Origin of the sequence: Streptomyces apricus (assembly GCF_008369065.1) — a bacterium.
Classification (GTDB): domain Bacteria; phylum Actinomycetota; class Actinomycetes; order Streptomycetales; family Streptomycetaceae; genus Streptomyces; species Streptomyces apricus.
This window is the reverse complement of record NZ_VDFC01000034.1, coordinates 11,090-68,501: the sequence shown is the minus strand read 5'-3', so window position 1 is coordinate 68,501 and position 57,412 is coordinate 11,090. Positions and strand designations below refer to the sequence as shown.

Annotated in this window: 50 protein-coding genes and 1 pseudogene (1 of these 51 only partly in view); 28 read left to right on the top strand and 23 right to left on the bottom strand. The window is 71.0% G+C overall.

What is annotated here, in order from left to right; all coding sequences use genetic code 11:
- The 5 genes from FGF04_RS11995 to FGF04_RS11965 all read right to left on the bottom strand — a co-directional run.
- On the bottom strand, positions 1-151 hold the beginning of the coding sequence (locus FGF04_RS11995; RefSeq protein ID WP_268893769.1) for a DJ-1/PfpI family protein. Its footprint begins 536 nt before the window's first position; only the first 151 of its 687 coding nucleotides appear in the window; its start codon is at positions 149-151; the stop codon falls past the left edge of the window.
- Positions 152-583: 432 nt separating this feature from the next.
- Entirely contained in the window at positions 584-1,753 is a 1,170-nt protein-coding gene (locus tag FGF04_RS11985; RefSeq protein WP_149511282.1) for an acyl-CoA dehydrogenase family protein, read from the bottom strand.
- Positions 1,754-2,211: 458 nt separating this feature from the next.
- Positions 2,212-2,994: an SDR family NAD(P)-dependent oxidoreductase gene (locus tag FGF04_RS11980; protein WP_188114054.1), complete on the bottom strand. Its 783-nt coding sequence runs from the start codon at positions 2,992-2,994 to the stop codon at positions 2,212-2,214.
- A gap of 488 nt (positions 2,995-3,482) precedes the next feature.
- Positions 3,483-4,355, bottom strand: coding sequence for an alpha/beta hydrolase family esterase (locus FGF04_RS11970; protein WP_149511280.1), 873 nt, complete (start codon positions 4,353-4,355; stop codon positions 3,483-3,485).
- A gap of 14 nt (positions 4,356-4,369) precedes the next feature.
- On the bottom strand, positions 4,370-5,263 hold the full coding sequence (locus tag FGF04_RS11965; protein ID WP_149511279.1) for an alpha/beta fold hydrolase: 894 nt from the start codon (positions 5,261-5,263) through the stop codon (positions 4,370-4,372).
- A gap of 93 nt (positions 5,264-5,356) precedes the next feature.
- On the opposite strand from FGF04_RS11965, the gene FGF04_RS11960 reads away from it, so the two are divergent.
- From FGF04_RS11960 to FGF04_RS11945, 3 genes are all read left to right on the top strand, one after another.
- Positions 5,357-5,929: a TetR/AcrR family transcriptional regulator gene (locus FGF04_RS11960; RefSeq protein ID WP_149511278.1), complete on the top strand. Its 573-nt coding sequence runs from the start codon at positions 5,357-5,359 to the stop codon at positions 5,927-5,929.
- Positions 5,930-6,524: 595 nt separating this feature from the next.
- Complete coding sequence (locus tag FGF04_RS11950) at positions 6,525-7,373, top strand: oxidoreductase (RefSeq protein ID WP_149511277.1); 849 nt, start codon at positions 6,525-6,527, stop codon at positions 7,371-7,373.
- Complete coding sequence (locus FGF04_RS11945) at positions 7,373-7,987, top strand: TetR/AcrR family transcriptional regulator (RefSeq protein WP_149511276.1); 615 nt, start codon at positions 7,373-7,375, stop codon at positions 7,985-7,987. Before FGF04_RS11950 ends, FGF04_RS11945 begins: the two co-directional genes overlap by 1 nt.
- Positions 7,988-8,072: 85 nt before the next feature.
- Here FGF04_RS11945 and FGF04_RS11940 read toward each other — a convergent pair whose 3' ends face one another.
- The gene (locus FGF04_RS11940) at positions 8,073-9,308 is read right to left on the bottom strand and encodes an MFS transporter (protein ID WP_235882292.1); all 1,236 of its coding nucleotides are present in this window, start codon (positions 9,306-9,308) and stop codon (positions 8,073-8,075) included.
- A gap of 245 nt (positions 9,309-9,553) precedes the next feature.
- On the opposite strand from FGF04_RS11940, the gene FGF04_RS11935 reads away from it, so the two are divergent.
- From FGF04_RS11935 to chvE, 3 genes are all read left to right on the top strand, one after another.
- Positions 9,554-10,888 (top strand): DUF1996 domain-containing protein, encoded by a 1,335-nt coding sequence (locus tag FGF04_RS11935; RefSeq protein ID WP_235882291.1) that lies wholly within the window; start codon positions 9,554-9,556, stop codon positions 10,886-10,888.
- Complete coding sequence (locus tag FGF04_RS11930; RefSeq protein ID WP_188114053.1) at positions 10,864-11,529, top strand: DUF305 domain-containing protein; 666 nt, start codon at positions 10,864-10,866, stop codon at positions 11,527-11,529. Before FGF04_RS11935 ends, FGF04_RS11930 begins: the two co-directional genes overlap by 25 nt.
- Positions 11,530-11,777: 248 nt before the next feature.
- Positions 11,778-12,863 (top strand): multiple monosaccharide ABC transporter substrate-binding protein, encoded by a 1,086-nt coding sequence (chvE, locus tag FGF04_RS11925; protein ID WP_149511272.1) that lies wholly within the window; start codon positions 11,778-11,780, stop codon positions 12,861-12,863.
- 55 nt (positions 12,864-12,918) lie between these two features.
- Here the strand turns inward: chvE and FGF04_RS11920 are convergent, their stop codons facing one another.
- Complete coding sequence (locus FGF04_RS11920) at positions 12,919-13,941, bottom strand: LacI family DNA-binding transcriptional regulator (RefSeq protein ID WP_149511271.1); 1,023 nt, start codon at positions 13,939-13,941, stop codon at positions 12,919-12,921.
- 360 nt (positions 13,942-14,301) lie between these two features.
- On the opposite strand from FGF04_RS11920, the gene FGF04_RS11915 reads away from it, so the two are divergent.
- The 4 genes from FGF04_RS11915 to FGF04_RS11900 all read left to right on the top strand — a co-directional run bounded on the left by FGF04_RS11915 (position 14,302) and on the right by FGF04_RS11900 (position 19,870).
- Positions 14,302-15,609 carry an extracellular solute-binding protein gene (locus FGF04_RS11915; protein ID WP_149511270.1) on the top strand — a complete coding sequence of 436 codons (1,308 nt, stop codon included), beginning with the start codon at positions 14,302-14,304 and terminating at the stop codon, positions 15,607-15,609.
- Positions 15,606-16,508: a carbohydrate ABC transporter permease gene (locus FGF04_RS11910; RefSeq protein ID WP_149511269.1), complete on the top strand. Its 903-nt coding sequence runs from the start codon at positions 15,606-15,608 to the stop codon at positions 16,506-16,508. Before FGF04_RS11915 ends, FGF04_RS11910 begins: the two co-directional genes overlap by 4 nt.
- Position 16,509: 1 nt before the next feature.
- On the top strand, positions 16,510-17,406 hold the full coding sequence (locus FGF04_RS11905) for a carbohydrate ABC transporter permease (RefSeq protein ID WP_149511268.1): 897 nt from the start codon (positions 16,510-16,512) through the stop codon (positions 17,404-17,406).
- 82 nt (positions 17,407-17,488) lie between these two features.
- Positions 17,489-19,870 (top strand): beta-xylosidase/alpha-l-arabinosidase, encoded by a 2,382-nt coding sequence (locus tag FGF04_RS11900; protein ID WP_149511267.1) that lies wholly within the window; start codon positions 17,489-17,491, stop codon positions 19,868-19,870.
- A gap of 27 nt (positions 19,871-19,897) precedes the next feature.
- On the opposite strand, the gene FGF04_RS11895 is transcribed toward FGF04_RS11900, so the two are convergent.
- On the bottom strand, positions 19,898-21,085 hold the full coding sequence (locus tag FGF04_RS11895) for a fumarylacetoacetate hydrolase family protein (protein WP_149511266.1): 1,188 nt from the start codon (positions 21,083-21,085) through the stop codon (positions 19,898-19,900).
- Between the two features lie 89 nt (positions 21,086-21,174).
- Positions 21,175-22,911 (bottom strand): IlvD/Edd family dehydratase, encoded by a 1,737-nt coding sequence (locus FGF04_RS11890; protein WP_149511265.1) that lies wholly within the window; start codon positions 22,909-22,911, stop codon positions 21,175-21,177.
- Positions 22,912-23,024: 113 nt separating this feature from the next.
- On the opposite strand from FGF04_RS11890, the gene FGF04_RS11885 reads away from it, so the two are divergent.
- Entirely contained in the window at positions 23,025-23,768 is a 744-nt protein-coding gene (locus FGF04_RS11885) for a FadR/GntR family transcriptional regulator (RefSeq protein WP_149511264.1), read from the top strand.
- A 216-nt stretch (positions 23,769-23,984) separates the two neighbouring features.
- Here FGF04_RS11885 and FGF04_RS11880 read toward each other — a convergent pair whose 3' ends face one another.
- On the bottom strand, positions 23,985-25,481 hold the full coding sequence (locus tag FGF04_RS11880; RefSeq protein ID WP_149511335.1) for an FG-GAP and VCBS repeat-containing protein: 1,497 nt from the start codon (positions 25,479-25,481) through the stop codon (positions 23,985-23,987).
- A gap of 404 nt (positions 25,482-25,885) precedes the next feature.
- Between FGF04_RS11880 and FGF04_RS11875 the strand changes: the two genes are divergently transcribed.
- The 3 genes and pseudogenes from FGF04_RS11875 to FGF04_RS40010 all read left to right on the top strand — a co-directional run bounded on the left by FGF04_RS11875 (position 25,886) and on the right by FGF04_RS40010 (position 28,818).
- The gene (locus tag FGF04_RS11875) at positions 25,886-27,082 is read left to right on the top strand and encodes a serine hydrolase domain-containing protein (protein ID WP_149511263.1); all 1,197 of its coding nucleotides are present in this window, start codon (positions 25,886-25,888) and stop codon (positions 27,080-27,082) included.
- A 77-nt stretch (positions 27,083-27,159) separates the two neighbouring features.
- A pseudogene (locus FGF04_RS11870) lies at positions 27,160-28,134 on the top strand (lanthionine synthetase LanC family protein); the annotation flags it as partial.
- A 294-nt stretch (positions 28,135-28,428) separates the two neighbouring features.
- The gene (locus FGF04_RS40010; RefSeq protein WP_188114058.1) at positions 28,429-28,818 is read left to right on the top strand and encodes a hypothetical protein; all 390 of its coding nucleotides are present in this window, start codon (positions 28,429-28,431) and stop codon (positions 28,816-28,818) included.
- A gap of 101 nt (positions 28,819-28,919) precedes the next feature.
- Here the strand turns inward: FGF04_RS40010 and FGF04_RS11865 are convergent, their stop codons facing one another.
- The gene (locus FGF04_RS11865; RefSeq protein ID WP_149511262.1) at positions 28,920-30,509 is read right to left on the bottom strand and encodes an ABC transporter permease; all 1,590 of its coding nucleotides are present in this window, start codon (positions 30,507-30,509) and stop codon (positions 28,920-28,922) included.
- A gap of 114 nt (positions 30,510-30,623) precedes the next feature.
- On the opposite strand from FGF04_RS11865, the gene FGF04_RS11860 reads away from it, so the two are divergent.
- The 3 genes from FGF04_RS11860 (at position 30,624) to FGF04_RS11850 (ending at position 32,701) form a co-directional block, all read left to right on the top strand.
- Positions 30,624-30,836: an MbtH family protein gene (locus FGF04_RS11860; RefSeq protein WP_149511261.1), complete on the top strand. Its 213-nt coding sequence runs from the start codon at positions 30,624-30,626 to the stop codon at positions 30,834-30,836.
- A 92-nt stretch (positions 30,837-30,928) separates the two neighbouring features.
- Positions 30,929-31,441: a GNAT family N-acetyltransferase gene (locus FGF04_RS11855; protein ID WP_149511260.1), complete on the top strand. Its 513-nt coding sequence runs from the start codon at positions 30,929-30,931 to the stop codon at positions 31,439-31,441.
- A gap of 189 nt (positions 31,442-31,630) precedes the next feature.
- Positions 31,631-32,701, top strand: a complete 1,071-nt coding sequence (locus FGF04_RS11850; RefSeq protein WP_149511259.1) for an aldo/keto reductase — start codon at positions 31,631-31,633, stop codon at positions 32,699-32,701.
- 81 nt (positions 32,702-32,782) lie between these two features.
- Here the strand turns inward: FGF04_RS11850 and FGF04_RS11845 are convergent, their stop codons facing one another.
- From FGF04_RS11845 to FGF04_RS11835, 3 genes are all read right to left on the bottom strand, one after another.
- A complete protein-coding gene (locus FGF04_RS11845; protein WP_149511258.1) occupies positions 32,783-33,253 on the bottom strand; it encodes a hypothetical protein in 471 nt (156 codons plus the stop codon).
- A 268-nt stretch (positions 33,254-33,521) separates the two neighbouring features.
- Positions 33,522-34,754 (bottom strand): tryptophanase, encoded by a 1,233-nt coding sequence (locus tag FGF04_RS11840; RefSeq protein WP_235882289.1) that lies wholly within the window; start codon positions 34,752-34,754, stop codon positions 33,522-33,524.
- 69 nt (positions 34,755-34,823) lie between these two features.
- Positions 34,824-36,161, bottom strand: a complete 1,338-nt coding sequence (locus FGF04_RS11835; RefSeq protein ID WP_149511257.1) for a tryptophan dimethylallyltransferase family protein — start codon at positions 36,159-36,161, stop codon at positions 34,824-34,826.
- A gap of 204 nt (positions 36,162-36,365) precedes the next feature.
- On the opposite strand from FGF04_RS11835, the gene FGF04_RS11830 reads away from it, so the two are divergent.
- Positions 36,366-39,332: a BTAD domain-containing putative transcriptional regulator gene (locus FGF04_RS11830; protein ID WP_149511256.1), complete on the top strand. Its 2,967-nt coding sequence runs from the start codon at positions 36,366-36,368 to the stop codon at positions 39,330-39,332.
- Positions 39,333-39,426: 94 nt separating this feature from the next.
- Here FGF04_RS11830 and FGF04_RS11825 read toward each other — a convergent pair whose 3' ends face one another.
- Entirely contained in the window at positions 39,427-40,620 is a 1,194-nt protein-coding gene (locus FGF04_RS11825; protein WP_235882288.1) for a serine hydrolase domain-containing protein, read from the bottom strand.
- 85 nt (positions 40,621-40,705) lie between these two features.
- Here FGF04_RS11825 and FGF04_RS11820 point away from each other — a divergent pair, with 85 nt between their 5' ends.
- Positions 40,706-41,257: a hypothetical protein gene (locus FGF04_RS11820; protein ID WP_235882287.1), complete on the top strand. Its 552-nt coding sequence runs from the start codon at positions 40,706-40,708 to the stop codon at positions 41,255-41,257.
- Between the two features lie 15 nt (positions 41,258-41,272).
- Here FGF04_RS11820 and FGF04_RS11815 read toward each other — a convergent pair whose 3' ends face one another.
- On the bottom strand, positions 41,273-42,691 hold the full coding sequence (locus FGF04_RS11815) for an RICIN domain-containing protein (RefSeq protein ID WP_149511254.1): 1,419 nt from the start codon (positions 42,689-42,691) through the stop codon (positions 41,273-41,275).
- A gap of 197 nt (positions 42,692-42,888) precedes the next feature.
- On the opposite strand from FGF04_RS11815, the gene FGF04_RS11810 reads away from it, so the two are divergent.
- Positions 42,889-43,677, top strand: coding sequence for an alpha/beta fold hydrolase (locus FGF04_RS11810; RefSeq protein WP_235882286.1), 789 nt, complete (start codon positions 42,889-42,891; stop codon positions 43,675-43,677).
- Positions 43,678-43,702: 25 nt separating this feature from the next.
- Here the strand turns inward: FGF04_RS11810 and FGF04_RS11805 are convergent, their stop codons facing one another.
- Positions 43,703-44,083 carry a winged helix-turn-helix transcriptional regulator gene (locus tag FGF04_RS11805; RefSeq protein WP_149511253.1) on the bottom strand — a complete coding sequence of 127 codons (381 nt, stop codon included), beginning with the start codon at positions 44,081-44,083 and terminating at the stop codon, positions 43,703-43,705.
- Between the two features lie 91 nt (positions 44,084-44,174).
- Here FGF04_RS11805 and FGF04_RS11800 point away from each other — a divergent pair, with 91 nt between their 5' ends.
- Positions 44,175-45,104: an NADP-dependent oxidoreductase gene (locus tag FGF04_RS11800; RefSeq protein WP_149511252.1), complete on the top strand. Its 930-nt coding sequence runs from the start codon at positions 44,175-44,177 to the stop codon at positions 45,102-45,104.
- A 93-nt stretch (positions 45,105-45,197) separates the two neighbouring features.
- On the opposite strand, the gene FGF04_RS11795 is transcribed toward FGF04_RS11800, so the two are convergent.
- Positions 45,198-46,463 carry a cation:proton antiporter gene (locus tag FGF04_RS11795; RefSeq protein ID WP_408055608.1) on the bottom strand — a complete coding sequence of 422 codons (1,266 nt, stop codon included), beginning with the start codon at positions 46,461-46,463 and terminating at the stop codon, positions 45,198-45,200.
- Positions 46,464-46,666: 203 nt separating this feature from the next.
- Complete coding sequence (locus tag FGF04_RS11790; RefSeq protein ID WP_149511250.1) at positions 46,667-47,344, bottom strand: class I SAM-dependent methyltransferase; 678 nt, start codon at positions 47,342-47,344, stop codon at positions 46,667-46,669.
- 301 nt (positions 47,345-47,645) lie between these two features.
- Between FGF04_RS11790 and FGF04_RS11785 the strand changes: the two genes are divergently transcribed.
- Positions 47,646-48,293 carry a DUF6461 domain-containing protein gene (locus FGF04_RS11785; protein ID WP_149511249.1) on the top strand — a complete coding sequence of 216 codons (648 nt, stop codon included), beginning with the start codon at positions 47,646-47,648 and terminating at the stop codon, positions 48,291-48,293.
- 77 nt (positions 48,294-48,370) lie between these two features.
- Here the strand turns inward: FGF04_RS11785 and FGF04_RS11780 are convergent, their stop codons facing one another.
- The 4 genes from FGF04_RS11780 to FGF04_RS11765 all read right to left on the bottom strand — a co-directional run bounded on the left by FGF04_RS11780 (position 48,371) and on the right by FGF04_RS11765 (position 51,769).
- Positions 48,371-49,507, bottom strand: a complete 1,137-nt coding sequence (locus FGF04_RS11780) for a PQQ-dependent sugar dehydrogenase (protein WP_149511248.1) — start codon at positions 49,505-49,507, stop codon at positions 48,371-48,373.
- Between the two features lie 233 nt (positions 49,508-49,740).
- Complete coding sequence (locus FGF04_RS11775) at positions 49,741-50,289, bottom strand: phosphatase PAP2 family protein (protein ID WP_149511247.1); 549 nt, start codon at positions 50,287-50,289, stop codon at positions 49,741-49,743.
- Positions 50,290-50,491: 202 nt separating this feature from the next.
- Entirely contained in the window at positions 50,492-50,761 is a 270-nt protein-coding gene (locus FGF04_RS11770) for a GlsB/YeaQ/YmgE family stress response membrane protein (protein ID WP_149511246.1), read from the bottom strand.
- Between the two features lie 315 nt (positions 50,762-51,076).
- The gene (locus FGF04_RS11765; RefSeq protein ID WP_149511245.1) at positions 51,077-51,769 is read right to left on the bottom strand and encodes a TetR/AcrR family transcriptional regulator; all 693 of its coding nucleotides are present in this window, start codon (positions 51,767-51,769) and stop codon (positions 51,077-51,079) included.
- A gap of 187 nt (positions 51,770-51,956) precedes the next feature.
- Between FGF04_RS11765 and FGF04_RS11760 the strand changes: the two genes are divergently transcribed.
- The 6 genes from FGF04_RS11760 (at position 51,957) to FGF04_RS11735 (ending at position 57,311) form a co-directional block, all read left to right on the top strand.
- Positions 51,957-52,742 (top strand): alpha/beta fold hydrolase, encoded by a 786-nt coding sequence (locus FGF04_RS11760; protein ID WP_328596288.1) that lies wholly within the window; start codon positions 51,957-51,959, stop codon positions 52,740-52,742.
- Between the two features lie 196 nt (positions 52,743-52,938).
- Positions 52,939-53,421 (top strand): gamma subclass chorismate mutase AroQ, encoded by a 483-nt coding sequence (aroQ, locus tag FGF04_RS11755; RefSeq protein WP_235882285.1) that lies wholly within the window; start codon positions 52,939-52,941, stop codon positions 53,419-53,421.
- Positions 53,422-53,646: 225 nt separating this feature from the next.
- A complete protein-coding gene (locus tag FGF04_RS11750; protein WP_149511243.1) occupies positions 53,647-54,402 on the top strand; it encodes a molybdopterin-dependent oxidoreductase in 756 nt (251 codons plus the stop codon).
- The gene (locus FGF04_RS11745; RefSeq protein WP_149511242.1) at positions 54,386-55,030 is read left to right on the top strand and encodes a cytochrome b/b6 domain-containing protein; all 645 of its coding nucleotides are present in this window, start codon (positions 54,386-54,388) and stop codon (positions 55,028-55,030) included. The genes FGF04_RS11750 and FGF04_RS11745 overlap by 17 nt, the downstream gene beginning before the upstream one ends.
- Before the next feature lie 216 nt (positions 55,031-55,246).
- Positions 55,247-55,810 carry a hypothetical protein gene (locus tag FGF04_RS11740; protein ID WP_149511241.1) on the top strand — a complete coding sequence of 188 codons (564 nt, stop codon included), beginning with the start codon at positions 55,247-55,249 and terminating at the stop codon, positions 55,808-55,810.
- Between the two features lie 43 nt (positions 55,811-55,853).
- On the top strand, positions 55,854-57,311 hold the full coding sequence (locus FGF04_RS11735; protein ID WP_408055611.1) for a dihydrolipoyl dehydrogenase family protein: 1,458 nt from the start codon (positions 55,854-55,856) through the stop codon (positions 57,309-57,311).
- Positions 57,312-57,412: the final 101 nt, after the last annotated feature.

The following is a 57,412-nucleotide window of genomic DNA, read 5'->3' as shown; positions in this document are numbered from 1 at the left end:
ACACGTCACGCGGACCGATGAAGTCCTGCTCTTCGGCACCGTCGTACACGAGGATGTGAACTTGTGTCGGTCGATGCTCGGCCGAGGCGCCGGGGGCTGCGGCTGCGGCTGCGGCTGAAGAGCTTGAAGCCCCTACCGCCGTCGTTGCCACTCCGGCTGCTGCTGCTTGTAGTAGATGCCTTCTCCGCACTTGTCCGTCTCCTGGGTCAGTTGGTGGCCTTTTCGCGGCATGGTCCTCACCATCCCCAGAAGTTGTCGTGCGGAGCCGTGGGAAAGTTCCCGGTCCTGGCCGCCCGGGATCTGGGTCTGTCCTGGCCGACCGTGATGGATGCCTTCCGCGCCGTCGGTGGCACACAGGGTTCGTCGACGCGCTCGGCGCCGGCGGCCTGCTCGGTCAGGTCGAGGGCCGCACCGTCGCCGATGTGCTCGCCGCCGGGCCCGGCACGCAGACAGCGCCTTCCGATCCGGACCGGCAGGACCTCTGGACAAGGTTCATCGTCCGATCCGGAAGACGCTTTCCTGCGCCGTCCAGCCTCACCCCTGCCGAAAGAGCGAGGTCGGACAGCTGCGCGCCGTCGTACGCTCAGCCCACCTGCACCGGTTTGCCCGCCCCGGTCACCAACAGGCCGTAGTTCTCGGTGGTGAGGTAGGTCGACAACTGGGCATGGCGGGCGCCGACGTTGAGGTCCCGCCAGAAGCGCTGCAGCGGGTTGTCGAGGACGAACGCGCTGGAGCCGTGCAGGTCCAGCAGCAGGTCTGCGGCGCGCAGGAACTGCTGCAGGATGGACACCACCTCCATCCGTAGGCTCGATCGCTGCACGGCGGTGGCGTCGTTGCCGGGCAGCTGCTCGGTGATACGGGCCGCCAGGCTGATCAGCCGGTCGTAGCCACTGGTCACCATGTGTTCGGCCTCGGCGAACACATGTCGGGCCGACGCTGATTCGGCGAGACTGTTGTACTGCGTCATGGGCGGCTTGCGCGTGTGGATCGCGGCCTTCACCACGTCCAGCGCACCGAGCGCCGCTCCGGCCAGAGCCGCTGTGACCGAGACCGTCTGGGAGACGATCTCCAGTGGCCTGCCCTGGGTGAAATCGGGCCCGCCATCGGGGCCGAGGGGGAACTCGAAGAGGCGCTCCCCAGGAACGAAGACGCCGTCGGCGACAACGGTGTGACTGCCCGTGCCCTGCAACCCGGCCACGCGCCAGGTCCGGTCAATGGTCAGCTCGGACATCGGCACGAGCGCACCTCCTACATGAGGCACACCGTCGTCTCCCACGGACACCACCGACAGGAATGCCCAGTGGGCATCCTCGGCTCCGGAAGCGTAGGCCCATCGCCCGGTGACCTCGACTCCTCCGGGAACCGCGACGGCCTGGCCGGGTGTCGAGCCGCCACACCACCGCACATCGGGATGGGGGTAGACCTCGGCGAGGACCTTCTCGGGGAATCCGCCGGAGAAGTGGGCCTTCGTTCCCGTCGAGATCGACACCAGCCATGCCGAGGACGGACACGCACGACCCAGTTCGGACAGCACCCGCACCAGGGTGACCAGGTCCACGTCCGTCCCGCCGAACTCGACCGGAGTGCCCAGCGCGAACAGACCCGCCTCACGCAACGCCTCAAGACTCTCCGGCGCAACGCGCCCCTGCTCCTCGGTGACGTCCGCGTTCGCGGCCAGCACCGGTGCGGCCGCACGTGCCTTCGCGACCAACTGTTCAGTCGTCCCCTGGGTGCTTCCAGCCGTCTGTGTCATGTGATGCCCTTGGCTTAGAGAAGTTTCGCTCCGCCGAGCAGCATCTTCATGCCGTTGAGCGGTGCCTTGTGCCGACCCGAGGATGACGTCGCATCTACGAGATAGAACGGTCGGTCTTGATGTAAGTTACTGCCACTCTGAAGTAGCGGTCAAGGTCGGGATCGGGGCGCTCACCTGGCCCGGTTGTGTCCACGCGGGCTTGGATCCGCTACGCGTGATGTCCCGCCACGGCGCGGCCGGACACCTGCACCGAGACAAGGCTGACGATCTCCACTGCATCTCCGGCTTCTACGACACCGTCTGGTGCGCAGCGTGTGCGGATACCGGAGCCCGATCGGCTACGTACGAGACCATCAAGCCGACTTCACCACGGAGTTGACCGCTTGGAAGATTGCTGCAGCACAAGGGGGCTGACAGCTCGGCTTGAGCGGCCTGGCTACTGCGTTCGAAATGCCGACTCAGACGCTCACGGTCGGGGGAAGATGCATGACGCGGTTGAGTCCGCCGTCGACCGTGATGGCTGCACCGTTGACGTAACTGGCTTCAGAGCTGGCCAGAAAGGCTACGACGGCGGCGATTTCCTCGGGTGTCCCCATGCGGCGCATGGGAATGTGCGCCGAATACGCTTCGACGGTGCCCGGGATGTCGCCCATGAACCCGGTCATTCCGGTCGGGTAGATCACGCCTGGGTGCACCGTGTTCGAGCGAATGCCCTTCGCGCCGTATTCGATCGCGATGCTGGCGCTGAGACTTTCCGCGGCACTCTTGGCGGCACCATAGGCCGGCTGGCCGTAGTTGCTGTGCAGGGCGTTGGACGAGCCGACATTCACGATGTTGCCACGAGTCCGCTCCAGATGCGGGATCGCAGCCTTGGCTGTGTAAAGGACCGCGCCCGCGTTGACGGCGATGATGTCCTGCCAGGTCTGCTTGTCCAGCCCGGCGAGCAAACCGATGTCGCTCGCACCCGCGCAGTTCACGAGGACGTCCAGACGGCCGAACGCTTCAGCCGTTCCGTCGACCAACTCGACCACGGCGGCCTCGTTTCGGACGTCGACCACTCGCTGGACGATCGTGCTGCCCTCAGGGGCTTGGTCGACGGTTCGGCTCAACTTCTCCGTGTCGCGGCCGGAGACGACTACCGTCGCACCTTCTTCGGCGAGCCGTAGAGCGATCGCGGCCCCCATGCCAGACCCGCCTCCAGTCACCAGTGCGACGCGGTCGGAAAACCGATTGGATTTCACGTTTCGTTCCTTCGATCTCTGCAGTCCTGGGAATTTCGGCATGATCAGCCGCCCAGTTCGCCGCCCGGAGGTGGGCAGAACGTTCGTTCTTGTATGGAAGCATGCACGAGCAGCGTCACTCGCGTCAACACCGAACGTTCTGTCGCAATGCCTGCTGCGGCAGTCTCATGGCGTAGGCAGTCGACTATGAGGCCGGCGCTGGCCCGGCAGGTGTCGAGCAGCCGGTCGCAGCGATGGGGCCGGCGCATGAGGTGTTTCCGGCGTTTGTGGTCGGCCAAGGCGTGCTCGACGGTGATCCGGTCCGAGGAATGCTCGTGCCGGTCGTGTTCCCACTGCTCGGCTCTGTCGGACAGCACTCCGGGCCGTGGCTTTCTGGGCGGGGTGGGTGCCTGGCCGAACTCACGCCATGAACACCGGAGAACGTACCGGCTTCCCCTGTGAGCCGCCGGTCGGCCGAACGCGGCCGCGTGCTTGCGCCCGCAGACGTGTCAGAGGTGGAAGAACTCGGTGATGATGTCTGCTGTGTCGAGCTGGTGGCTGGTCCTGCCGATGAGTGCCGGGGCGGAGGAAGGACCGGGAACGGTGTGTCCGCCGCGGTGGATGGTGTAGAGGACCACCGGGGGGACACCTTTTGCCTCATAGGTTGTGCGTTCGACCTCGGTGGGGTCGGCTGTGATCCTCTTCGGCAGGCGTGTGGTCGTGGGTTCGGTGGTGATGCCGTTGCGCTCGGCGAAGTAGCGAGCCGTGCGGGTGGCTGACCAGCTGCGACCGCCTGTTCTGAAGAGGGTGCGCAGGGCCCAGTTCATGGTGCCGCCCTGGTAGGACACGATGGGGTCCTTCGTGCCGTGGATCAACAAGACCGGTACGGACGTCCAGGGTGCCTGACCGGCGAGGAAGTTCTCCGGCGCGGGCATGGTTGCGGCGATCACTGTGGCACCCGCCAGCAGGCCGGGCGTCTCATGGGCGAGACGGATGACCATCTGGCCGCCGTTGGAGTAACCGACCGCATGGACCCGGCCGGGGTCGATGCGCCGGTCCGAGGCGTACGTGGCGATGACCGCGCGGGCGAAGCCGACGTCGTCGATGTCGGCTCGGCGGGCCGGGAAGCGGCTTTCGCGGCGGGCGTCGTTCCAGTTGCCGCGATAGCCGTCGAGGTAGGCGACCAGGGCACCGCGGGCTGCGAGCGCGTCGAAGACGCCGCCGGTGAAGGCGCGATGCTTGTCGCCGGTCTGACGGGAACCGTGGAACACAAGAATCAGCGGCTTGGCCTCGCCCGGCGCTGCGGTGCCGACAAGAGTGAAGGTGCGGGTGGCCTCGCCGACAGTGACACTGCCGCGGGTGGCTGTGAGGGTGCTGGACATAGTGTTTCCCCGGTTCAGGCGAAGAAGTCGATCAAGGTGTGGGCCATCCAGTCGGGCGCTTCCTCCGGCACGAAATGCGCCGCACCCGGTGCGACGGCACCTGTGGTGTTCGGGGCGACCTGCCGCACCGCTTGCTCGACGCCGTCACGCATGCCGTGTTCGCCCCCGATGGCCAGAACCGGAACATGCAGCGGCCCCTCGGCGGCCAGCGCAACCACCTGGTCCCCGGACTCTCCCGCGCGGTAGAACTCGAAGCTCGCGTGCAACGCGGCGGGGTCACGCAGGGCATCGACGTAGACGTCGACCGCAGTCTGGGGAATGGCCCCGGGGCTGGCGGCTTTGGTGGCGAACTGGTGACCGAAGTAGATCTCCTCGCGGCCGGACACCATGCGTTCGTTGATCTCGGCCAGACGATTGAAGACGAAGTGCCAGGCCTGCTCGTTGACCTCGGGAGGCATCAGCAGTGGGGGCATCGGAGTGAAGCCGGGGAGGACGGCCTCGGCCAGGACGAGCTTGCTCACCCGGTCGCGATGGCGAGCAGCGAGCACGTAGCCGACCATCATCCCCATGTCGTAGCCCGCGACCTGGAAACTGTCGTGGCCCAAGGCGGTCATCAGGCCGGCCATGTCATCGGCCAGCGTGACCGCGTCGTACCCGCCGGTGGGCTTGCCGCTGGCACCCATGCCGCGCATGTCGGCGGCCACGACCGTGAAGTGCTCCGCGAGAGCAGGCATCACCAGCCGCCAGCAGTACCAGAACTGCGGCCACCCCGGCAACAACAGCAGCGCCGGGCCGGACCCGCCGACCACGGCATGCAGTTCGACGCCGTTCACCTCCACGGTGCGGCTGCTGAAGGTGTCGCCGAATCCGGCGGGAAGGTGCGGGACGGCGTCCACGGTGAAGGGCATCGGTGTCTCCTCGTGCCGGACCCAACCACAAACGGATGAGTCATCCGTTTCAAGGTAGCACAACCGGATACACCATCTGGTTATGGTGGGGGTATGAGCACTCCGCCGCTGCGCAAGGACGCCGCCCAGAACAGGCACCGCATCATCGAGACCGCCCGGCGGTATGTCGATGACGGCAAGTCCCTGCAGCTCAACGATGTGGCGCGGACCGCATCCATCGGCGTGGCCACTGTCTACCGGCACTTTCCGACGCCGGAAGCGCTGCTGGAGACGGTCGCGCTGCCCACCATCGAGAAGCTGCTGCGGCGAGCCGAGCACTCATTAGCCGAGGACGACCCGTGGACGGCGTTGCGAGAGTTCCTCGCCGCGGCGATCGAAACCATGCTGACCGACCCGGCGGTCCCTCCGGTCTTCGCCGCAGCCACTGACGCCTTGGAGGTCACCGGCGACTGCAAACGAAGGCTCGCCACTGCCTTTGCCGAGCTGCTGGCGCGCGCGCACGCGGCCGGAGTCATCGATCCCGGCATCACCGAGTCGGACATGATCCCTCTGATGTGCGGCGTCGCCTACGCAGCGAACATCCAGAGCACCCTCGACCCGACCGAACGAGCCACGCTCGGTCTGCGCTACCTCGACCTGCTCCTCACCGGCCTGCACCGCCCCTGATCAGGACAGCCGTCCGGGGCCGCGGCCACTCATCCGGGCCCGTCCGCCATCGTGGAGACGGGCACCACCCGCTGCGAGATGCGGGAGATCGTCAACGCGCTGCTCCATCAGGGCTGCACCGGCTGCCAGTGGGACCTGCTCCAAAAAGTACCGGGCCGCAAGCACGGCCTGGTAGTTGACATCCTGGGCTTGGTGATCGCGGTGATACTGCGCCGGCTGACCGGGGCCACGCGACCTGCCTGCTCACCCGCAACGAAGCGGCATCAGGCATCAGGCATCAGGCATCAACCCTCATCCCGCCTTCTCGGGACATGGCTGACTGAGGAGCGCGACGCCAGAGCGTGCCGGGGCCAGGATCCGTCGGATGCGGATGGTGCCGGCCGGAGAGGCATCGCAGGACAGTGCCTGCAGCTCACCAACCAGTGCGTACAGCGGCGTGCGTCGGTGGGTCGGTGAGGGACCGGACTGACGTCGGCTGAGCATGATGCCGCCGGGGATGACAGAATCAACGTCTCGTTGATGAAAATCGACGTTGTGTAGACTTTTTGAGTGAGGGGCAGTCCACTGCTCCTCACGAGACCTTTCTGGAGGAGCAGTGCAGCAGCAGAAGTGGCTCATCACCGGCGTCAGCACGGGCCTGGGGCGTGCCTTCGCCCAAGCCGCCCTGGCCGCCGGGCACACCGTCGTCGGCACGGTCCGTTCCGAAGAGGACCGGCGGGCCTTCCAAGAGCTCAAACCGGGGTACGCCCACGGCCGCATCCTGGATGTGACCGACGACGACGCCGTCTCGAGTGTGATCACGGAGGTGGAGCAGAGCGTCGGCCCCCTGGATGTCGTCGTCGCCAACGCGGGCTACGGCCTGGAGGGCACCTTCGAGGAGACGCCGCTGGCCGACGTGCGGCGGCAGTTCGAGGTCAACGTATTCGGGGCGGTGGCCACGCTGCGGGCGGCCCTGCCCCACATGCGCCGGCGCCGCCGCGGACACCTGATGGCCGTCACCTCCATGGGCGGGCTGATGGCCGTGCCCGGCATGTCCGCCTACTGCGGCAGCAAGTTCGCCCTGGAAGGCATCCTTGAGGCGCTGGGCAAGGAGGTCGCGCAGTTCGGGATCCACGTGACGGCGATCGAGCCCGGGTCCTTCCGCACCGACTGGGCCGGGCGGTCCATGACGCGCACCGCGCGGTCCGTCGACGACTACGACGAGCTGTTCACCCCCATCCGTGAAGCGCGGCAGAAGGCCAGCGGGAATCAGCTTGGTGATCCGGCCAAGGCCGGGGACGCCGTCGTGCACATCGCGTCGGTCGACCGGCCGCCGTCCCACCTCGTCCTGGGCTCGGACGCGCTGCGACTGGTCGCCGCCGCGCGCACGGCCGTGGACGAGGACATCCGCACGTGGGAGGCGCTCTCCCGCACCACCGACTTCGCCGAGGGTGCTCAGCTCTGATGCCCGACCACCACCCCGCGCGGAGCCGACGCACCACCGAACGCAAGGGTGATGTCCGGGAGCGGGCCATCCTCGACACCTGCGAAGCCCTGCTGGCGCAGCAGGGCTATGACGCCATGACCGTCGGCGACATCGCGCAGGGCGCCGGCATCACACGGGGCGCCCTGTACTTCTACTTCGGCTCCAAGCAAGAAGTGGTCACGGCGCTCGTGGCCCGGACCGTCGAACACCTGTGGGAGCGGTCCCGGGCCACCGCGCAGACCGACGACCCACGCCAGGCCATCGCAGCAGCCATGCGGCGCACGGTCGAGCTGTGGAACGAGCACGGTCTGGTCATGCGCACAGCGATTGACCTGTCGTTGACCGTGCCGGAGATCGGTGAACTCTGGAGCCACACGGCTGACTTGTTCATCACGGCCATCGCCGCCGTACTGGAACGAGCAGGCGTTGAGGCCGGCACCGAACCGGAGCAGGCGTCGGCGATGGCACGCGCCCTGTGCTGGATGATCGAGCGGACGTTCTACCACGCCTCGCAGAAGTCCCGGGAGGAGTTGCAGAAGGCCTCTTCGACCTGCGAACACATCTGGCTGATCAGTGCCGGCCTCGTCGCCTGATGCATCCGGCGCGGACGGTGAGGCGCGAAGCGGGGGCTTCGTACTCCCGTGTGGAGGCAGTGGCGCTCTCTTGTCGACCCGGAGGTCAGCGCACCTTTCGTACGCGTGTGACGCTGAAAGCGCCCAGGAGTCCGAACAGTGCTCCGCCCAGGAACAGGCCCGGGTAGCCGAAGGCGCCGATGATGCCAGGAGCCGCGACGGGGATGATCGACTGGGGCAGCGACTGGGCGAGGTTGGCCACGCCGAGGTCCTTGCCGGCGGTCTCCTCGTTCGGCAGCACGTCGGTGAGGAGGGCGAGTTCGACGGCGAAGAAGGCTCCCGTTCCCGCGCCCAGGATGAGTTGCCCGAGCAGCAGCATGGGTATCGACGTGGACAAGGCGATGAGGACGAGGCCGGCGGTCGCTATCAGCGACGAGGCGATGACGAACGGCTTGCGACGGCCGACCTTGTCGGAGAGCCAGCCGAGCACCGGGGTGACGAGGAGCAGGCCGACCGCGTTGGCGAGCACTGCTTGGAAGACCATGGTCGGCGCTTCGGCGTCGCTCACGTCGAGGTTCTCGATGAGGAAGTACGTGAGATAGCTGGTGGCGGTGAACTGCGTCGTATTGAGGAAGAAGCGCGTCAGCCAGGCCCATCCCAGGTCGGGGTACCGGCGCGGATTGAACACGAAGGAGCCGAACAGGGCCTTCGGGTCGAGTCGTTCGGTCGGGCGCTTGGTCCGGACGCGGTCCTTGACCGGGGCGACCGCACCGAGCATGAGGACGACGCCGAAGAGGCTCGGGACGAGGACCTGCAAGGTTCCGATCGGGAAGAGCTGCACCAGGAACGTCGCACCGACGCCCCCGACGTTCTGAGCGAGGCTGATGAAGGACGCGACGCGTCCGCGACGGCGGGGTTCGACCTGGTCGGGCAGCATCGCTACAAGGGCGGCGAGGGCGAAATTGAGCCCGACCTGTGCGACGCTCCAACCGGCCAGGACGAACAGCACGTCCGGTGCGTAGGCGATGATCGCGATGCCCGTGTAACCGATCACGGCCCCGGCGAGGATCCAGGGCTTCCGCATGCCGTGGCGGCTCATGGTCCGGTCGGACAGGCGCCCGGCCAGCGGGTTGGTGACGAAGGAGAAGAAGGCGCCCACGCCCAGGACGAGCCCGAGGTTTCCCGCCGAGCCGTCGAGATCGAGTTCGCGCAGTCGAAGGGCGATGGTGACCGCCAGGGGCGGCACGAGGGCGATCGACCAGCCGAGAAGCGCGAGCGGTATCGCGACGGCGGCGTACCGGGACGGCCGGCCCCCGGATCCGGGGGCGGGAGTGTCCGTCACCGGCGGTCTCGTGCCGGTCCCGACAGTGACAGGTGTGCCGAATGATTCGTCCACAGCAATGTCCTCTGAGCTGAGGTAGACGCGGAAGGCGCGTCAACGTGGGCGAACCGTAACACCGAAATGTTCCGCATGGAACTTTTTCTTTACGTGCGCATGCGAAGGACCCTTGGGGCGGGGCCCCCCTCCCCCCATCTCCGTGAGGAAGTGAGATGCGCAGACATCCCGTCCCTCTGTACACACTGCTGGTGAACGCTCTGGTGGTCGTGCTGGCCGCCGCCCTGAGCCTGACCGTCTCCACCCAGCGGGCGCAGGCCGCGTCGGTCACCGTCCGGGCCGAGTCCTACGCGGCGCAGTCGGGCGTCGCGCTGGAGGCGACCGCGGACGCCGGGGGCGGGCAGAACGCCGCGTTCCTCGCCGACGGCGACTGGATGCGCTTCGACGGCGTCGACCTCGGTACGGCCGGCCGGCTGACGGTGTCGGCCCGGATCGCCTCCGCGGTCGGTTCGGGCACGGTGGAGCTGCGCACCGGCGGCGTCACCGGACCCCTGCTCGCGGTCGTCCAGGTCTCCCCGACCGGCGGCTGGCAGACCTGGGCGACGCGGACCACCGAGGTCTCCAGCCACCCCACCGGTCCGCAGACGGTGTTCGCCGTGCTGCGCGGGCCGGCGCCCGGTGACTTCGTCAACATCAACTGGTTCTCCTTCGTGGGCGAAGGGGACGGCGCGGCGCCCGGCTGGGTGCCCGTCGACCAGGCCAAGTGGGACGCCCAGCTCGCCCAGTTCCGCGCGATGAGGCCGGCCGCGGTGCCGGGCGGCGTGGTCCGGGTCCCGGAGTTCAACGCCACCTGCACCTACAGCCACTCCAAGCCGGACGACCCGATCGTCCTGCCGGGCCTTCCCGGTGCGTCCCACATGCACAGCTTCTTCGGCAACCGGAGCACCGACGCGTTCTCCACGGCCCAGTCGCTGCTGGCGAACAGGCCGACCAGCTGCACCCCGGCCGAGGACCTCTCGGCGTACTGGATCCCCACCCTCTACGAAGGCGACCGGGCCGTCGAGGCCGAGGGGATGATCGTCTACTACGGCTCCCGGATCGACGACCCCTCGGTGACCGTGCCCTTCCCGGAGGGGTTCCGCATGATCGCGGGGAACGCCAAGACGCAGACGCCCACTCCGGCGGGGTCGCCCGGCCAGTACTGGTGCTCCGGTGAGGGCGGTGAGATCGGCCGCAGCGCCGACGGCAACTGGCCGGTGTGCGCGCCGAAGGCCCACCTCACCCACCAACTCGTCTTCCCCGACTGCTGGGACGGCAAGAACCTCGACAGTCCCGACCACAAGTCGCACGTGGCGTTCACCTACGAGGGCAGGTGCAGCGGCGCCTATCCCGTCGCGATCCCCAACCTCTCCTTCGTCGTCAGCTATCCGACCAGCGGCAGCAGTGCGGGCTTCCGGCTGGCCTCGGGCATGGCGTCGTCCATCCACGGCGACTTCTTCAACGCCTGGGACAACGCCGCTCTCGGGCACCGCGTGAAGGACTGCATCACCCAGAAGGCCAAGTGCAACTCCGCCGGCACGTTCTGACCCCGTGGTCGGTGTGCGCCGTGGTCGTGGCGCTGTCGGCTGTCGGCTGCACCGCGCAGCCGACAGCCGGCACGTCCACGGCAGCCGCCACACCGCCGTCGGTCGCCACGTCTCCGGCAGCCGGCGCGTCGTCGACAACCGGCGCGTCGTCGGCTTCGGCCTTCAACGCCACCGACACCGCCTGGATCCTGCTGATGATCCCCATGACCGAGCGTGCGCGGCGCCTGACCGACCTGGCGCCCTCCCGCACGGCGGACCCGGCCCTGGCGGCGCTGGCGGCAAAGATCGGAGCGGCGCTGCGTGGTGATCTGCGACGGCTGCGCACCGTGCTGCGGAGCTCGGGCGTCCCCGACACGCACCCTCACGAGGGGCACGACATGCCGGGCATGGTCGGCCTCGGCACCCTCGACGAGGCGGCCGCCGCGACCGGTCCGGCGTTCGACCGGCTCCTCGGCGAAGCGCTGCGCGCCCACTTCACGCAGTCCCGGACACTGTGCGCGGGTGAGCGGGCCCAGGGCCGAGCCGGCCAGGCGAAGGACCTGGCCGCGGCAATCGCCAGGAGGACAACCCAACAGCTCGCCTTGCTCGACGAGTTGCGCCCGATCCGGTCCGCGACGCCGGGCGGCGGGACGGCGCCGTGAGCGTCTTCCCGCCGCGTGCGGTACCGCTTCGAGGATCCTGATCGGCGATCGGCGTCCAACTCATTGACACTTCAATCTCCCCCTCCTAGAGTCCGCCACAGATTTCGAACGCCTGTCGATATTTCGAACAGAGGGGGAGGAAATCACACCCCCTGGCTCGATCCGATTCGCCAGATTCGCCCGATCATCGCTGCGAGACGTCGCGCGCACCTCGACTGACGACCGACGACAAAAGGATCTTTCCCAGCATGAGGGTTTCCCCGATCGTCCCTGTTGCCCTTTTGGCCCTGACCCTGTCCGCCTGCGGGCAGAGCGGCAACGACGACAGCGAAGAAACGAAGGGCGCCACCATCGGCGTCGCGATGCCGACGAAATCCTCGGAACGCTGGATCGCCGACGGCACGAACGTGAAGAAGGAGCTGGAGGCGAAGGGCTACAAGGTCAAGCTGGTCTTCGGTGAGGACGATCCGGACCAGCAGGTGTCACAGATCGAGAACCTGATCACCCAGGGCGCCAAGGCGCTGGTCATCGCGGCGATCGACAACAAGTCGCTGAACAACGTCATCCAGCAGGCCGCCGATGCGGACGTGCCGGTCATCGCCTACGACCGTCTCATCCTGGGGACGAAGAACGTCGACTACTACGCCTCGTTCGACAACGAGAAGGTCGGCGAGATGCAGGGGAAGTACATCGCGGAGAAACTCGGCCTGGCCGACGGCTCCGAGAAGGGGCCGTTCAACATCGAGCTGTTCGCGGGCTCCAACGACGACAACAACACGCGCTACTTCTTCAAGGGCGCGATGAAGGTGCTGCAGCCCTATCTCGACAGCAAGAAGCTGGTCGTGCGGTCCGGGCAGACCGAGCTGAACCGGATAACCACCCTCCGGTGGGACGGCGGAACCGCGCAGAAGCGCATGGAGGACATCCTCACCTCGTCGTACAAGAGCGAGAAGGTGGACGCCGTCCTGTCTCCGTACGACGGGATCTCCATCGGCATCATCTCCGCGCTGAAGTCCGACAACTACGGCACCACAGCCAAGCCGTGGCCGGTCATCACCGGTCAGGACGCCGAGCTGGCCTCGGTCAAGTCCATCATCGCGGGCGAGCAGAAGCAGACCGTGTACAAGGACCTCAGGAAGCTGGCCCGGGTGTCCGCGGAGATGGTCGACGCCACCCTGAAGGGGAAGAAACCGCCGATCAACGACACGAAGAGCTACAACAACCGCGTGAAGACGGTTCCCGCGTACTTGCTGCAGCCGGTGAGCGTCGACAAGTCCAACTACGAGTCGGTACTGGTCAAGGGCGGGTGGTACACCCAGGACGAGCTGAAATAAGAGCGTCCACCCCGTGTCTGCGGCGCCGCGCCCTCACGTCACGACGACCCGTCCCTCACGCCCGGGACCCCTCGCGGGGCGGCGCCGTCGAGGCGCGCACCACGAGTTCGGTGGCGAGTTCGATGTGGTGGGACTCGACCTTCTCGCCGTTGGCCAGCCGCAGGGCGGTGCGCAGCGCCGCACCGCCCATCTCCCGCAGCGGCTGGCGCACGGTGGTCAGCGGGGGCGAGGCCATCTGGGCGAGGCTCGTGTCGTCGAAGCCGACCACGCTCAGGTTCTCGGGGACGCGCAGGCCCCGGGTGCGGGCGGTCTCGACGACTCCGACGGCGATCTCGTCGTTGCCCGCGAAGACCGCCGTCGGCGGTTCGTGCAGGTCCAGCAGCGCCGTGGCGCCGGCCAGCCCGGTCTCGTACGTGAACTCCCCGGGCCGCACGTAGCCGTCGGGCACCGGTGCCCCTTCGGCCTCCATGGCGGCGCGGTATCCGTGCATGCGGGCCTGGTTGCACACCGCCATGGTCGGTCCGCCGATGTACGCGATGCGGCGGTGCCCCAGGGAGAGCAGGTGCCGGGTCGCGGCCAGGCCGCCGGTGAAGTTGGTCGCCCCGACGCTGTTGACCCGGCTGTCCGGCAGGTGCAGCGGGTCCAGCACGACCAACGGCAGCCCGGAGCGGGCGAGTTCGTTCAGGTGCGCCGCGGTGTAGACGCTGGTGATCGCGATGACGGCACGGCGCCCCGCCGAGACCAGGTTCCGGGCCCAGTGCGGGGCATGGGAGGCCTTGCTGATCACCACCGAGGCACCCGACTCGGCGGCGGAGTCGATGATGCCTTCCAGGGTCTCGGCCACGTACGACTTGAGGCCGCCCTGGAACTGCACCTCGATGGTCGGGCTCTCGACGGCCTCGGTGTGGCGGAACACGGGCGCGAGGTAGTGGTGCTGATGCAGCAGTTCCTGCACCCGGGTGCGGGTGTGCGGCGCCACGTCACCACGGCCGTTGACCACTTTGGACACGGTCGCGACGGAGACCCCGGCCGCCTGGGCGATGTCCGCCAAAGTGGTGCGCCTGACGTTCGGTCGCATCGGTTCCTCTCAGCTGTACGTCCGCCGGTGCGGTGAGCCGCCGGCCGGGCCGGCAGCCCGGGTGCAACCGGTCAACTGTACGGCACCCCGTCGGGGCCACCGGAGCCCTGTCGATGGTCTCATCACCCTTCGCCCTCAAGCCACATATTTCGAAACTGTTTCGGCGACTGTCGGGAGTTCCCGCTGGTCACTCGCGCCTGCTCCCACCCGGTTGATCGCACCAGGACAAGGCCTCTGCACACGTCTTGACACGGCATCAGCCCGAAACCTAATTTGCACGGACAGAGCTCGGAGAAGGACATTTCGAAAACCTTTCACCATGACTCACGAGAAGCCGACGGCTCTCGAAACGGAGAAAACATGGCGCTCTCCCGACGTACCCTCCTCGGCGTGGCCGCCGGCGTGCCGGTCTCCGCGGCACTGGCGGCCTGCGGCTCCTCCGGCCCCGGCAGCGGGGGTGCGACCACCTACTGGTACCTGAACGGCCAGCCTCAGGAAGGCGTCAGAGCCGGTGCGGTGAAGGCGTTCAACAAGGCCCACCCCGATGACCGGATCAAGGACACCACCTTCCAGAACGACGCGTACAAGACGAAGATCAAGACCGCCATCGGTGCCGGGCGGGCGCCCACGATCATCTGGGGCTGGGGCGGCGGGACGCTGCGCACCTACGCGAAGGCGGGCCAGGTCGAGGACCTCACCCCGTGGTTCGAGGAGCACCCCGAGGTCAAGAAGCGGCTGCTCCCGTCCTCGTTCGCCGCGGCGACCGTCGACGGCAAGATCTACGCACTGCCGGGCGAGACCGTGCAGCCGATCATCCTCTACTACAACAGGAAGGTCTTCGACCAGGTCGGTGTGAAACCACCGGAGTCCTGGGACGACATCATGGCGCTGGTGCCCAGGTTCAACGCCAAGGGCATCGCACCCTTCTCCCTCGGCGGCCAGTCCCGGTGGACGAACATGATGTGGCTGGAGTTCCTGTTCGACCGCATCGGCGGCCCGGAGCTCTTCCAGGCCATCATCGACGGCGAGAAGAACGCCTGGTCCGACCCGCGCGCCATCGACGCACTGACCAAGGTGCAGGAACTGGTCAAGGCCGACGGATTCATCAAGGGCTTCTCCTCGATCACCGCGGACTCCAACGCCGACCAGGCGCTGCTGTACACCGGCAGGGCCGCGATGATGCTGCACGGCGCCTGGTCGTACGGCATCCAGCAGGCCCGGGGCGGGAACTTCGTCTCCAGCGGCGGACTGGGCTACATGAACTTCCCGCCCGTCGAGGGCGGCAAGGGCGATCCGGGCAACACCGTCGGCAACCCCGCCCAGTACCTCTCCCTCTCCTCGAAGGCCAGCGCGGACCAGAAGAAGACCGCCAAGGAGTTCTTCGCCAAGGGCGTCCTGCAGGACGCCGAGGTGAAGAGCTGGATCGACAACGGGTCGGTCCCGATCCGGCTGGGCACCGAGAAGCTGCTGGCCGCCGCCAAGAACGCCGACTTCCTGGAGTTCACCTACGACGTCGCCACCAAGGCCAAGACGTTCGGCCAGTCCTGGGACCAGGCGCTCAGCCCGACGGCCGCCGAGACCCTGCTGGACAACATCGTCAAACTGTTCCAGCGGTCCATCTCACCCAAGCAGTTCGCCGCCAACCTCAACGCGGTCACCAGCGCATGAGCTCACTCGCCGGCCATCAGCCGCGTCGCGGACCACGCAGCATCCTGCCGTGGCTGGCGGTGCCGGCCCTGGTGCTCTTCACCGGATTCGCCGTGATCCCGCTCGTCGGTGTCTTCGCGCTGAGCTTCACCACCTGGGACGGGATCGGCGCCATCCACGTCTCCGGGCTGACCAGTTGGCGCAAGGTGCTCACCGACCCCGGACTGCCGCACGCCCTCGGGGTGACGTTCCTGGTGATGGCCGTCTCCTGGGCCGTCCAGACACCGCTGAGCATCCTGCTCGGCACGTTCATGGCCGGTCGCCAGCGCTACCGGGCCGTGCTGGGCGTGGTGTACTTCGTCCCGCTGATGCTCAGCTCCGCGGCGATCGCGCTCGCGTACAAGGCGCTGCTGGACCCCAACTTCGGACTCGGCGCCGGACTGAAGATCAAGACCCTCAGCCAGGACTGGCTGGGACGTCCCGGACTCGCCTTCGCGGTCGTCGTCTTCGTCGTCTCCTGGCAGTTCATCCCGTTCCACTCCCTGATCTACCAGGGCGGTGTCCAGCAGATCCCCAAGTCCCTCTACGAAGCAGCGCAGTTGGACGGAGCCGGACGGATCAGGCAGTTCTTCGGCATCACGCTGCCCCAGCTGAAGTACACCATCATCACCTCGTCCACGCTGATGGTGGTCGGCTCGCTCACCTTCTTCGACCTCATCTTCATCCTGACCGAGGGCGGTCCCGGCGACGCCACCCGGGTCCTCGCCCTGGACATGTACAAGCGGGGGTTCCAGGCCAGCCTGATGGGACCGGCCAGCGTCATCGCCGTCATCCTCGTCCTGGTGGGCCTGGCCCTCGCCCTGCTGCTGCGCCGCCTCGGGGGCCGGGACGCCGGCGCGAGCCAACTCGAAGGGGTCTGACGTGACCGACACGCTGACCGAACCGCGACGACGGCAGCGGACCGGCCACCAGGAGCGGCCGCACCACTCCCGCCGGAGGGCCGGCCGGCGCAACTGGGCCGGCGGCCTGGCCGGATGGCTCTGGCTGGCCGTCGTCGTCATCCCCCTGTACTGGACCCTCATCACCAGCTTCAAGGCCCAGAACCGCTACTACGCGAGCAACCCGCTGGTGCCCACGGGCGACCCGACCCTGGACAACTACCGGCTGGTCATCGAGTCCGACTTCCTGCGCTACTTCGTGAACAGCGTCGTGGTCACCGCCGGTGCGGTGGTACCGGCGGTGCTGGTCTCCTTCATGGCCGCGTACGCGATCGTCCGCGGCCGGCGCATGCGCGTCCTGCGCGCGATGAACGGCCTGTTCCTCATGGGCCTGGCCATCCCCCTGCAGGCGACGGTGATCCCCGTCTACCTCATCATCATCAAACTGCAGCTGTACGACACCCTGCCGGCGCTGATCCTCCCGTCGATCGCCTTCGCCATCCCGCTATCCGTACTGGTGCTCTCCAACTTCATCCGCGACGTGCCCAAGGAACTGTTCGACTCGATGCGGGTCGACGGCGCCACCGAATGGACGACGCTGTGGCGGCTGGCGGCACCGCTCACCCGGCCGGCCATCCTCACCGTGACCATCTTCAACGCACTGACCATCTGGAACGGGTTCCTGCTGCCGCTCATCCTCACGCAGAGCCCCGACCGCCGGACCCTGCCGCTCGCCCTGTGGACCTTCCAGGGCCAGTACGGGATCAACGTCCCCGCCGTCGTCGCCGCCGTCGTCCTGACCACCCTGCCCGTCCTGGTGCTCTACGCGTTCGGCCGCCGCCAGCTGCTGAGCGGCCTGACCGCCGGATTCAGCCGTTGACCTCCGCCCCGCCCCGAGTCCCGCTCGTCCACATGTCCGCCCGCCGCGCCCCGGTCGGGGGCCCGGCGGACGTAGGAGGAAAGTGAACGCCGACGTGGCTGTAGAGAACACTCCCGGAACCTTCCTCTGGAACGACCCCGGCGTCCCCGTCACCAAACGGGTCGACGCCCTGATCGGCGCGATGACCCTTCAGGAGAAGACCGCCCAGCTGTACGGGGTGTGGGTGGGCGCCTCCGACCAGGGCGGTGAAGTCGCCCCCCACCAGCACGACATGGAGGAGATCGTCGATCTCGACGCGCTCCTGCCCACCGGACTGGGCCAGCTCACCCGGCCTTTCGGCACGGTCCCGGTCGACCCCGCCCTGGGCGCGCTCTCCCTGGCCCGCACCCAGACCCGCATCGCCGCCACCAACCGCTTCGGCATCCCCGCTCTCGCCCACGACGAGTGCCTGGCCGGCTTCGCCGCCTGGGGCGCCACGGCCTACCCCGTCCCGCTCTCCTGGGGCGCCACCTTCGACCCGGACGTGGTGCGGCGCATGGCCGCCGCCATCGGCCGCGACATGCGGGCCGTCGGCGTCCACCAGGGACTCGCGCCCGTCCTGGACGTGGTGCGCGACGCCCGCTGGGGCCGGGTGGAGGAGACCATCGGCGAGGACCCCTACCTCGTCGGCACCATCGGGACGGCCTACGTACAGGGTCTGGAGTCCGCCGGGATCGTCGCCACCCTCAAGCACTTCGCCGGCTACTCGGCCTCCCGCGCCGGCCGCAACCTCGCCCCCTCCTCCGTGGGCCCGCGCGAACGCGCCGACGTCCTGCTGCCCCCCTTCGAGATGGCGATCCGCGAAGGCGGCGCCCGGTCGGTGATGAACGCCTACACCGACACCGACGGCATACCCTCCGCGGCCGACGAGGACCTGCTCACCGGGCTGCTGCGCGACACCTGGGGCTTCGACGGCACCGTCGTCGCCGACTACTTCGCCGTCGCCTTCCTCAAGACCCTGCACGGCGTCGCCGCCGACTGGGCCGGCGCCGCCGGCACGGCCCTGCACGCGGGCATCGACGTCGAACTGCCCAACGTCAAGACCTACGGCACGCCCCTGACCGAGGCCGTCGCCGACGGACGCGTACCGGAAGCACTCGTGGACCGTGCCCTGCGCCGGATCCTCACCCAGAAGGTGCTGCTCGGCCTGCTCGACCCGGACTGGAACCCCCTGCCGGCCGCACTCCACGGAGCGGACCCGGACGCCCCGGCCGCCCTGCGCGGCCGGATCGACCTCGACGGCCCCGAGAACCGCGCACTGGCCCGTACGATCGCCGAGGAAGCGGTCGTCCTGCTCAGCAACGACGGCACCCTGCCCCTCGCACGCCCGCGCCGCATCGCCCTGCTCGGCCCCAACGCCGACGAACCCGTCGCCGTACTGGGCTGCTACTCCTTCCCCCAGCACATCGGCGTCCGCCACCCCGGAACCCCCCACGGCATCGAACTGCCCACCCTGCGCGACGCCCTCGCCGCCGAGTTCCCCGACGCCGAGATCACCGTCGCCCGCGGCACCGGAGTCGACGACGGGGACCTCTCCGGCATCCACGAGGCCGCCCGGGTGGCCCGCGAGGCGGACATCGCCCTGGTGGCGCTCGGCGACCGCGCCGGACTCTTCGGACGGGGCACCAGCGGCGAAGGGTGCGACGTCGGGACACTGGCGCTGCCCGGCGCGCAGCAGCACCTGCTCGACACCCTGATCGACCTGGAGACACCCCTGATCACCGTGCTGCTCGCGGGACGGCCCTACGCCCTCGGCCGCGCCGTGCGGGAGTCCGCCGCGATCGTGCAGTCCTTCTTCCCCGGCGAGGAGGGCACCCACGCCATCGCCGGGGTGCTCAGCGGCCGCACCAACCCCTCCGGACGCCTGCCCGTCAGCGTGCCGAGCGGGCCCGGCTCCCAGCCGTCCACCTACCTCGGGGCGCGGCTCGCCCACGCCAGCGACGTGTCCAGCATCGACCCGACCCCCGCCTTCGCCTTCGGGCACGGCCTGTCCTACACGCGCTTCGACTGGACGGACCTGAGCGTGGACGCCCACGAGGCCCCGACGGACGGCGAGTTCACCCTCTCCTTCAGCGTCCGCAACACGGGCGGACGCTCCGGGACCGAGGTCGTCCAGGTCTACCTGCACGACCCGGTCGCCTCCGTCGTCCAGCCGGTGCAGCGCCTCATCGGCTACGCCCGGGTCGAACTGGCCCCGGACGAAGCGCGGCGCCTGCGCGTCACCGTCCCGGCCGACCTCGCCTCCTTCACCGGACGCGACGGCCGGCGCGTCGTCGAACCGGGCGCCCTGGAGGTGCGACTGGCCGCCTCCAGCACGGATCCACGCCTGACCGCCAGGGTCACACTGACCGGAACCGCACGCCACGTGGACCACACGCGGCGCCTGCACGCCACGGTCGGACAGGAGCCGGTCACCCCGGCATGAGACGGCCGGGAACGGGACACGGCCGTCTCACAGCACGCCGCGCCGGGCGAGGTTGCGCATCAGCGCCCCTACGCCGAACGTCCACGGCGCGGCCTGCTCGCTGGAGACGACGGTGTTGACCAGGGCGCCGAGCCGCGGACTGGAGATCCGCACGATGTCCCCGTACTCATGGGTGAAGCCCCCGCCGGGCGCCTGCCGGTCCTCGGTGGGGGCGAACAGCGTTCCCGTGAACAGCACGAAACCGTCCGGATATTGATGGTGCGCGCCGTGCGTGGCCGCCACCAGGTCCAGCACGTCGCGGCTGATCTCCCGCATGGAACTGCTGCCGTGCAGCACGTAACCGTCCGTGCCGTCGATCCGCAGATCGAGGTCGAGCCCGCGTACCGCGTCCAGACCGAAGTCCTCGTCCAGCAGACGCACGAACGGGCCGATCGCGCACGAGGCGTTGTTGTCCTTGGCGTGCGACAGCAGCAGGGCGCTGCGCCCCTCGATGTCGCGGAGATTGACGTCGTTGCCGAGCGTCGCGCCGCGCACCCGGCCGCGCGAGTCCACGACGAGGACCGCCTCGGGCTCGGGGTTGTTCCACACCGAGGCGCCGAGCACCCCGATGTCGGCGCCGGTACCCACCGCGGACAGCACCGGGGCCTTGGTGAACACCTCCGGGTCCGGGCCGATCCCGACCTCCAGGTACTGCGACCACAGTCCTTCCGCGACGAGCAGTTCCTTGGCCCGGGCCGCTTCCGGCGATCCCGGGCGGACACCGTCGAGCGTGCCGCCCACCACCCGCCCCACCCGCGCCCGCACCGAGGCGGCCTGCTCCGGATCGCCGCCCGTGCGCTCCTCGATGACGCGCTCCAGCAGACTGCGGGCGAAGGTGACACCCGCGGCCTTGATCACCTGGAGGTCGACGGGGGCGAGCAGATGCGCGACGTCAGAGCGGTCGGCCGGCGCCGCGAGCAGTTCCTCCAGGCGCCAGGTGTGCCCGCCGCCGGCCTCGCGGACGACCTTGACCGCGTCGTCGCGTTCCATGAGGTCCGAGACGGTGGGGACGACGGCCGTCAGGTCCACGACCTGCTCGCCGCGGACCGCGGCCACGCACGGCCCGCCCGCTTCCGGGCTGTGGACGCGCGCGACCAGGGCGGCCCGGTCGGCGTCCTGCGGCAGGACGGAACCGGCGGTGAGGATCGGACGAGGACGCGCTGCTGCCGGTTCCACGGTCGATGGTCTCCTGGGGATGGCTGGAGGTGGGGGTGCGGTCACCCTTGACCGCGGGTCACGGACGCACTGCGCGCTCACGGACGGACTCAGTGGGAGTCGCGGGGCACCTCGTGTCCGCGGCTCCCCCGCAGGAACCCGAAGTCGGCTCCCCGGTCGGCCTGTTCCACGTTCTGGGTGTAGAGCCAGGTGTAACCGCTGGTGTACTGCTCGGCAGGGGGCCTCCACGCCTCCCGGCGCCGCGTGAGCTCGGCGTCGTCCACGTCCAGGCGCAGGGTGCGGTTCGGGACGTCGAGGACGACGGTGTCCCCGTCCCGCACCAGGGCGAGGGGCCCGCCGACGGCGGCCTCCGGTGCCACGTGCAGGACCACCGTCCCGTACCCGGTCCCGCTCATCCGGCCGTCGCAGATGCGCACCATGTCCTTGACGCCGGCCTTCAGCAGCTTGGTGGGCAGCGGGACGTTGGAGACCTCGGGCATGCCGGGATAGCCCTTGGGACCCGCGTTGCGGATGACGACGACGGTGTTCTCGTCGACGTCGAGGTCGGGGTCGTCGGCCACCTCGTGGTACGCCTCGGGCGAGTCGAAGACCCGCGCGGGACCGCGGTGGGTGAGCAGGTGCGGCGACGCGGCGGACTGCTTGATCACGGCGCCGTCGGGGCACAGGTTGCCGCGCAGGACGGCGATGCCGGTCCCGGCCGGCTGGAAGGGGGCGTCGAGACCGGTGACGACGTCGGAGCCGATGCGCTCGGCCTTCTCGGTGTCCTCCGCGAGGGTGCGTCCGGTGACCGTGATCTGCCCTCCGTGCAGCAGGCCGCCGCCGAGCAGCTCGGCCATGACCGCGGGCAGGCCGCCCGCGTAGCAGAAGTCCTCCATCAGGTACTTGCCGCTGGGCATCAGGTTGACCAGCGTCGGCACCGCGCGCACCAGGTCGTCGAAGTCCCGCAGGTCCAGCTCGACGCCGACGCGTCCGGCGAGGGCGGTGAGGTGGATGACCGCGTTCGTCGAGCCGCCGATGGCCGCGTTGACCCGCACGGCGTTCTCGAACGCCTCCCGGGTCAGGATCCGCGAGGGACGCAGCTCCTCCTCCACCATCCCCACGATGCGCCGCCCCGCCGCCTGCGCGGTCTCCATCCGCCGGGCGTCGACCGCGGGCCAGGCCGCCGAGCCCGGCAGCTGCATGCCGAGCGCCTCGGCCATGCAGGCCATCGTCGAGGCGGTCCCCATCGTCATGCAGTGCCCCTCGGAACGGGCCATGCAGCCCTCCGCGAAGAAGCACTCCTCCTCGGTCATCCGGCCGGTCTTCAGGTCCTCCTCGAACTTCCACACATGGGTGCCGGAACCCACGTCCTGGCCCCGGTACTTGCCGTTGAGCATCGGCCCGCCGGTCACCATGACGGCGGGCAGGTCGACACTGGCGGCGCCCATGAGCATGGCGGGGGTCGTCTTGTCGCAGCCGGACAGCAGCACGACACCGTCGAGCGGATTGGCCCGGATCAGCTCCTCGACCTCCATGGCCATGAGGTTGCGGTACAGCATGGCGGTGGGACGCATCAGGGTCTCGCCGGTGGCCATGGKGGGGAACTGCAGCGGCAGGCCGCCCGCCTGCCACACACCGCGCTTGACGGCCTCCGCCACGCGCGTCAGATGGGCGTTGCACGGGGCCAGTTCGGAGGCGCTGGTCGCGATGCCGATGACGGGACGCCCGTCGAACACCTCGTGCCCGAGACCCTGGTTGCGCATCCAGGAGCGGTACACCATCCCGCTGCGGCCCTGCGCGCCGAACCACGCCTGGCTGCGGCGACTCGTCCTGCGACCGTCGGTCATGCGATCACTCCCGTGGCTCCGGCGTCGTCCGCTCCGCGAGGGGCGCTTCCAGGCGCGGACCAGCGGCCCGCCACGGCCCGCCCCTGTGACACAATCATTAAATGATTCGATGAATGGCGTCCAGGGGGCGAACGGAGATCGTGGAGCACTTCCCGACCGCGCACCAGCGCGTGGTGGACGAGCTGGGGCGGCGCATCGTGGGCGGCGCGTGGGCACCGGGGGACGCGCTGCCGGTCGAGGACGCGCTCGCCGCCGGCATCGGCGTCAGCCGGGGACTGCTGCGGGAAGCGGTCAAGGCACTGGTGGCCAAGGGGATGCTGCACGTGCGCCCGCGCACCGGCACGCGCGTACTGCCCCCGGAGCACTGGAACCACCTCGACCGTGACGTACTGCGCTGGAAACAGGCCGGGGACGCCGCGGCCCTGCTGCGCGACACGGGCGAACTGCGCCGGATCGTCGAGCCCGAGGCGGCCCGGCTCGCCGCCGAGCGGGCCGGCCCCGACGACGTCCAGGCCCTGTACGCCTCCCTGGCGGCCATGGAGGCAGCGGCGGCGAACCCCGACCGCAGCGGCTACGTGGAAGCCGACATCGCCTTCCACCGCGCCCTGCTCGACGCCAGCGGCAACCGCCTCCTCGGCTCGCTGGGCCGCGCCGTCGACATCGCGCTGGAGCACAGCTTCGTCGTCAGCACCCGGACGCCCGGCGCGGTGGAGGCCTCGCTGCCGGGTCACCGCGCCGTCGTGCAGGCCGTCGAGTCCGGCGATCCCGCGGCCGCGGCGGCAGCCGTACTGGCCATCATCGAAGCCGCCGAACGGGAGATCGCCCAGTCCCCCGGCCCGCCGGGCGACGCCGGATGACCTGACACCGGCGCCCCCGGGGCCTTCCGGGTCCTCCTAAGCCCTCCCCTGCAACTGCTGTTGTGTCTGGAAGGGTTGCGAAATGATCAACCCGAAGGGCCTGTTATTACGTTCCGGGCTCCGTCCTCGTCCTCGTGGCTGGTCCTCGTGGCTGGTCCTCGCGGCTGGTCCTCGCGGCTCGTTGGTGCGGCCGAACGGTCGGCGCCGGTTCGCGCCTCAGCGCAGGTTCGCGCCGAAGTGTGCGTCCGTGCCGGGTGCTCCGAGGTCGTCGGCGCCGAACGCGACGGACGACGTGGCGGTAGGGCCGTCCGTCGTGCCGCGCAGCACCCAGACCGCGCCGTTCTCGCCGTTCTCGGCCGTGGAGCCGGCGGCGAGGTCGAGGTGCCCGTCCCCGTCGACGTCGAGCAGCGCGCTGCTCACTCCGAACGCGTCGCCGTTCTCGGCGACTCCCGGCACTCCGGCGGTGTTCTGGTGGAAGGTGCGCGTACCCGCACCGGTGACGCCGGAGGCGCTCCCGGGGACCAGGGCGATCGAACCGGCATCGGTCAGGCCGCTGAAGTCCTCCCCCGGGATGCCGAGCGCGATGTCCGCGAAACCGTCGCCCGTGACGTCCCCGACCGACACCGTCGTGCCGAGGCCGTCGCCCTCCTCCTCGACGCCGGGGAAGCCAGGAAGGTCCTGGTCGAAGGACTGCACGTCGTTCTCGGACAGACCGGAAGCCGAGCCGAAGGCGATCCGGACCTTGGTGTTCCAGCCGTCGCCGCCGGTCACCACGTCGTCGTAGCCGTCGTTGTCGACGTCGCCGACGGCGGTGCCCGTACCGCTGTCCGTCTGGTCACTGGGCACCCAGCCACGGGTGAAGCCCGTGCTCCCTCCGCCGAGCAGGAGACGGTTGCCCCAGACGCCGTCGCCCGAGTACGCCAACTGGACGATGTCGTCCCTGCCGTCGCCGTTGACGTCGCCGACCCGGCCGCTGACGACAGGGCCGGTGATCGAGGACGGGCCGTTCTCGCAGCCGCCGCCGGTGGCGCAGGACGCGTCGTCCTCGCTGTAGCCCCACCACAAGGACTTGTCCAGGACGGGCAGGGTGGCTGTAGGCGTACCCGCGCGCGAGACCGGTCCCTTCCACACCGCGGCGGGTGCGCCCGAGGGGTCGTCGCCGCTGACGGACTGCGCGGAGAACAGGGCGAGGTCCGTCCTGCCGTCGCCGTCGAAGTCACCCGCCTGCGGAGAGGCCCCGTAACCGGCCAGGGCGGTGCCGCCGGTGAGTCCGGAGGCCGAGCCCCACAGGATGACCGAGCCGGCCTTGCCGCCGGAGATCACCAGGTCGCTGAAGCCGTCGCCGTCGAGGTCGCCCTTGCTGACGCCGGTCCCGAAGCGCTCGTTGGCGACGGCGGAGCCGGGGACGCCGCTGGTGGAACGGCTGATGAGCTTCTTGTTGGCAGGAGAGACCCCGGTGGCGGAGCCGTACGTGACGGCGACGTAACCCGCCTTCGTCTGGCCGGAGATGGTGGCATTCGGGGCGGACACGACCAGGTCGGCGTACCCGTCGCCGTTGAAGTCGTCCTGCGCGTCCGCGGAGCCGGCGGTGACAGGGGCGGCCTGGGCCGGGGCCCCGGTCAGGGCCATGGCACCTAATCCGCCGGCGAGCAGCACCGCGGCAGCCAGGGGCGCGGTGAGTACCGTACGGGTCCGACGATGTGCTCGGGACATGGAGGAGCCTTTCGAGTCGGTCAACTGAACGCGCAGGGCGTCGCGTTCAGCCGGTTCGACTCCGTCCGGGTGCCTCTGGTTGTACGCCTCGCTGTGTCGGACCGCCTGCCAGGCCGGTGAATCGCAGGACGCGCTCATCCTCATGTCGCGACGCCACGGCGTCACGGCGTCACGGCGGAGCGTCCGGGGCAGGGGGATGTCCCCAGCTCGGGGTAGGGGGTGGCCCCCGGCGCCATGCTGGGGGCAGCGGGTCGCGGTGCCTGGGGGCAGCCGGCTGGGCCAGGTGCCGCCGCGCTGATGGGATGGTCGTCGGCCGGCGGCTTCAGGAGGGGCGCGCGTCGGCCTTGGCCCGTGCCAGGTGTCCCCTCACGGCGTGAACGATCCGTACGGGAACGGGGATTCACATGCACAGGTTGTCCGGACGCCGCCCACTCCGGGGGTTCCTGACCGGTCTGGGCCTGGCCGCCCTCTTCGTCGCGTCGGCCGGTCCGACGGCGGTGGCGGGGCCGATGGTGGTGGCCGATCCGACGGCGGTGGCTGGGCCGCGGCAGGAGACCGGTCCGCTGCAACAGCGCACCGAGGCGATTCTCGACACCGGGGTCGTCGGGGTCTCCGCCGAGGTCACGGCACCGCGATGGCGTGCCCGGGCGCGAGCGGGCACGGCCGAGATCGGCACCGGGCGGCCGGTGCCGTCCGAGGGCCGGTTCCGTACCGGCAGTGTGACCAAGACGTTCACCGCCACGGTCGTGCTGCAACTCGTCGGCGAGGGACGGATGTCGCTGGAGGACACCGTCGAACGGTGGCTGCCGGGCCTGGTCCGGGGCGACGGCGTGGACGGAAGGCGGATCACGGTGCGGCAGCTGCTGCAGCACACCAGTGGCATCCCGGACGTCCCGAGGCCGGCCGCCCTGCGCAGCGCGGCCGGTTACCGGGCCGAGCGCTTCCGTACGTACACACCCGTGGAGCTGGTGCGGGCGGCGCTGCGGCAGCCGGGCTCGCGGGATGCCGCCGGGGACCACGCCTGGTCGTACTCCAACACGAACTACGTGCTCGCCGCGATGATCGTCCACGCGGTCACCGGCCGAAGCTGGGGGCAGGAGGTGGACGACCGCATCATCCGCCCGCTGCGGCTGCGGGGCACGAGCGTCCCCGGCACCCTTCCCTTCGTCCGGGGCCCGCACGCCCACGGCTACGCCGGGTTCGGTACCACCACCGCCACCGACGTCACGGTGCTCGATCCCAGCATGGCCGTCGGCTCGGGCTCGATCATCAGCACCAACCGTGATCTGGGCCGGTTCTACGCCGCACTGCTCGGCGGACGGCTGCTGGCCGCCGAGCAGCTCACCGAGATGCGGGCCACCGTGCCCGCGCCCGGGATAGGCGGGTCCTACGGTCTGGGACTGGGCGAGCTCCCCCTGACGTCCTGCGGGGGCAGTTACTTCGGTCATGTGGGTGAGCTGCTCGGCTATCACGCCTGGGTCGGGGTCACCCGGGACGGCTCGCGTACCGCCGCCGTGTACGTCACGGGCGACGGCGGTGCGGCCACGCAGCAGCGCATGATCGACCTGGTGGAACGGCACCTGTGCGGTGCCGACTCCTGAACGGTCGCCCGCAGGGGGCCGGGTCGTGGGACGGCTCGGCTCTGTGAGGCGGCTCGGCTCTGTGGGACGCTGGGCCGATGATCGCTGGTGTGCCGGACGACGCGGAGTCGCTTGCCGTCGGGGCCCTCGGGTGGCTGATGCGGGCCGCACGGGACACCGGCGACGGTGTGGGCTGGCCGGACACCCCCGCTGACCGGCAGGTCAAGCCACGCCTGTACGACGGAAGTTCGGGCGTGCTGCCGACGCTCCTCGACGCATGGCGGTACTTCGACGACGACCGTTACGCAGACATGGCTCTGCGCGGTGCCCGCAGCGTCGCCGGCGCGGTCGGGGACTGGGAGGACAGCGGCCTCTACAGCGGAGTGGCCGGCATGGCCGTCGCCCTGCGGGGCGTGCACCGCGTGCTCGGTGACGCCGCGTCGGGGGCGGCCGCCGACCGCGCTCTGGACGTCCTGCGGTCCCGCTACGACGGCTCGGGGTGGAACGACTGGTTCGAGCTGGTCGTCGGCAATGCCGGCATAGCGCTCGCCGCGCTGGAGTGCGGCGATCCCGACCTCGCCCTGCTGGCCGTCGAACACTACGCGCGCACCGCCGAGCCCACCCCGGCCGGCGTGCAGTGGCAGGTCCAGACGGGCAGGGTCCACCGCATGCTCCACCTGTCGCACGGCACGCTCGGCATCGTCTACGCGCTTGCCGCCGTCGGCCGGGCCACGGACCGCCCCGACCTCGTCGACCTGGCACTGGCCGGTACCGCCGATGTCGTCTCCCGCAACGAGGCGGGCCCGGACGGCTTCCTCGTCCCGTACTCCGATCCGCAGCAGCGGCACGAGCGGATCGAACGCCACAACTACGGCTGGTGCCACGGCCCGGCCGGCGACGCCCAGGCGTTCCGCCTGCTGGCGCAGGTCCTGCCCGACGATCCCACCTGGCCCGCCCTCGCCGACCGCTGCTGGCGCACCGTCGTCGACTCCGGCCTCCCCCGGCGGATCCGCCCCGGCTTCTGGGACAACAACGGCCGCTGCTGCGGCACCGCCGGCGTCCTGGCCCTCGCCTGCGACCGCCAGGTCGAACGCGGCGACGGCCGTGACTTCGCCGACCTGCTGGTCGCCGACCTCGCGGCCCGGGCGACGGCCGACGCCGAGGGCGTGCGCTGGTCCAACGTCGAACACCGTGACACCCCCAGCGACCTCGCCCCCGCCACCGGCTGGGCCATGGGCAACGCGGGCATCATCCGCGAACTCCTGCGCCAGGCCCGCATCACCACGAACCGCGACCCGCGCTACGCCGTCCCCTTTCCGGACCATCCGCCCACAGTGCCGTTCGGACCACACCACGAGGAAGAACCCGTGTCATACCCGCGACCCCTCACTCCCGAGGAGAAGCTCGCCGACGCGAAGAAATGGCTGGACCTCCCGCGTATCGTCGTGATCTGCGGCTCCACCCGTTTCATGACCGAGATGGCCGAGGCCGATCTGCGGGAGACCGAAGCCGGACGGATCGTCGTCAAGCCGGGGTGCGACATGAAGTCGCCGCACGAACTCTGGTCCGATCCGGTCAAGGCCGAGGCGCTGAAGGTCCGACTCGACGACCTGCACCGGGCGAAGATCCGGCTCGCGGACGAGGTGCTGGTGGTGGGCGACTACATCGGAGACAGCACCCGAGCCGAAATCGCCTACGCGCGGTCGCTGGACAAGCCCGTACGGTTCACGCACCCGGAAGTCGACCCCGGCACCTGACCGCCCGCTCCCGTACCTTCCGCAGGCACCCGGCGGCCAGGAGGGTCCGCGGACGGGTGGGTTCGCGGCCAGTTGGGTCCGCGGCCGGGGGCGGCGGGGCGTCAGCCGGTCGTGAGGTCCCGGTGTCTGAGTGCTGCCAGGCCGGCCGTGGTCAGGGTTGCCGCGGTCGCCGTGAGGACCAGAACCGGTGTCCATGTCATCGTGCCGCCCGGCAGTCTGGGCAGGTGGCCGAAGGGCGAGAGTTCCAGCACCGCCTGCGGGAGGTTCAGGGCCGGGCCGATCCAGCCGAGGAGCAGCGCGGCGCCGGCGAGCGCCCAAGCCGCCGGGGCCGCCTGCGCGGAGACTCCGTAGAGCAGGAGGGCCAGGGCGCCGACGGTCCAGATCGCGGGGAGCTGGACGAGGCAGGCGCCGAGGATCGGGCCCGGGGAGTGGCCGTATCCGACTGTCAGGCCGAGGCCCCCGAGGAGCATGATCAGGACGGCGCCGCCGAAGGCGATCAGCAGATGGCCGCCGGCCCAGCGCAGCCGTCCCACCGCACCCGCGAGGACCGGTTCCGCCCGCTGGGAGGTCTCCTCGGAGTGCAGGCGCAGCACGCACTGCACGACGTACAGCGCGGCGACCATGCCGAGCATGCCGGCCATCGTGGCGAGGAACGCGTCGGTGATGCCGGACTGGCCTCCCATGCGCTCGATGATCTCCCGGGTGCGTTCGTTGTCCCCGACGAGGTCCGTCGCTCCCTTCGTCACCCCGCCGAAGGCGGCCCCGGCGGCGAGGAAGGCGAGGCTCCAGCCGAGCAGGCTGCCGCGCTGCAGCCGCCAGGCGAGCGCGCCCGCCGTGCCGAGCCGTCCGGCGGCGGATCCGGGCCGGGTCGGCAGGAGGCCCATCCCGATGTCGCGGCGTCCGGCCAGCGCGTAGGCGGCGCCGCCCTGGAGGACGAGAGCCGCGGCGAACAGCGCCAGGACCCACCAGCGTTCGCCCGCGAAGGCCCGCAGGTTCTCCAGCCAGCCGACGGGCGACAGCCACGTCAGTACGGACGAGCCGTCGCTCACCGAGGAGTCGCCGGCGGCCCGCAGCACGAACGCCGCGCCCAGCAGGCCTCCCGTCAGACCTCTCGCGAGCCGTGCGCTCTGCGTGAGCTGGGCGACGGCCGCCGCCGTCGTCGCGAAGACCATGCCGACCCCGGCCGTGCCGAGGCCCAGCGCCAGGGCCCCCGAACCGCCCTGCCCGGCAAGGCCCACCGTGACGAGCAGCGCGAGGGCCGCGTTCGCGACGAGAGCGGCGAGCAGTGCCGCGGTCAGCGGGGCCCGGCGGCCCACCGTGCCCGCCGAGAGCATCTCCTGCCGGCCGCTCTCCTCCTCGTCCCGGGTGTGCCGTACGACGACGACCAGGCTCATCACCGCGGCGAACACCCCGGCGTACGCGCCGATGCGCCAGGCCACCAGAGCGCCGAGCGAATCGCCGGACAGCGGCCCGTACATGGCGCGCAGGGAACTGTTGGTCAGCATCTGGCGGGCCACGTCGGCGCGTTCGGCGGGCGTGGAGTACACGCTCTCCAGCGCGCCCGGCATGGAGACCACCATCAGGGCGATGATCCCGACCCAGAGGGGGATCACCACCCGGTCACGGCGCAGTGCGAGCCTCAGCAGAGTCCAGGTTCCGGCCAGTTGACGCGATCCTCCGACCTGCGCCACGGGCGGCCGGGCGGCCGGAGTTGYGAGGACGGCGGGAGTGGAGGGGGTGGTGGGAGTAGAGCCCCGACCCCGACCCCGACCCGCGAGACCCTACCCACGACAGGAGAGAACGGCATGGACGAGAACACCCGCTACCAGGTGCTGCGCAACGACGAGGACCAGTACTCCCTCTGGCCGGTCGACATCGAGGTCCCGGCGGGCTGGCAGCCCGTGGGCAAGGAGGGCACCGAGGACGAGTGCTCCGCCTACGTCGACGAGGTGTGGACCGACATGCGTCCGCGCAGCCTGCGCGAGCGGATGGCGGAGAGGGAGAACGCGGAGTCCTGACAGCCCGCCGCGGCCGTGCCCCGGGAGGACGCCGACCCGCCTCTCCTCCCGGGGGCGGGTCGCGTCCCCCGTCCCACCTCAGGAGTTCACCGATGACACCCGTTCTGAGAACCGAACGGCTGGAGTTCAGGCCCTACCGCCCGGAGGACGAGGACCACTTCGTCGCCCTGCTGCGCAACGAGGAGGTGTGCCACTGGATGGGCCAGGACATGGTGCCCGAGGCCGACCTGCGCGCGGTGTTCCGGGCCATCCTCACCGACGTCTACCCGACACGGCGTTTCGACGTGTGGGGGGTGTGGTGGCAGGAGACGTACATCGGCCACGCGGAGGTGAAGGAGACCGGCAACGTCGACGGCCACGAGCTCATCGTCGCCCTCGCCCCCGCCTACTGGGGGCAGGGCCTGGGCACCGAGGTCGTCCACGGCCTGCTCCGCCACGCCGCCGACGACCTCGGCCTGAAGGAGGCCTACGGCATGGTGGGCGCCGGGAACACGGCGAGTCTGGCCCTGTGCCGGCGGCTGGGCTTCCGGCCGGTGAGGGACGTGGTCGGCGAGGACGGCACGGTGACCCGGATGGTCGTCATCTCCACCACCGAAGCGACCTGACGACGTCGGCGTCACGCTCCCAGGACGCACCGCTTCCAGGACGCACCGCACCCAGGGAGCGCCGCACCCTGGAGGAGCGCGGCCTGGCTGCCGCGGTCGGGGTGCACCACGTTGGTGCGTGCGGGACGGGGCAGCCGTCCCGCACGCACGGACGTGCGTCCTCCCGATCTGAGGAATCCAGGAATCCCTATGCGCTACACCCTTCTGGGCCGCTCCGGCATCCGCGTCTCCGAATTCGCACTCGGCACCATGACCTTCGGGGAGGAGTGGGGCTGGGGAGCCGACCCGCGCACCAGCGCGCGGCTGCTGGACGTCTACGCGGACGCGGGCGGGAACTTCGTCGACACGGCGAACGTCTACACGGGTGGGTCCTCCGAGTCGATCGTCGGCCGCGCGCTGCAGGGCCGGCGCGACCGGTTCGTACTGAGCACCAAGTACACCGGCCAGACCGCCCCCGACGACCTGAACACGGCGGGCAACCACCGCAAGAACCTGGTCACCTCCCTGGAGGCGAGCCTGCGCCGTCTGGACACCGACTACATCGACGTGCTCTGGGTGCACGCGCGCGACACCCTCACGCCGCTGCCCGAGGTGATGCGCGCGCTGGACGACCAGGTCCGGGCCGGCAAGGTCCTGCACGTCGGCGTCTCGGACTGGTCGGCCTGGGAGATCGCCGAGGCGAACACCCTGGCCGAGCTGCGGGGCTGGTCCCCGTTCGTGGGCGTGCAGTTGCGCTACAACCTGCTGGCCCGTTCGGTCGAGTCCGAGCTGATGCCGATGGCCCAGGCGCACGACCTGGCCGTCGTGGCCTGGGGCCCCCTGGCCGAGGGCCGCCTGACCGGCAAGTACCTCGACGGCTCCGAAGGCCGTCTCACCCGCGGGGGCTGGGACTTCAGCGGGGAACGCGGCGACCACGTCGTGCGCGAGGTCGTCGCCGTCGCCGAGGCCGGCGGCTGGACCCCGGCGCAGGTCGCGTTCGCGTGGCTCCGCTCGCGGTCCGGCACCGTCATCCCGCTGCTCGGGGCGACCAGCGAGCAGCAGCTGACGGCCAACCTCGGCGCCGCCGACGTCACCCTCGACGCCGACGCGCTGCGGCGTCTCGACGACGCCGGCGCACCGGACCTGGCCTTCCCACACGACGTGATGGCGGGGGAGGACATGATCGACCTCGTCTACGGGGACAAGTGGCGCCAGGTCGTCGACCACCGCCGCGCCTCGCGCCGCCCCGTCAACGACAACGAACGGCTCATGTCCGAATGAGACTGATCGGCCGACGAGTTGAGGTCCGGGGCGGCAGGGACACCCGGTACACCGTGACCGCCAAAAGGGTTCTCCGGCCGGTCAGGGCGTGGCGGACAGCAGGTCGGCGGTGACGTCCTCGACGACCTCGGTCAGCTCGTCCTGGGGCAGGTTCCCGCAGATCGTGGAACCCTCGGTGAAGTCGATGCCACCGCCCGTGCTGCGGAGTTCGTCCTCGATCCAGGCCCGGCACTCCGGGGTGACGCCTGTCGTGGTGGTGGCCTCGGGCAGGGAACCGTCGAGGGCGTCACCGACCTGCTCGGCCATGAGCTCACCCGTGTAGCGCCGGAGCGTCCCGGCGTCGACGCCCTCGCACGGGGAGGGGCGCGTGGTGGGGGCGGCCGACGCACCGGCTGCGATGGCGTCACGGAGCTGCTCGCGCATCGCGGCCTTGCAGGCGGCGGGGTCGGTATCGGTATCGGTATCGGTATCGGCCTCATGCGCTCCGCCACAGGCGGTGAGGCCGGCGCCGAGCACGAGGAGGGCGGCGCAGGCGACTGTACGGATCTTCATGGTTCCCCCGGGACGACGCGTACGGAGAGGGCATCATCCGCCGCCCGAAGCCACCGCCGGAGCTCTGTGATCAGGTTGTGACAGCCCACGCCTCCCCCGGAAGCCGGCGGACGGCGTCCCTCCCCCTGGCGTCAGCCGTGAGGGACGGGCTCCAGCTTGCAGCGGAAGTGGCGCAGGAGTGCGGGTTGTTCGATGAGCCGGTAGCCCGGAATGCGCTCCTTGGCCTTCACGACGGCCGCCAGGGTCTCGCCGACGTGGTTCAGATGGCTCAGGCCGTAGGTCCGGCGGGGGGGGCCAGCCGCACCAGTTCGTAGGGCGCCGCGGTGACGGGCTCGCCGTTCCCGTCCTCCTCGCCGAGGTAGAGCGATCCGAGTTCCACGGAACGGATGCCGCCTTCGAGGTAGAGCTGGCAGGCCAGTGCGTGGCCGGGGAAGCGGTGGGCGGCGATGTGCGGCAGCAGGCGTCCGGCGTTGAGGTAGAGGGCGTGCAGACCGGGCGGCTCGACGATGTCGGCCCCGGCGTCGCGGACCAGCCCCGCGAGATGGCGGGCCGCCTCGGCGCGTGAGCGCAGATAGCGCGGATCGGTGACCTCGACGAGTCCCTGCGCGACCATGTCCAGGTCCCGTCCGGCCAAGCCGCCGTACGTGGGGAAGCCCTCCGTGGCGATGAGCAGCAGCTCGCACCGCTCGGCCAGCGCCCGGTCGCGCAGTCCGAGGAAACCGCCGATGTGGGCGATGCCGTCCTTCTTCGCGCTCATCAGGCAGCCGTCGGCCAGCCGGAACGCCCGCTCGGCGACCTGCCGCGGACTCATGCCGCGGTACGCCGCCTCGTGCTGGGTGACGAGCCAGGCGTTCTCCGCGAAGCGGGCCGCGTCGAGGAACAGCGGAACCCCGTGACCACGGCACAGCGCGGCCGCCCGGGCGAGGTTGTCCATGGAGACCGGCTGACCGGCACCGCCGTTGTTGGTCAGCGTCATGACGACCAGGGCGATCCGCGGACCGTCCGGGCCGCGCAAAGCTTCTTCCAGCCGGACCAGGTCGATGTTCCCCTTGAACCGCTCGTCGCTGTCGAGGTCCCCGGCCTCGGGGCAGGGGAGGTCGACCGCCCGGCAGCCGTTCAGTTCCACGTTGGCGCGTGTGGTGTCGAAGTGCGTGTTGCTGACCGTGACCTGTCCCGGGGCGAGCAGGGAGGAGAAGAGGATCCGCTCCGCCGCCCGGCCCTGGTGGACGGGCAGGACGCACGGGTACGAGGTGAGGTCCCGGACCACTTCCCGGAAGCGGTGGAAGGACCGTGAACCCGCGTATGACTCGTCGCCGGTGATCCCCGCGGCCCACTGCGCCGCCGACAGGGCACCCGTCCCGGAGTCCGTGAGCAGATCGACCATGACCTCCTCGGCGCGCAGCCCGAACAGGTTGTAGTGCACGCGGCGCAGGGCCTGCTCCCGCTGCTCCCTCGTCGTGACCGCGATCGGCTCGACGACCTTGATCCTGTACGGTTCCACCCGCGTTCCCCTCCTGGCATGTGCGGCACTCCGTCCTCCGTGCCCGTCCCTCGTCCGCCTCGGCGTCCGTCATCCGGCGGTACGGCACCGGTGGCCGTCGGCGTCGGCGGGGAGCTGTCGCTCCGCCGCGCGCGGGGGACGGACCCCGTAGGCCTCCGGCGAGAAGTAGACCGTCACGCGCGGCGGTTGCCGGCGGCTCCGGACGAGGGACACGTAGGTGATCAGTCCCACCCCGTCCGACGCACGGCGCGGTGTCATGGCGATCAGCGCGCGACCGACGGCGCCGACGCCCGCGTCCGCGTCGGCCTCCGTGTCCGCTTTCGTGTCCGTGTCCGGCTCGGTGCGGTGGCGTTGAAGAACGGACGTGGCGCGGCCCAGGGCCACCGCGTCGTCCGGCACGTAGTCGCGGACCGGTACGTGCAGGGTGTGACCGCTGGGGCGTTCGAGGTCGTGTGCGGTGTAGGACAGGCAGGACACGAGGGGCCGGCGGGTGAAGTGCCCAGGATCCCCTCCCACGGCGCGGCAGAACTCGTCCACGTCCTCGGCCCGTCCACCCGGCATCAGACGGGAGACGGCACGCACCTGTGCGGCGGTGGCGCCGTGGTGGGCGACGTAGACCTTCAGCCGCGGTGCCTGCCAGCGGCCCAGGTCCAGGGCGACGAACAGGATGACGTCCTTCCCGTGCCCCCGTGACAGCGCCCCTTCCCGCAGTGCAGGCCAGGCCCGGCCGAACCCGGACCGGGTCAGCGCCTCCCGCACGACGTCGGCCGACCGGTCCGGCCCGTGCGCCTGCGGATTGACGTACACCTTGATGCCGGGAGGGCCGTCGCGCCGCAGGTCCATCGCACACCACAGCGCGAAGGAGCCCTGGATCGCCGGCGGGAGGAAGAGGTCCTCGACGCGGCGCACCGGTTCGGTCGAGAAGCCATGGCGCGCGGCGAGCGCCTTCAGGGCCTGCATCCCCAGGCGCCCGTTGTCCGCGAGCGAGGTCGCGCCGCAACCGGGTTCGACCAGGACGCGTACGGCAGGGGAGCCGGCGGCGGGGAACGAGAGCGAGAACTCGACGGGGGAGTGGTCGTCGCAGACGAACGACGGTGAGGGCGGCCCCGCGGCCAGGGGACGCCGGGCCACGGGACCGAGCAGGTCCAGCAGGTCGGTGAGCGCGTCCCCGGGGGCCCGGCCGCCGGCCGTGAACCCCGCCGCACCGCACAGGCGGCGCAACTGCCCTCCCACGTGCTCGCCCAGGGTCACGGCACCGGAGGCTGCCGTACGCGAAGTCACCGCACCCGGTGCCGCGGTGCCGGATGTCCCGGCGTCCGTGGCGACGGCGGCGACCGCCTCGGCGTACGCCGTCCGTCTCGTGTCCGCGCAGGCGCGGTTCGGCTGTCGTGGAAGGGTCGGGGTCATGCGCGGGCTCCAGAGGAGAGGTCCTTGAGTGGCGGACCCCMCCGTGACCGCCACGGCCTCCGCGCCGGTCACTGCGCGGTCACGCGGCGGTTACGCATGGTCGCGGTGCGGTGACGCAGCGTTCTATGATCGTGACTGCCCGGCACCGGTACCGGTGCCGCTGCCTGATGCCGGTGTCCGGCGCCGGGCGACCTGGGGAGAGCGATGAGCGCGCGGTACGAGTTCGGGGTCCTCGGGCCCCTCGAAGTCCGGCGTGACGGACAGCCGGTCCACATCGGCGCCGCCAAGGTCCGGCTGCTGCTCGCCGCGTTGCTCACCGAGGCCAACCAAGTGGTCACCGTCGAGAGCCTGGTGCACCGTCTGTGGGGCGAACAGCCGCCCGGGCGCGCACGCAACACCCTGCAGAACTACGTCCTGCGCCTGCGCCGCGCGCTCGACTGCCCGCCGGACGGCGCCCCCGTACGCACCCGCCCCCACGGTTACGTGGTCGAAGCCGCGTCGGACACCCTGGACCTGCACCGCTTCACCGCCCTCGTCCGCCAGGGCCGCACCGCCCTGGCGGAGGACGCGGCGGCCCGCGCGGCACCCCTGCTGCGCGAGGGCCTGGGGCTGTGGCGCGGTGATCCGCTGTGCGACCTGCCCACACATCTCCTCCAGGACGTCGTACCGGCCCTGGACGAACAGCGTCTGGACGCGCTGGAGCTGCGGATCGAAGCGGACCTGGCCCTGGGCCGGGCCGCCGCCGTACTGCCGGAGCTGCGGGGACTCATCGCGGAGCATCCGCTGCGCGAGCGCTTCTGGGCGCAGCGGATGCTCGCGCTCTTCCGCTGCGGACGGCAGGGCGAGGCGCTGGAGTGCTACCGCACGGTGACCGGACTGCTCGCCGAAGAGCTGGGAGTCGCTCCCGGACCGGAGCTGAAGCGGCTGCACCGACGGCTGCTGGCCGCGGCCCCGGACCTGGACGGGGCACGGAAGGACGGGACGGTCCCGCCGTCCCGGGACGGCGGCCTGCCGGTCGAGATGACGACGTTCGTCGGCCGTGAGGCCCAAGTGGCCGACGTACGCGCCTTGCTGGGGACCGCCCGGCTCGTCACCCTCACCGGGACGGGCGGCGTGGGCAAGACACGGCTCGCGCTGCGCGTCGCGGCGGATGCCGCCCCGGCCTTCGCCGACGGGGTCCGGCTCGCCGACCTCGCCCCGCTGAACGACGCGGACCTCCTGGACCGGGCCGTCTCCGAAGCGCTCGGACTGCGCGACCAGTCCGCGCGGCCCGCCGTGGAAGCCGTCGTCAGCCATCTGCGCGACCGGCGCATGCTGCTCGTGCTGGACAACTGCGAACACCTGGTGGAGGACGTCGCCGCACTGGTCCTGCGGCTGGCGCGCGCCGCACCCGGACTGCGCGTCCTGGCCACGAGCCGGCACCGCCTGGGGACGCCGGGGGAACACGTGGTCACCGTTCCGTCGCTCACCCTGCCCGGGACCGACGACCACGCGGCCGAGCACACCGACGGCCGCGCACCCGAGCACGCCGGAGACTCCGAGCACGCCGACGGCGCCGACCGCCCACCGGCCGGCGATCCGCTGTGCCGCTCCGAGGCCGTGCGCCTGTTCATGGACCGTGCCTGCGGCTCCGCCCCGGCCTTCCGGCTCACCGCCCGCAACCGCGACGCGGTCGCCCAGCTGTGCCGGCGCCTCGACGGCATCCCGCTCGCCATCGAACTCGCGGCGGTACGGCTGAGCGCGGTGACGGTGGAGGAGATGCTGGAGCGCCTCGACGACAGGTTCCGCCTGCTGTCCGTGCCGCAGGCGCGCACGTCCAGCCGTCACCGGCAGACGCTCCGCGGAGTCGTCGACTGGAGCCACGACCTGTGCACCGAGGGGGAACGGCTGCTCTGGAGCAGGCTCTCCGTGTTCTGCGGCGGCTTCGACCTGGAGGCCGCGGAATCGGTCTGCGCGGGCGGGGCCATCGCCCGCGAGGATGTGCTGGACCTGCTGGCCGGGCTGGTCGACAAATCGATCGTGCTGGTCAACAGTTCGGGGGACCGCGCCCGGTACAGCCTGCTGGAGACCATCCGCCAGTACGGCCGGCAGCGGCTCGACGAGGAGGGCGGTACGACGCGGCTGCGCACCCGGCACAGCGAGCACTACCGCGTGACGGCCGTGCGGGCGGGCAGCGAATGGTGCGGGCCGCGTGAGGTGGACTGGCTGGTCCGGCTGCGCACCGAACTGCCCAACCTCCGGGCCGCCCTCGACTACTGCGCCTCGCGGCCGGACCTGACCGGGGCGGGCATCGAGATCGCCGTCAACCTGGCCCGCACCCGGTGCTGGTTCTTCAGCAGCACCCTGGGGGAGGGACGGCACTGGCTGGAACGCCTGCGGGCCGACGGCCCGGCCGTCGCGGCGCCCGCACCCGCGCTGGTCGCCGCGGCACTGGCGATGAAGGCGTGGATCGCCCTGTGCCAGGGGGACAACCCGGCCGCCGAGACGTTCCTGGCCGAATGCCGCGCACGCGCCGCCGAGTTGCCCGAGGGCACGTCGTCGGCGCCGGTCACGTACATCGAGGGGGCGCACGCCATGCTCGTACGGGGTGATCCGTCCTGCGTCGCGTTGCTGGCCCGGTCACGGGAGCGGTTCCGGGCGGCCGGGCAGGCCGGTGACGCGCACATGGCGACGATGCTGTGGGCCATGGCGGAGGCGTTCTTCGGCAGCAGCGCCTCGGCCCGCGCGGCCTGCGGCACGTACGTCGCCGAGGCCGAGGCGAGCGGCGCCGAGTGGGCCCGCACCTGGGCCCAGTGGTGCACGGGACTGGTGGAGCTGCGGCACGGGGAAGCGGGCGAGGCCCTCGCTCCCCTGCGGGCGGCCCTCGCACGGCAACGGCGGATCGGCGACAGCTGGGGACCGGTCTGGGGGCTGGAGACGCTGGCCTGGACGGTCGCCGCCACCGGCCGCTCCACCCGGGCGGCATGGCTCCTCGGCGTCGCCCATCGCCTGCGGCAGGACACAGGCGTGGCACTGACCGGCCTGCGCCCGTTCCACCAGGCCCACCTCGACACCGAACGCCGGGTGCGTACGGCGCTGGGCGCGGAGGCGTACGCGACGGCCCGGGCCCGCGGCGCGTCCACGGCCGACGGACTGCGACTCGCCCTGGAGGGCGGGCCGCCCGGGACATGAGACGACGGCGGCGACGGACCCGGGCCGGGTCGACCCGGCCCGGGTCCGTACCGTTCGAAGCGATCTGCGGTTCAGCGGTTCACGGTTCGGCGGTTCAGGGGCCCTCGGCGCGGACGCGGTCGGCGATGCCTTTCGTCAGTTCCTCCGCCTGGTCCTCCAGGTTCCACTTGCCGTCCCGGTAGGCGTGGTTGCTCACCCAGTAGACCAGGACGTCGTCGCGCAGCGACCTCGTGAGGTAGGCCAGCGACCAGTCGTTGCCGCCGTTGTGCCAGACGACCCGTCCCTCCGGGGTCTCACGGACGACCCAGCCGTAGCCGTACGCCTCGTCCAGTTCGGGTATCCGTACGCGGGGCGCGAACAGCTTGCGCCTGGCCCGCTCCGGCAGCACCTCGTCCCCCGAGAGGGCCCGGTGCCAGCGGAACATGTCCTCGGCGGTGGAGAGCATGCCGCCGTTGCCCCGCAGGTGCCAGTACGGCCCGTCGGCGGCCCAGGGGTGGTCGAACGGCCTGCCCCGGCTGCGCCCCTCGCTGTCGTACTCCACCGCGACCAGGTCCCGCGGCCACCGGGGCAGGACGTAACCGGTCCGCTCCATGCCGGCCGGGCCGAACAGGTGCCGGGCCAGGAACGGCTCGTACCCCTCCCCGGAAGCCTCCTCGACGATCGCGGCGAGCAGGCTGTACCCGGTGTTCGAGTAGTGGAACTCCCGCCCCGGGGCCGACCGCAGCTCCGAGGCCAGCGCCTGCCGCACCAGGCCGTCGCGCGAGACGGGCTCGTAGTCGTCGCCGACCGACTCCACGAGACCCGAGGTGTGCGAGAGTAACTGGTCGATGGTGAGAGCGCGCTTGTCCTCGGGCACCGGCCCCAGGAACCTGCTGACCGGGTCGCTCACCCGCAACCGCCCCATCACCTCCAGCTTCAGGATCGCGGCGGCGGTGAACTGCTTCGTGATCGACATGACGTCGTACACGGTGCGGCAGCTCGCGGGAGTGCCGGAGGCGCGGTCCGCCGTCCCGAAACCTCCGCAGTGCGCGAGTTCGCCGCCGCGCGCGGCGATCACGGTGCCGCCTGCCCCGGCGGGCAGGACGCGGTGGAGGAAGTCGGCGACCGACTCCCCGACGCGCGCCTTCGGGGCCGCCGCGGCGGAACCGGTCGCCGGCTCCGCGGCCGACCCGGTGCCCGGCCGCCCGGCACCGCCGACCTCGGTGCACGCGCCCAGCATCAGCAGGGTCGTCAGGGCGGTGACGGCGGCGCGGGTGCGACGACCGCGGGACAGATCCACATGATCCATATGAACTATGACCTCCGACCTCGGGAATCCGCACCGAGGTTGACCGTCGCCGCCGCCGTTCCTCAAGCTGTCAGGGTGTTCGAGCTTGTGCGAGCCCGTGTACGTCCAGCTCATCAGGGGGACCGCCGTCATGACCACCGCACCGCCCACACCGCCCCGCACCGACGCGGCCGCCTTCGTGGCGGCGCTGCGGCGGCTCAAGGCCTGGTCGGGTCTGAGTTACCGCAGCCTCGAACGCCGGGCGGCCGACGCGGGCCACTCCCTGCCGTACTCCACGGCGGCGACCATGCTCGGCAGGGAACGGCTTCCCCGTGAGGAACTCGTCGCGGCGTTCGTCGCGGCCTGCGGAATCCGGGGCTCCGAGGCGGAGGCATGGCTGGACGCCCGCACCGACATCGCCTGCGGCCCCGCACCTGAGGCAGCCGCGCCCACAGACGCCGTATCCACGGGTACCGCACCCGTGATCAACGCGCCCGTGGTCGCCGCACCGGCGCGCACCAGGTCGTGGCGGACGCGGTGGACCCTCGCCGTCGCCGCGGCGCTCGTCACCGCGCTCCTCGGCGGGGCCACCGCGTCCGGCGCCTTCACCGACGACGAGGAGAAGGTGCTGGAGACGCCCGCGTCCGCCCGTCTGTGATGCGTGCCCGGCCGGTCAGGACTCCGAGGGACGGACGACGTTCCACTCCTGGTCGTCGGTGTTGGTGCAGTCGAAGAGCATCAGACGCACGTCCTCGGCGGTGGGGCTGTTCCCACCCACGTCGAGGCACTTGTTGTTGCTCGCGTAGTTGCGGATCCAGTAGACGCCGTCGTCCTGCTCGTCGATCCACCACAGCTGGTTGTCGGCGGTGGTGCCGTCGCAGGGGAACTCGGAGACGGGCGCATGGACGGGCTGCGCTCCGGAGCCCGGCAGGTCCATGCAGAACTGGTCCTTGACGTTGCGGATCTGGAAGAGGGGGGTGCCGCCGGGGCCCAGCTTCGGGTAGCGCACCTCAAGGTCCCAGAGCTGGTTGTCGTCGGGGCTCTCGTCGCACGTGTGCTGCTGGACCCGCCCGTCCTTCGCGCCTTCCCCGTCGCCCGGGATGTCGGCGCACTTCTTGGTGGAGGTGTTCCGCAGGAGGACGCTGCTCGCGGGCACCACGCTCTTCGGCTTCTCCTCCGGCTTCGGCTGCCCGCCCCCCGCTCCGCCSCCCGAGSCGCCGGAGGTCTCCGGGGCGGCGGGCTGGGAGGCCACCGGCTCGACGGACGGGGCCTTCGGCGCCTCGGGGGTCGCCGAGGGGGAGGGTGCCAGCGTGCTGACGCCGGCTTCCTGGAGCTTCTCCTTGGCGGCGCTGGTGACCTTGGGCTGGTAGGCGATCCACAGCATCACGAACGTGATCGCCAACGCCACGAAGATGCCGAGGAAGGTGGCCAGCCAGCGCGGCAGGAAGCCTCGCTGGACGTACGTCCCCTGCACGTCCAGCGGCGTCACTCCGGAGCGCTGCACGGCCAGCGTGTAGGGCCGGTCCTCCTTCGAACCGAACCAGATGATCTGCCTCGGCTTGAGCGTCGTCTTGACGAACGCCGCGCGCCCCGGCTCGATCTGCACGTTGGAGGGATGGATGTCGTACGACAACTGATCGCCGTTGTCGCTGGCGCCGATCGAGGCGGTCAGCTTCGTGTTGCCAAGGTTGTCCACCGCGAGCTTGGGACGTCCGCGGAACCGTCCCTTGACCGTCGGCGGCACCAGCTCCGCCCGCAGTTCCGTGAACGGGGTGATCGTCAGGTTGCCTTCGGGGACGGTGGTCGCCTCCGGGTGCTCGGTCGGCGTGATCCGTACCGCGTACGGGTTGGGACCCGCCGTCGCGTCCGGCGTACGCGGCGGCGCGAACGTCAGGTCCACCGAACCCGTCGTCCCCGGGTACAGCCGCAGGACCTGCGGCTCCACGACCGTCCAGGGTGCCAGGTCACCGACCGCCTCGAAGCGGTACTCGTCGACGACGTCACCGGTGTTGCGCAGACGCAGCCGCACCGTCGTACTGCCACCCGGGTCCACGGTCGCGGAGGCGGGTTCCAGAGAAGTCCAAAGGCTCACCCCCGGACGTTAAACGCACCCTCGGTGCCTGGTCAGGAAGCATCGGGGCACGATCACTGCCCGAAGAGGCGGCACCGGCTGCCCGAAGGCCGACGTGACCGGCGGGGCGACCCCGCCCGGAGAACGTATACCGTGCGGTGATCTTGTGAGTGATCCGGAGCAGCGGGGGAACTACACGCCCTGTGACCGTCCCTCCCGTGAACCCGGCGACCCGGCACGCGGGGCGTGTCACGGGGCTGTACACCCGGCGCTTCGGCCCCTGGCCCCCGGACGGCGCCGTGGTCGTCATGGTCCACGGACTCGGCCTGTCGGGACGCTACTTCACCCCGCTGGCCCGGTCGCTGGCGGCCGCGGGACGCACCGTGCTGGTCCCCGACCTGCCGGGGAACGTCCGCTCCAGGCGGGCCGTCCGGCGCACCCTCGACGTCGACGCGACCGCACAGGCGCTGCTGCGCTGGCACACCGCCGCGGCGATCGGTCCCTGTGTCCTGGTGGCCAACTCGGTCGGCTGCCAGGTGGCCGCGGCGTTCGCCGCGGAGAACCCGCACCTGGTGCGGCGCATGGTGTTCATCGGCCCCGCACTCGACGCGACGCGGTTGTCCCCGGCCCGGCAACTGCTGCGCCTGCTGGCCGACGCGCCGCAGGAACCGCCGTCGCTCCTGGCCCTGGCCGCCGCGGACTATCTGATCACCGGCGCGGCCCGGTTCCTCACGGAGTTCCACCACGCACGGCAGGACGCGGCGGGTCCGTTCATGGCGCGTCTGCGCCGCATCGAGGTGCCGACCCTGGTGACGAGGGGTGCGAACGACCGGGTGGCTCCCCGGCCCTGGGCCGAGCGGGTGGCCGCCGAACTGCCCCGCGGCCGGTTCGCCGAGGTGCCCGGCGCGGCCCACGCGGTGCACTTCAGCCGGCCCGGCCGCACCGCCCGGCAGATCCTGGGGTTTGCCGGAGAGGGCACCGGGGCGCGACCGCTGGTCGCCGAGTGACCTGCCCGGCGCGCACCGACGGGCCTCAGCCGCTGTCGGCCAGCGGCTCGGAAGCGGCGTCCAGCGCGTCGAGCACCGCGTCGCCGTTCGCCCTCGCCCATTCGGTCAGCGTGTGGATCGGGTCGATCAGCGTCTCCCCGAGCGCGGTGAGCTCGTACTCGACGCGGGGCGGTACCTCGGCGTAGGCGCGACGGCGGACGAGCCCGTGCGCTTCGAGCCGTCGGAGCGTCTGGGTGAGCACCTTGCGGGAGATGCCCCCGATCAGCTCGATCAGCTCGCCGTGGCGCACCGGGCCCCGGCTGAGGCCGAAGAGCACGACCGCCGTCCACTTGTCGGCGATGAGCTCGACCGCCAGACGCGCCGGGCAGTCGGCGAGGAAGGGATGACCGGGACCGAAGGCGCTCATGGCGCCCAAGGTACCCGCGCCTGCGTTACCCGGTGGTTCCTGTCGGAAACCTAGCCTGGGATGCCTCCCCCCTTCCGAAGCCAGGAGAGTCATGCGAGTCATCACCCAGCGGACGCTCGGCGGTCCCGAGGTGCTCACCGTCGTGGACGCGCCCGAGCCCCGGCCCCTGCCGACCGAGGTTCTCGTCCGGGTCGCGGCGATCGGGCTGAACCCGCTGGAGGCGCGGCTGCGCGCCGGCGAGTTCCCGCTGATCGGACGGCCGCCGTTCACCCTCGGCTGGGACCTCAGCGGCGTCGTGGAGGAGGCGGCGCAGACGTGGCGGTTCAGGCCCGGCGACGAGGTGTTCGGCATGCCGCTGTTCCCGCGGGCGGCGAGCGCGTACGCCGAGGTCGTGGCGGCGCCCGCGCTGCACCTGGTGCGCAAGCCGGCGTCGCTCCCGCACGTCGAGGCGGCGGCGCTGCCGGTCGTCGGGCTGACCGCGTGGCAGGGCCTCGTCGACCTCGCCGGTGTGACCGAGGGCGACCGCGTCCTGGTCCACGGCGGTGGTGGCGGGGTCGGCCACGTCGCGATCCAGATCGCGAAGGCGCTCGGCGCGTACGTGATCACGACCGCGGGCGGGAGCAAGCGGGCGTTCGTCGAGGAGCTCGGCGCCGACGAGGTGATCGACTACAGGACGGTCGACTTCACCGGGGCGGTCCGTGACGTCGACGTCGTGCTGGACACGCTCGGCGGTGACGCCGCCGAGCGGTCCCTCGACGTGCTCCGCCCGGGCGGTCACCTGGTGACGGCCGTCGCCGAGGAGGACGCGAAGCTCGTCGCCAGGTACGAGGCGGCGGGCCTGCGCTTCAGCGGCGTCGCGGTCGACCCCGACCCGGTCGCCCTGCGCGGCCTGGTCGCACTCGTCGAACAGGGCAGGCTACGGGTCCACGTGCAGCGGACGTTCCCGTTCGAGCGCGTCGCCGACGCCCACCGGCTGCTCGACGAGGGCCACCTCCGAGGCAAGCTCGTCCTCACGGTCTGAGCCCGCCGAAGAGGGCTGGAGAGGGCTGCGGCTTCCCGGGACGACGGGACGATGGGCCGGCGTGAGCCGTGCCGGTACGCGTGTACGCGTCACCTAGGTGCCCTGCTGCTGCGGGGACGCCTCCGACCGCTGCCGGTCGAGGCGGCCGACCACCGGTCCCGCCGTGACACCGTGCAGCACGACCGAGACCAGTACGGTGAACGTCACCACCGCCCACAGCTCCCTCTCCGGCACCAGGAAGTCGTGCTGCCCCAGCGCGTAGGCGAGGTAGTACAACGAGCCGATGCCGCGGATGCCGTACCCGGCGACCACCCAGCGCTCCTTGCGCCCCAGGGAACTGCCGAGCAGCCCGGTCCACCCGGCGAGCGGCCTGATCACCAGGAGCAGGGCCAGTGCGGCCAGGGCGCCCCGCCACGTCAGGGCGGAGAGGCCGCCCAACGCGATGAAGGCGCCCAACAGGAACAGCACCCCGGCGGTGAACAGGCGCTCTATCTGCTCCACGAAGTCGTGCAGGACGTTGTGGAAGCCGTGGGTGCGCTCGGCCGCCCGTATCGTGCACGCGGTGGTGAACACGGCGAGGAAGCCGTAGCCGCCCAGCACCTCGGTGAGCCCGTACGACAGGAAGGTGGCGCCCAAGGCGACGAAGCCCTCCCGGTGCTCCGACAGGCGCAGCTCCGGCGAGCGGGGCCGGAAGAACAGCCAGCCCAGCAACCGCCCGGCGAGCAGCCCGCCCAGCACACCGACGACGCACTTGAACGCCACGTCCTCCAGCGCCCAGGAACCGACCCAGTCGACGGACCACCCGGCGCCCGCGGCGGCGGCCAGCGCCACGGCCGCGTAGGTCAGGGGGAAGGCGAGCCCGTCGTTGAGTCCCGCCTCGCTGGTGAGGGCGAAGCGGACCTCGTCCTCGTCGTCCTCGTCCTCGGTGGGCTCGCCCACCCGTACCTCGGAGGCGAGCACCGGATCGGTCGGCGCCAGCACGGCGGCCAGCAGCAGGGCCGCGGCCGGCGGCCAGTCCAGCAGCCACCAGACCAGGAGAGCCATGACCACGACGGTCAGCGGCATCGTCACGCCCAGCAGCCGCCAGGTGGTGGCCCACCGCCTTCGGCCGACGGGCCTGTTGAGGGCCAGCCCGGCACCCATCAGGGCGACGATCACGCCGATCTCGGTGACGTGCTCCGTCAGCAGCCGGTCGTCCACCGGGTCGATCTCCGGCAGCGGCAGGGGCAGCAGGTACACGGCGATGCCGGCCGCCAGGAACACCAGCGGCAGCGAGAGCGGCCGTCCGGCCACCAGGCGCGGCAGCACCGCCGCGCCGAGCGCGCCCACACCCAGGCACGCGAAGAGTCCATCGGCCATCGTCACTGGGCTGTGCCCGTCCTTTCACCACACCACCGAGCGACTCCGCACGTGCCGCTCGAAGCTGTGGTCCCCCACCGCGGCACGAAGACGTCCTCACGTCAGCGGAGCGATCTTGACTCCGCCCGCGTACCCACGTGGTGGCAAGGTAATACGATTACGATGACGACATACCGAACATTCGGTGTGGGCGCGCAGGGGTGTCAGCGCAGTCGGCGCGCCCGCAGGACCACGTCGTCGGTGTGGTGCGCGCCCGCGCCGCCGTCGGGCGCCACCCGCGGCCGCTGCTCGTCCACCTCCACCACCCAGTCGTCGTCGAGCAGGGCGGCGACCATCGAGGGCCAGACGTAGTCGGCCGGATCGAACCCCCTGTCGTCCGCCTGCTGGGTGTCCATCCCCGCGTGGTGCACCAGCAGCAGTACGCCACCGGGGGCGACGGCCGCGAGCAGCGCTCGTTCCGCCGCGGCGTCGGGGGTGCGCAGCAGGGCCGGGTACTGCGCGGAGACCAGGTCGAAGGAGGCGGGCGGAAGGGCCGCCTCCGCCAGTCCGGCATGCACCCAGCGGATGCCGACACCGGCGTCCCGCGCATGCCCCGCGGCCCGCTCCAGCGCCACGCCCGAGACCTCCAACGCGGTCACGTCCCAGCCGGTGCGTGCGAGCCAGACGGCATCGGCGCCTTCGCCACAGCCGACGTCTAGCACGCGTCCGGGCTTGAGTCCCTCGACCTCGGCGACGAGCGCGCCATTGGGTTGACCGCTCCACAACTGCTGTCGGTCGGTGTACCGGCTGTCCCACTCGGCCCGCACCGCGGGATCCCCGACGTATCCGTCGGTGGGCAGGGGGCTGTCGGACGTGGGTGATCCTGCGATGTTGTCTGTCACGGACCCACCGTCACCCATGGCCTCCCGGCCACGCCAGTGCTGTTGCCACTCCGGCAAAACGACGCCCATTCCGCCGTACGGCCGGGTGTCAGCGCCTGGCGCGACCTGGCCCGGCGCGACCCGACCCGACCTGTCCCGGTCTCGGTCTCGGTGAGACGGGCCTTGGCCCGACCCGCGCCCCGATCATGCTGTAGAACAACATCCGTGCCCAACAGGCTTTCCTGCGGACCGACTTGAGCCTCGACTTGAGCAAGGTCGCCGCGCGGGACGCCTCCGTGATCCGTACCCCGAAAGGCCGACGATGCCGACGCCTGGATTCCCGCCGCACACGCTCGACCCCGACGGATCGCCGATCTGGATCAGTGCTCTGGCCACCGGCGATCCGAACCACATCCTGCACGTCGTGCGCGGCATCGAACCGGCTGAAGCACTGGAGGCACTGGGCGCGAAGCCCGCGCTGATCCAGCCCTGCCGGCTGCCCGATCGCAAGCCGGACGCGTGGACGTCACTGCCCGGTGCGGCGCTCGGCATCGCACCGGGGACCTCCGCCGCGCTGCTGTCGGGACGCGTCGGCGCGTGGACCTTCGTCTACGACGACTCCGGGGCCACCTACGACGACACGGCGACGGAGGCGCTGTCCGCACAGGGGCGGACGGCGGCCACCGGCTTGTACACCATCAACGCGGACGCCAGCCTCACCTACGCCGTCGACGGCCAGGTGGTCGAGTGGGTCGACGTCGACGATCTCGACGTGGACAAGGACCTTGCCGACATGCCTGCCGAACTGCGTGCGGCGTTCGAGGCGGCAGGCACCGTCGAGGAGGAGGACTTCGAACCGGGCGAAGCCGACGGTGACGTCGTCATGCGCGCCGCCTGCGCCCTGGCGGGCCTCGCGCTCACCCTGGACGACGTACGTGACCTCCCCCTCCTGGCCGCACCGCTCGGCTGACGACATCCTCCGGGCGGAAGCGGCGGCGGCATCCGCCGTCCGCCGCTTCCGCCCGACGGCTTGCGGGGCGAGGGGCGTTACGCCGGGTCGATGCGGGAGATGCTGCCGCCGATGGCGAGTACGTACAGCTCGCCGTTGCCGCCCTGGGCGAAGGAGATGACCTCGCCGCCGTTGACCGCGAGGTCGTTCACCCCGGTCACCTTGCCGTTCTTCAACTGCAGGGAGCGGACGGTGCCGTCGCAGTAGTCGCTGAACACGTACTGGCCCTTGAGGGCCGGGATCGCCCTGCCCCGGTAGACGTAGCCACCCGTCACCGAGCAGCCGAGGTTGGTGCGGTCGTACTCGTGGATCGGCCGCACGTGGTTCGCCGGCTCGGTGCCGCCGCGGAAGGGGTGGGTGCCCTCCATCTGCGACCAGCCGTAGTTCTCCCCGCCCTTGCTGCTCGCGGGCGCCCAGTCGATCTCCTCCCAGTCGTTCTGGCCGACGTCGCCGATCAGCAGGTCGCCCGTGCCCGCGTCGAAGGAGAACCGCCACGGGTTGCGCAGCCCGTACGCCCAGATCTCGCCTCGCGCGTCCGGGTCGTCCACGAACGGGTTGTCCGACGGGATCGCGTACGGCTCGCCGCCCCTCGGGTCGATCCGCAGGAGTTTGCCGAGGAGCGTGTCGAGGTTCTGCCCGTTGCCGTGCGGGTCGCCGCCCGAGCCGCCGTCGCCGAGCGCGATGTAGAGGTAGCCGTCGGGGCCGATCTTGATGTCGCCGCCGTTGTGGTTCGCGTAGGGCTGGGTCTGCGTGAGGACCGTACGCCGGGTGTGCGGCTGGATCCTGCCGTGCCGTACGGCGAACTCGTCGACCGTGCTGGTGCCTTCGAGGTCCGTGAACGAGATGTAGAAGTGCGCGAACCTCTTGTCGAACGCGATGCCCAGCAGCCCGCGTTCGCCGTCGGTGGTGGTCTCGGCGGATATGTCGAGGACGGGCCCGCCAAGACCCTTGTCGCCCAGGACCCGCACCGTGCCCGCGCGTTCGGCGATCCAGAGCGTCCCTCCGGGGCCGGCGGCGCCGGCCGTCGGGTTCTGGGCCGTGGCCACGTTCTTCAGAGTCACCTTCGCCGCCTGCCGCGGGGCGTCCCGCTCGTCGGCCGACGCCGCGGTCAGGGCGAGGGAGGCGACGAGGCAGATGGTGCCGATGATCGCCGTGCTTCTGGTGCGAACTCTCACCGTGTTCCTCCTGGAGGCGGTGAACGGCAGGTCGCGGCTGCTGCTGCGGCTCGTCGTGGGGTGCCGCGGACGTCGGCACGCAACCTGGTGGGGGGAGTGGACCGTGCGCTGTCGGCTCGCTACGGATGAGGGTAGCGGGACACGAGTGTTTGGTATAGACCAAAAGCGCTCGGGCCGCTCGCGGGGTGCGAGCGGCCCGAGCGCAGTGGCCCGAGCGCAGTGGCGTCCGGCCGTCACAGCCAGTGGCGCACCAGCAGGTGGGGGGCCCGGCGGGTCAACCAGGCGCTGGCGAGGCCGATGGCCGCACCGGCGGTGACGTCGCTCGGGTAATGGGCGCCGGACTGTACGCGCTCGACGGCCACCATGGCCGCCGGCACCGCGCACAGGGCTCCGGCCAGCGGCCACGTCGGGGCGACCGCGGCGGTGAAGGCCAGGGCGGCCGCGGTGTGCCCGGAAGGGAAGGACGACGATTCGGGGCGGTCCTCGACCTCGTCGTGCGGAATCCACTCCTTCGGCGGGCGGCGTCGCTCCMCGAGCTGCTTGCACACACCGTTGGAGATCAGCTGGGCCGCCGCCACGGACGCGAGGCCCGCCACGGCTGCCGTACGGCCCCGGCGACCGCCGGTACAGGCCATCACCGCGGCGGCCCCGCACCACAGCTTGGAGCCCCGCGCCAGCTCCTCCGCGACCGACAGTGCCTGGTGCAGACCGGGCGGGGTGCCGGCGGCGATCCGTTTGGTCAGACTCCGGTCCGCGCGATACACATCTGACAGCAGTTCCATGAGCTGCGAATATCCCCGGTTATCAGCATGTATGCGCGCATCTGTCTCGGCGCCTCGCGCTCATGCCTCGTTCGCGCGGCCCGCACCTGTCACGGACCAGGCTCCTCCGGGTGCACCGAACGGCTCCGCCTCGGTGGGAGGGGAGCCGTTCGGGGTGGTGCCTGATGCGTGGTGCGGGTGGTGCGTGGTGCGTGGTGCGGGGTCAGGCGTGGCGTCGGTTGCCGGTGATGAGGCGGTACAGCGCCAGGAGGATGAGGGAGCCGACGATGGCGGCGATCCAGGTGGAGAGGTCGAAGAAGCCGTCGATGGAGTCGACGCCGAAGATGACCTTGCCGAGCCAGCCGCCGAGGAGGCCGCCGGCGATGCCGATGAGGATGGTGATGATGATGCCGCCCGGGTCCTTGCCGGGCATGAGCGCCTTCGCGATGAGGCCCGCGAGCAGACCGATGAGTATCCAGGCGATGATGCCCATGGTTGTGTCTCCTACCTGGTCGTATAAAGACTGTGTCAGGACTTCCGTGTGTTCAGCGGAGACGTTTTCAAACGCGGCGATCGAAGTTCGTGTGCCCTCGGGAGGTCCCACCTCCTGCCGCACTCGACGCGCCGGAGCCGCGGAGTCGGACCGGCAGCCCGACAGTTCTCCAGCTCGACGGCTCGGTGGCTCGACGGACTTCGGGTGACGACTTCCCTTCGTGCGGCTGCGTAAAAGGCTTTGACGCCCGGTCGGTCGTTCGCCGAGGGCGAGCCCGGTGTCCGGACCCGGCCACCAGGCTGTGCCGGTCCGGCGTCAGTGGTTCCTGGATGCCGTAACGGATCTGCTGGGGAAGGTGGGCGACGGGCCCGGGCCGGAGTCCGTGCCTGAGCCCGAGGTCGAACCCGAACCCGGGTCCGAGTTCAAGCCGGTGCGTTTGCGGAGGAGTCCTTCGGTGCCCGACAGGAAGGTGTCGGCCACCAGTTCGGGGTCGAAGAGGCAGCCGGCCGCCATGGCGCCGTCCCTGAGCATGACGAGGTGCCGGGCGCCCGGGGCGGCGGGCGCATCGCCGGTGTCCGCCAGCAGCTCTGTGACCGTGTTCAGGAACCATTGACGGTGGGTCAGGACGACCTGGTGGATCGGATGGGCCGGGTCGGGGTATTCGGCCGCCGCGTTGAGGAAGGCGCATCCCCGGAAGCCGGGAGACGTGATGCTCCGGGCGATGGATTCGGCGACGGCCAGGACCTTGTCCGTGGCTGACGCACCGCTGTCCCGGGCGACGGCGACCTGTCCCCGTATCCCTTGGTCGGCCCGGTCGAGGTAGGCGAGGACGAGGTCCTCCTTGCCGGTGAAGTGCCGGTACAGCGTGGCCCGGGTCACCTTGGCCTCCGCGGTGATCCGGTCGATGCCGACGGAGTGGATCCCTTCCGTGTAGAAGATTCTGGTCGCAGTGTCGAGCAGCCGCGCTCTCGCTTCGGAGGCGCCTCCACCTTCTGGGTCTGTGTTCATCCCGGAACGATAGCAAAGAGCAAGATAGAACGTTCGGTCTTGACAAGGGCTTCACCGGACGCCTCTAATGAGGCGACCGACCGTTCTCCCCTCAAAGGTTTCGACACCTCGGGTGGCAGGAGTCGGCCAACCCCGTGCCCAGCCTGCGATTCCAGTCGCACCGAAAGGACATACCGTGCGAATCCGCTTGTCGCGTCGCGTGACGCTCGCCGCCGCTGCCGTCGCTCTCATAGGTGCCACCACGGCTCCGGGAGTGGCGATGGCCTCCGGTGGAAAACCCTCTTCCCCGAAGCCCACCGTCGTCCTCGTGCACGGCGCCTGGGCGGATTCCTCCAGCTGGTCGCCGGTCGTGGAGCGACTGCGCAAGGACGGCTATCCGGTGCGGGCCATCGCCAATCCCCTCCAGGGACTCACGAGCGACACCGCGTACGTCTCCAGCCATCTGTCCGCCGTCGACGGTCCCGTGGTGCTCGTCGGCCACTCCTACGGGGGCGCGGTGATCACCAACGCCGCCGCCTCGGACCCCGACGTCAAGGCCCTGGTCTACATCGCCGGCTTCGTCCCCGCGAAGGGGGAGACGGTGGGGGAGCTGGCCGCCAAGTCGTCGCCGCCCATTCCCCTGGTCTCGACCGCCGTCCCGGGCGGTACGGACGTGTCCATCGATCCGGACCACTTCCGCGAGGTCTTCGCCGGTGACGTGGACAGCACCACGGCCGCCGACCTGGCAGTGGCCCAGCGGCCCGCCAACACCAAGGCGGTGTCGGACGCCAGCGTCGAGGAAGCGTTCCGCACCATTCCCTCATGGAGCCTGATCACCCGGCAGGACCACGCCATCGCCCCCGACGTCCAGCGGTTCATGTCGAAGCGGGCCGGCGCGCACATCGAGGAGGTCAACGCCTCCCACGCCGTGATGATCAGCCGTCCCGGCGCGGTCACGCACACCATCGAGGACGCTGCTCGCAGCATCCGGTAGGACACGTCTGCGCCGGCTCCGCGGGCATGACCGGCCCGGCCCGACATGCCGACCCGTGCCGCGACCCTCTCCACGCGCGGACGCCGGCGCGGGCGCGGCCGGGGTCGGATCACACACATCCCGTACGCCCCGCACATCCCGTACGCCCGGCACATCCACCCACCCGTAGGAACAACCGACCCGAGGTACCCAAGTGATGTCGCGCAGGAACACGACTCGTCACGCCACGATCGCCGCACTGTTCGGGGCGACGACGGCGCTGGCCGTTCCCCAGGCCATGGCCGCGGCCATGCCCGCCCCCACGCACACCGAGGCGCCGAGCGGCGGGGTCAGGACGGCCGAACCGCTGGGCAGGCTGATCCCTCTGACCGATCTCGTCATCGAACGCCTCCAGGTGAGCGACGACGTGGCGGCCTCCAAGTACGGCACCGACTCGCCCATCGAGGATCCCGCACGTGAGGAACAGGTGCTGGAGCAGGTCAGGACGCAGGCCGTCGCCACCGGAGTGGATCCGGACGCGGCGGTGGCGTTCTTCCGCGACCAGATCACCGCGAGCAAGGTCGTCCAGAAAGGGCTGTTCGCCCGCTGGAGTGCCCATCCGCAGGAAGCACCCACGACGCGCCCCGACCTCGGCCTCATCCGCGAGCGGCTCGACCGACTGACCACGGCCCTGCTCTAGGAGCTGAAGAACACGGAAGAACTGCGCGACAGGCCCGTCGCCTGCACGGTGCAGCTCGCCCTGGCCGCCGGGTCGGGGGCCGTCCGGGAACGGCTGGACACGCTCCACCGCCAAGGCCTCAGGGCCGCCACGGAGTCCGTGTGCCGTTCTTCCGGAACGACCGCCCGGAGCTGACCGACGAGGACCGTCGTCCGGTCCGGCGAACCCATGGGAGACGAGCAAGTCATGGGAGACGAACGAGTGGGATCCGAACAAGGGGAATCCGAACCGCCCGGGACGCGGGGCGCTCCTGTGGGGCGGCGCGTCTTCCTCGGCACCCTCGGCCTCGGCGCGCTGGGTGTCCTGGCGGCCCCCATGCTGCAGCGCGGCGTCGAGGCGTTCCTCGGCGGCGCCGCCGACATCGACCCGACCGGCCTGACGGGGCTGCTCCCGAACGGGGGAGGCTTCCGCTACTACTCGGTCACCACGTCGGTACCGCACAAGGACGCCGGGACCTACCGACTGACCGTCGACGGCCTGGTGGACCGTCCGGCGGCCTACACCCTGGCCGACCTCAAGGCGCTGCCGCAGACCCGCATGGTGCGCGACGTCCAGTGCGTCACCGGGTGGCGGGTGCCGGAGACCCCGTTCGAAGGGGTGCGGCTCTCCCACCTGCTGGACGCCGCCGGGGTACGCGCCTCGGCCGGGGCGGTGCGCTTCACCTGTTTCGACGGCGCGTACTCGGAGAGCCTCACCTTGGAACAGGCCCGCCGCGACGACGTCCTGGTCGCCCTGCGCATGCGGGACGAGGACATCGGGCACTCCCACGGCGGCCCGGTCCGCCTCTACGTGGCCCCCATGTACTTCTACAAGTCGGCGAAATGGCTCTCCGGCATCACCGTCACCGAGGACGTCCGGCCCGGCTACTGGGAAGAGCGGGGCTACGACATCGACGCGTGGGTGGGCCGGTCGAATGGGCGGGACGATGAACCGACGACTTGACGCCGGACGGACCCTGCGGACCCCGGTGCGCGTGCGGCGCTTCAGCCCTGCCGAACGCTGGGCCCATCGCGGGACGGCCGTGCTGATGGGCGTCTGCGTCCTCACCGCGGCCTTCCTGTACATCCCCGTGTTCGCCCAACTCGTCGGCCGCCGCGCCCTCGTGGTCGCCGTGCACCGGTGGACCGGACTCGCCCTCCCGGTCCCGGTGCTGGCCGGCCTCGCCTCCCGTGCCCTCCGCGCGGACCTGGGCCTGCTCAACCGCTTCGGCCCGCACGACCGCCGGTGGCTGCGCGCGGCGCTGCGCCGGGACAGGCGGCCGTCCTCCCGCCCGGCGGGCAAGTTCAACGCGGGGCAGAAGCTCTACGCCGCCTGGAGCGCCGGCGCCACGCTCGTCATGCTCGGCACCGGGCTGATGATGTGGTTCACCGGCCTCACGCCGCTGGTGTGGCGCACGAGCGCCACGTTCGTCCACGACTGGCTGGCGCTCACCCTGGGCATCGTTCTGGCCGGCCACATCGGCATGGCCCTGGGTGACCCCGAGGCCCGCCGGGGCATGCGCACCGGCTCGGTCGGACGGGACTGGGCGGAGCAGGAACATCCGCTGTGGCGGCCGTCCTCGGACCGCTGACCTCTGACCTCCTGATGCGCCTGCGTGTCACGCGCCCCACTCCCGGTAGGTAGAACGTTCGGTCTTGACAAGTCGCGCCACCCTTGCCAAAGTACTGAATAGAACGTTCAGTCTCGCAAGGGCGCCCCGGCAGCCCTGCGCACTCGACTCGACGTCCCCTTCTCCGTACTCCTCCTTCTCCGCATTCCTCCCTCACATCCCTCCGAAAGGATCAACGTGAGCACCACCGTTGCCCAGCCCGCCGCCCTCACCGGCACTGCCGCTGCCCTGCGGAAGCTGTATTTCGTCCGGTTCGCGTTCGCCATCGTCTGGGCCCTGGTGATGTTCACCATGGCCAAGGAGATCAGCCCGGTCGCGGCCGTGCTGCTGGTGGTGTACCCGCTGTTCGACGTGGGCGCCGCCGTCGTCGACGCGAACGCCTCGCGGGACACCCGCTCGCCCGTGCTGCTCTACGTCAACATGGCGGTCAGCCTCGTCGCGGCCGTCGGCGTGGGCATCGCCGCGGCGTCCGGCATCCCCGCGGTGCTGCGCGTGTGGGGGGCCTGGGCGATCGTGTCCGGCCTCGTCCAGCTGATCGTGGCCGTGCCCCGCCGCAGGATGGGCGGTCAGTGGCCGATGATCCTCAGCGGCGGCATCTCGGTGCTGGCCGGGGCGTCGTTCGTCGCCTCCGCCGGCGCGGACGACCCCACGCTCGCCAGCGCGATCGGGTACGCCGTCCCGGGTGGCATCTTCTTCCTCATCTCGGCCCTGCGCCTGGGCCGCGCCGCCAAGGAAGCCTGACATGGACGACCGCACGAGCACGGACACGGACGTGAGCACGCACATGGACACGCACATGGACACGGACCCGTACACGTACGACGTCGTCGTCATCGGTGCGGGCCCGGTCGGGGAGAACGTGGCCGACCGGCTCGTGCAGGGCGGGCTGAGCGCCGCCGTCGTCGAACGGGAACTGGTCGGCGGTGAATGCTCCTACTGGGCCTGCATGCCGACCAAGGCCCTCCTGCGCAGCGCGTCCGCGCTGCGGGCGGTCCGGCACCTGCCGGGAGCGCGCGAGGCCGTGACCGGTGACCTCGACGTCGCGGCCGTGCTCCGCCGCCGCGACTCCTTCGCCTCGGACTGGAAGGACGACGGACAGGTGTCCTGGCTCGACTCCGCCGGGATCGCGCTGTACCGGGGGCAGGGACGCATCAGCTCCGAGCGGGTCGTCGAGGTCACCGACGGGTCCGGCACCGTCACCGAACTGACCGCACGTCATGCGGTCGTCGTGGCGACCGGCAGTGCCGCGCTGCTGCCGGACATCCCCGGCCTGACCGAGGCCGGGCCCTGGAGCAGCCGGGAGGCCGCCGCCGCCCGTGCGGTCCCCGGCCGGCTCGCCGTCATCGGCGGCGGTGTCGTGGCGTCGGAGATGGCGACGGCCTTCGCCGCTCTGGGCTCGTCCGTGACGGTGCTGGCCCGCGACGGAGTCCTGCCGCACGCGGAGCCCTTCGCCGGGGAACTGGTCACCGAATCGCTGCGGGAGGCCGGTGTCTCGGTCCTCCCCGGCGCGGAGGCCGGCTCCGTGCAGCGCGACGACGACGGCACGGTGCACATCACGCTCACCACGGGCGAGGAGGTCGAGGCCGACGAGGTCCTCGTCGCGATCGGCCGCACGCCGAACACCCAGGACATCGGCCTCGACGCCGTCGGTCTGAAGCCGGGCGCCTGGCTCACGGTGGACGACACGCTGCGGGTGGTCGCGGATGACGGGGCGCCGCTCGCCGGCGGGTGGCTGTACGCGGCCGGGGACGTCAACCGGCGCGTGCTGCTGACCCACCAGGGCAAGTACCAGGCCGGCGCCGTGGGCGACGCCATCGTGGCGCGCGCCAGGGGCGAGGCGGTCGACGACGGTCCGTGGGGCCGTCATGCGGCCACGGCCGACGAGCGCGCGGTGCCGCAGGTGGTCTTCACCGAGCCGGAACTCGCCTCGGTGGGACTGACCGCCGCCGCGGCCGAGGCCGCCGGGATCCGGACCCGCGTCGTCGACCACGACCTGGGTGCCGTCGCCGGATCGGCCCTGCACGCCGACGGCTACCGGGGGCGTGCCCGCATGGTCGTCGACGAGGACCGCAAGGTGGTCGTCGGCTTCACCCTCGTCGGGCCCGACGTCGCGGAACTGCTGCACGCCGCCACGATCGCGGTCGTCGGCGAGGTGCCCGTGGACCGGCTGTGGCATGCGGTTCCGGCGTACCCCACCGTGAGCGAGGTGTGGCTGCGGCTGCTGGAGGCGTACGGCCGCTGACCGGCCACCCCTCCCCACACGTCCCGGACCACATGAGGAAGGAGCGGTACGTGTCCGCCGACGCATCTCATCCCGCCACCGCCACCGCCGCCGCCACCGAT

Coding starts and splice junctions, on each gene's coding strand:
- FGF04_RS11945 (WP_149511276.1), top strand. CDS start 7,373: ATGCCCGACCACCACCCCGCGCGGAGCCGACGCACCACCGAACGCAAG.
- FGF04_RS11875 (WP_149511263.1), top strand. CDS start 25,886: ATGCACAGGTTGTCCGGACGCCGCCCACTCCGGGGGTTCCTGACCGGT.
- FGF04_RS11855 (WP_149511260.1), top strand. CDS start 30,929: ATGACACCCGTTCTGAGAACCGAACGGCTGGAGTTCAGGCCCTACCGC.
- FGF04_RS11765 (WP_149511245.1), bottom strand. CDS start 51,769: ATGAACACAGACCCAGAAGGTGGAGGCGCCTCCGAAGCGAGAGCGCGG.
- FGF04_RS11920 (WP_149511271.1), bottom strand. CDS start 13,941: ATGCGACCGAACGTCAGGCGCACCACTTTGGCGGACATCGCCCAGGCG.
- FGF04_RS11830 (WP_149511256.1), top strand. CDS start 36,366: ATGAGCGCGCGGTACGAGTTCGGGGTCCTCGGGCCCCTCGAAGTCCGG.
- FGF04_RS11960 (WP_149511278.1), top strand. CDS start 5,357: ATGAGCACTCCGCCGCTGCGCAAGGACGCCGCCCAGAACAGGCACCGC.
- FGF04_RS11745 (WP_149511242.1), top strand. CDS start 54,386: ATGAACCGACGACTTGACGCCGGACGGACCCTGCGGACCCCGGTGCGC.
- FGF04_RS11795 (WP_408055608.1), bottom strand. CDS start 46,463: ATGGCCGATGGACTCTTCGCGTGCCTGGGTGTGGGCGCGCTCGGCGCG.
- FGF04_RS11885 (WP_149511264.1), top strand. CDS start 23,025: ATGGCGTCCAGGGGGCGAACGGAGATCGTGGAGCACTTCCCGACCGCG.
- FGF04_RS11825 (WP_235882288.1), bottom strand. CDS start 40,620: ATGGATCATGTGGATCTGTCCCGCGGTCGTCGCACCCGCGCCGCCGTC.
- FGF04_RS11845 (WP_149511258.1), bottom strand. CDS start 33,253: ATGAAGATCCGTACAGTCGCCTGCGCCGCCCTCCTCGTGCTCGGCGCC.
- FGF04_RS11860 (WP_149511261.1), top strand. CDS start 30,624: ATGGACGAGAACACCCGCTACCAGGTGCTGCGCAACGACGAGGACCAG.
- FGF04_RS11770 (WP_149511246.1), bottom strand. CDS start 50,761: ATGGGCATCATCGCCTGGATACTCATCGGTCTGCTCGCGGGCCTCATC.
- FGF04_RS11880 (WP_149511335.1), bottom strand. CDS start 25,481: ATGTCCCGAGCACATCGTCGGACCCGTACGGTACTCACCGCGCCCCTG.
- aroQ (WP_235882285.1), top strand. CDS start 52,939: ATGTCGCGCAGGAACACGACTCGTCACGCCACGATCGCCGCACTGTTC.
- FGF04_RS11835 (WP_149511257.1), bottom strand. CDS start 36,161: ATGACCCCGACCCTTCCACGACAGCCGAACCGCGCCTGCGCGGACACG.
- FGF04_RS11735 (WP_408055611.1), top strand. CDS start 55,854: ATGGACACGCACATGGACACGGACCCGTACACGTACGACGTCGTCGTC.
- FGF04_RS11985 (WP_149511282.1), bottom strand. CDS start 1,753: ATGACACAGACGGCTGGAAGCACCCAGGGGACGACTGAACAGTTGGTC.
- FGF04_RS11785 (WP_149511249.1), top strand. CDS start 47,646: ATGCCGACGCCTGGATTCCCGCCGCACACGCTCGACCCCGACGGATCG.
- FGF04_RS11970 (WP_149511280.1), bottom strand. CDS start 4,355: ATGTCCAGCACCCTCACAGCCACCCGCGGCAGTGTCACTGTCGGCGAG.
- FGF04_RS11915 (WP_149511270.1), top strand. CDS start 14,302: ATGGCGCTCTCCCGACGTACCCTCCTCGGCGTGGCCGCCGGCGTGCCG.
- FGF04_RS11800 (WP_149511252.1), top strand. CDS start 44,175: ATGCGAGTCATCACCCAGCGGACGCTCGGCGGTCCCGAGGTGCTCACC.
- FGF04_RS11965 (WP_149511279.1), bottom strand. CDS start 5,263: ATGCCCTTCACCGTGGACGCCGTCCCGCACCTTCCCGCCGGATTCGGC.
- FGF04_RS11805 (WP_149511253.1), bottom strand. CDS start 44,083: ATGAGCGCCTTCGGTCCCGGTCATCCCTTCCTCGCCGACTGCCCGGCG.
- FGF04_RS11750 (WP_149511243.1), top strand. CDS start 53,647: ATGGGAGACGAACGAGTGGGATCCGAACAAGGGGAATCCGAACCGCCC.
- FGF04_RS11910 (WP_149511269.1), top strand. CDS start 15,606: ATGAGCTCACTCGCCGGCCATCAGCCGCGTCGCGGACCACGCAGCATC.
- chvE (WP_149511272.1), top strand. CDS start 11,778: ATGAGGGTTTCCCCGATCGTCCCTGTTGCCCTTTTGGCCCTGACCCTG.
- FGF04_RS11850 (WP_149511259.1), top strand. CDS start 31,631: ATGCGCTACACCCTTCTGGGCCGCTCCGGCATCCGCGTCTCCGAATTC.